Below are 56003 nucleotides of genomic sequence, written 5' to 3'. Positions count from 1 at the left end.
GAAGCCCGCGTGGGCCCACTCCTCCAGCTCCTGCTTGGAGGGCTTCACCACCTCGTCGTAGAAGCCGGGGATCTTCACCTTGCCGGTCTCGCCGTCCATCATGGCGGCGACCACCTTGATGAGCTCGGCCAGGGGGTTGCGGGCCGCGCCGCCCACCACGCCGCTGTGCAGGTCGTGGTCCGCGGTCTCCAGCGTGAGGCGGAAGCCCTTCAGGCCGCGCAGCCCGGCGGGGGTGCTGGGCTTGCCGCGGGTGATCCAGACCGTGTCGCTCACCACGATGGCGTCGGTCTTCAGGCGGTCCCGGTGGCGGTTCAGGCCGCCCTCGAAGCTGGGCGAGCCGATCTCCTCCTCGGTCTCCCACAGGAAGTGGATGTTGAGGGGCACGCCCGCCTTCCGGGCCGCCAGGGCGCCGAAGAAGGCCGTCACGGCCGGGCCCTTGTCGTCCGTGCTGCCGCGGCCCCGGTAGGTGTCCCCGTCCACGACGAAGGTGAAGGGCTCCGCCGTCCACTCGGGCTCGTTGGCGGGCTGCACGTCCATGTGGTTGTAGACCGTGATGGTGGGGCAGTTGGGGTCCTCGCCGAACCAGCCGTGGATGAGCGGGTTGCCGCTGGTCTCCAGGATCTCGGCCTTGCCCCCGTGCCGCTCGAAGAGGGCCCGCGCGGCCTCGGCCACGCGCCGCACGTCACCCTGGCGGGCCGGATCGGCGCTGATGGAGGGGATCTCCACCAGGGTCTTCAGCTCCGCTTCAAAGGCCGCACGGCTCGCGCTGGCGAACTGCCCCAGGGATTCACGGGTGAGAAGGGACGGATTCATAGACGCTCCGGAAAGGGTCAATCATCATCCCACAACCGGAAGTCTTGTCTATTAAGCGATCTAGGCGTCCTCGATCCCTCAGCCCGGATATCCCCCTGCCACCCTCAGCCCCGTCCACTCCGGCAGGCCCAGGGCCAGGTTGAGGTTCTGCACCGCCTGGGCGGCCATGCCCTTGCCCAGGTTGTCCAGGGCCACCATGACGGCGCCGTGGCCGTGGCGGGCGGCCACGCCGAGGTCGGCGAAGGCGCTCCCCGTGGTGGCCGCCACGCGCGGCGATCCCTCCACGACCCGCACGAAGAACCGATCCTTGTAGAAGGCTTCATACCGGGCCCGCAGGGCCCGTTCTTCCATTCCCGCTGGAAGCGGGAATTGCGCCGTGGCGAAGATCCCCCGCACCATGGGCGCGCTCTGGGGCACGAAGCTCAGCGGCACTTCCCAGCCTTCCACCGCCAGGGTGCGCAGCACCTCGGCCTCGTGCTGGTGGGAGAGCATCTTGTAGGCGCGGAAGTCGGTGGCTCGAGTGGGGTGGTGCGTGGTGTCCGAGGGCGCCGCGCCGGATCCGCTGGAGCCAGTGGCCGCCGTGATCGCCACGAAGGGGGGCTTCCATTCGGCGAGGGGCAGCAGGGCCAGCTGCAGGGCCGTGGCGAAGCAGCCGGGGTTGGCGATGCGCCGGGCCCCCTTCATGCGCTCGGGCTTCCAGTCCACCAGGCCGTAGACCCAAGTGGGATCGAGGCGGAAGTCCGTGGAGAGGTCGATGACGATGAGGCGCTCCAGGAGGCCGTGGTCCCGTCCCGCCGCTTCGAGGTCGGGCCACAGCTTGCCCAGCTCGCCGTGGGGCAGGGCCGAGAACACCACGGGATGAGGGCTGGCGGCCAGGGCCGCCCAGTCCGGCGCGGCCTCGAAGGTGCCCTCCACCAGCCCCCGCAGGTTCGGGTGCTGGGCGTGGAAGGGCTTGCCCGCGTGGCTGCGGGCCGTGCCGCGCAGGGACTTCACCGCCGGGTGGACCGAGAGCCACCGCAGCAGCTCGCCCCCGCCGTAGCCGGAGGCGCCGAGGATCAGAACATCAACCGAGGTCATCGACATCACCTGACAAGAAAGTGCCAACGCAAAGGCGCAAAGCCGCAAAGGAGGAACATGGAAGCCAGGACTGCCCTTCGCGCCTTGGCGCCTTTGCGTTGAGCATTTTCACGCCTTCGCCGCGATCTTGGGCCCGACGAGCTCCAGCACGAACTTGCCGAAGGCGTCGGCATCGGCGCGGGCATTCCGGGCGGGGATGCCCAGGGTGGCCACGAAGCGCTCGCCCACGCGGTTGTCCGTGGCGGGGCCGGCCACCAGGTCCGTCTGGATGCCGAAGGCGGACTTGAGGTGGTGGACGCCGCCGGAGGCGCCCACGGGGTCGTTGGCGCAGAGGAGGAAGGCGCCGCCCAGGGCCTTGAGGTCGGGATCGGCGAGGATGGCCTGCACGCCGTACTCGCCCATGATGCCGTCGCCGGTCTCGGCCACGATGACGTCCACGCCGTGGGCCGCCAGCTCCGAGAAGATGATGCGGGACACGCCCGCGGCGCTGCCCGCGTCCGTGCACACGATGCCTGCGTCCGTGAAGTCGAGGGCCACCTCGGCGCCGTAGTCGCGCATGGCCAGCGCGTCGCGCATGAGCGAGACGCCTGTGAGCTTGCAGGCTCCGACCCGATAACCGGCCCGGCTGAGCTGCCGGATGGCGGCGCAGGCCGCGGCGGTCTTGCCGGCGTTCATGCAGGTGCCCGCCACGTAGACCACGGGGCAGTGGGCGGAGAGGCCCGTGCCCTTGAGGGCGCCCATGCGGATGTGGGCGGGCTGGCCGGCCCGGGACTGGAACTCGGGGAAGACGAGCACCTGGCCCAGCACCTCCAGCTCGAAGGGCTTGCCCACGTCGGGGTTGTGGGAGAGGCACTTCCCGAGCACGCCGCCCATGTTGAGGAGGTTCACCGTGTCGCCGGGCTTCAGGGACTCGGGCATGACGCCCTCGTAGCCCTGCAGCGCGTTCCGGTGGCCCAGGGCTCCCACGACGATGTCCCCGTCATGGAGGGTGCTCATGCGCCCGTAGGGATCCTCCAGCTGGTTGTAGGTGCTCTTCTCGCCGCGGATGCGGCCCGCGATGACCGAGCCCTCCTCCAGCAGGATCTCCGGCCCGAGGGTGAGCGTGCGGCCCAGCCGCAGGTTGCGGGTGACCGAGGCGAGCTTGTCGACGTGGATGCGCATCGTGGATTCCCCAAGAAGATTCAACGCAAAGGCGCAAAGGCGCGAAGAAAGATGAAATGCTTTTGTGGTTCTTGGCGTCATTGCGCCTTTGCGTTACTCAGTTGCTTTTTGCCTTGAGCGTCAGCACCTGCTGGACGCCGAAGAGCTTGGCGAAGCCGGCGGCTTCGTCGCCGGTCCACATCTTGTTGGCTTCGCCGTAGGTGGCGATGCGGGGATCCATCAGGGAGTAGGGAGACTGCACGCCCTCCACCTGATAGGTGCGGGGGTGCAGGGTGAGACGCACCTCGCCGGTCACGCGGTCCTGGCTGGACTGGAGGAAGGCCTCCAGGTCCCGGGCCAGGGGGTCGAGGAAGTGGCCCTCGTGGAGGAGGGAGCCGTAGAGGTTGCCCAGGCTCTCCTTCCAGAAGAGCTGCTTGCCGCTGAGCACCAGCTTCTCCAGCTCCCGGTGGGCGCCGATGAGCAGGTGGGCCGCCGGGGCCTCGAAGCCCACGCGGCCCTTGATGCCCAGGATGGTGTCGCCCAGGTGCACGCCGCGGCCGATGCCGTACACCTTGCCGATGGCGTTGAGCTGGGCGATGAGGGTGACGGGGTCCATGCTGTTGCCGTCCAGGGATACGGGTACGCCCGCCTCGAAGCCGATGACGAGGCCCTTGGGCGCCAGATTGCCGACGGCGCCGCCGGGGTAGGCCGCCTCGGGCAGCGAGGTCCAGGGGTCCAGCGTCTCCCGGCCGCCCACGCTGGTGCCCCACATGCCCTCGTTGATGGAGTAGTCCTTCGTCTTCGGCGGGAAGATCACGCCGCGGTCCGCGCAGTAGGCCATCTCCTCGGCCCGGGAGAGGGCCAGGTCGCGGATGGGCGTGAGGATCTGGAGGTCCGGCGCCAGGGCCCGGAAGGCCACGTCGAAGCGCACCTGGTCGTTGCCGGCCCCCGTGGAGCCGTGGGCGATGGCGGCGGCCTTCATCTCCTTGGCCAGCTCCGCCACGGCCTTGGCCTGGCAGACCCGCTCGGCCGATACCGACAGCGGGTACATCTGCCCCCGCAGGACGTTGCCGTAGATCAGGTAGCGCAGGTAGCCGTCGAAGAGGCCGGCCCGGGCATCCACCGTGGTGTGGCTCACGGCGCCCAGTTTGGGCGAGGCGGCCTCGATGCGGGCCAGCTCCTCTGGCGAGAAGCCGCCCGTGTTCACCGTGACCGTGGCCACGTCGTAACCCTGCTCCTTGAGGTAGAGCACGCAGAAGGAGGTGTCGAGACCGCCGGAAAACGCGAGGACCGCCAGTTTGCTCATGGGAGACCTTTCAAGAAAAAGCTGAACCACCAAGGCACCAAGACACCAAGAACTGCAAGAAAATTGCCTTTGTCTTTCTTGGTGCCTTGGTGTCTTGGTGGTGATCAGTTGTCAGTTCGCCCATAGCGAAGCCTCCGCCTGGGCATGGAGGTTCTGCTTGGCTTCGATCCAGCCGCGGGCCGATGCGAGGTCGGCTTCGAGGGCGTCGAGGGCCAGGTTGCCGGCGCCGCCCAGGTGGGTGGCGGTGAGGGCCGTCCGGTCCGGGGCGAAGGTGCCCTCCTGGATCTGCTGGGCCACCTTGCGGTAGGCCTCGCGGAAGGGCAGGCCCTGGCCCACGAGGACGTAGGCCTGGTGGGCGGCGTAGAGCTCGTCGCTGGAGGCCGCGGCGGCGGCCTCCGCCTTCACCTGGAGGGCGGGCAGCAGGGGGCCGAGCACCGTGAAGAGGTCGTCGGCATGCCGCAGGGCGGTGATGAGGGGCTGCTTCAGCAGCTGGAAGTCCCGGTGGTAGCTGGAGGGCAGGCCGGAAGCCAGCTGCTCCACGAGGCCCGCGGCGCCGCGCAGCTCCCGGCAGCGGCCCCGGGCCAGCTCCACCACGTCCGGATTCTTCTTCTGGGGCATGATGCTCGAGCCCGTGGTGAAGGCATCCGGCAGCTTGAGGAAGCCGAACTCCTCGGTGCTGTAGAGCGAGACATCCCACAGGAACTTCTCCAGCACGCCACCCACCGAGGCGGTCCACTGGAGGACAGCGGCCTCGTGGCGGCCCCGGCTGTTCTGCACGTCGATGGGGCTGCGCTGGACCTTGGAGAAGCCCAGCAGCTTGGCCGTGAGCTGGCGGTCGATGGGCAGGGGGACGCCGAAGCCGGCGGCGGAGCCCAGGGGGCAACGGTCCAGGCGGCCGTACACGCCCTGCAGGGCCTCCAGCTCCTCCAGCAGCCCCTCGGCGAAGGCCGTGGCCCAGAGGCCGAAGGTGCTGGGCATGGCGCGGCGCAGGTGGGTGTAGCCCGGCAGGGGCGTGTCCTGGTGGGCCTTGGCGAAGGCCAGGAAGCCCTCGGCCAGATCCGCCACCCGCAGGCCCAGGCGCACGAGCTTGTCCCGCAGGTAGAGGCGCAGGGCCAGGATCACCTGGTCGTTGCGGGAGCGGGCCAGGTGGATGCGCCCGCCCACGGGGCCCAGGTTCCGCGTGAGGTCCGCCTCGATGGCGGTGTGGCCGTCCTCCATGTGGGGCGGGATGGGGAAGGCCCCCTGCTTGGCCAGGTTGGCGATGCGCCGCAGGCCGCGGACCAGCGAGACGGCGTCCGCCTCGGGGATGAGCCCGGTGGCGGCGAGCATCCGGGCGTGGGCGGCGCTGCCCAGGGCGTCCCAGGCCAGCAGGGCCAGGTCCGTCTCGGGATCTTCGCCCACGGTGAAGCGGTGGATGGCCGCGTCCAGCGGCACGTCCTTGGCCCAGAGGGTGGTGGCTTCAGGCCTCATGGGGCACCTGCATCTTGAAGAAGGCCGGGACGAGGGAAGTGTAGAAGGCCGCGCCGGCCTCGAGTTCCTGGATGGTGAGGTACTCGTTGGGCCGGTGGCTGCGGAAGGTGTCGCCGGGACCCACCTTCACGGCCGGGAGGCCGCCCAGGAAGGCCCAGTCCGAGGTGGTGCCCGAGCCCACCGGGCCTGCCTTCTTCGCGGCCTGGAGGGCGGCGCGGACGACGGCATGGTTGGGGTCCGTGCCCTTGGGAAGGTACCGCTTGGAGTGGATGGCGACCTCGCTCTCCAGCTGCCGCTGGAAGTCCAGGGCGAGGGCATCGTGGTCCTGCTCGGGACCCGTGCGCAGGTCGATGAAGAACTCGCAGGCGTCGGGCACCTGGTTGCGCCGCAGGCCGCCGCTGATCTGGGTGACCTGGGCCTTCTGGCTGCCCAGCAGCGGGTGGGCGGGGAAGTCCATGGCCGCCACCTTGGCGATGTCCCGGGCGGCCTTGTGGATGGCGTTCTCGGCGCCCAGCATCTGGGCGTTGGCCACGTGGCCGCTGGTGCCCCGGGCCGTGCACTTCAGGAGGAGCATGCCCCGCTGGGCGGCGCAGACCCGCAGGCCCGTGGGCTCGCCCACCACGGCGGCGTCGAGGGGGCCCAGCTGGTCGAGGATGGTGGCGATGCCCTGGCCGCCGGTCTCCTCCTCGGCGGTGAGGGCCACGACCACCTCGCCGTCGAGGTCCTGCTTCGACAGCCCGAAGGCCGAGAGGAGGAGGGCCGCCACGCAGCCCTTGGCGTCGTTGGCGCCCAGGCCCTGGAGCCGGGGGCCGTGCCAGACGGGCGTGAAGGGGTCCCCCTCCCAGCCGGCGCTGGGCGGCACCGTGTCCAGGTGGGAGTTGAGCAGGAGCCGGGCCCCGCCCTTCCTCCCGAAGGTGAACCAGAGGTTGTGGCCCTGGCGGTGGGCCTCGAAGCCCCGGGCGGCGATGAGGTTCTGCACCAGGTCCGCCAGGGGGCCCTCCTCGCCGGACACGCTGGGCGTGCCCACCAGGAGGGTGAGCAGCTCGGCGGGGCTCATGGCTTGGCTCCGGCGGGGACCGGCTGGGAGGCCACGATCATCGTGCCGCTGCCCTCGTTGGTGAAGACTTCGGCCAGGAGGGCGTCCGGAGCGGTGCCGCTCACCAGGTGGGCGCTGGGCACCCCGCCCTGGAGGGCGGACTTCACCGCCGCCATCTTCGGCCGCATGCCGCCGCTGATGACGCCCTTGGCTTCGTAGGCGGCCACCTGATCCAGGGTGGCGTGGGGGATGAGCGAGGAGACCTTCGCGACGTCCTTGAGCAGGCCTGGGACGGAAAGCAGGAAGAACAGCTTCTCGGCTCCCAGGGCTGTGGCCAGGCTGGCGGCGATGGTGTCGGCGTTGGTGTTGTAGATGGCGCCGTCCTCCCCGCCGGAGAGGGGGGCCACCACGGGCACGAAGCCGCCCTCCAGCAGGTGGCTCAGCACGTGGGGGTCCACGGTGTCGATGTCGCCCACCAGGCCGAAGTCCACCAGCTGGGGTTCCGTGGCGCCATCGGGCACGATGGGCACCGGTGGCCGCTTGGTGGCCTTGAGCAGGCCCGCGTCCAGGCCCGTGAGCCCCACGGCGGGCACGCCCGCAGCCTGGAGCCCGGCCAGCAGGTCCATGTGCACCTGGCCGGCGAAGACCATCTTGGCGGCGTCCAGCACCTCGGGGCTCGTCACGCGCCGCCCCGCCACCTTCTGCACGGGGATGTTCATGGCCTCGCACACGGCGTCCAGCTCCGCGCCGCCGCCGTGCACCACCACCACCCGGATGGAGAAGGACCACAGCAGGGCGATCTGCTCGCAGAGGGCCTTGCGGATCTTGGGCTCGGCGATGACCTCGCCGCCCACCTTCACCACGAAGGTCTTCCCGCGGAACAGGCGGACGTACCGGGAGGCTTCCTTGAGGGCGGCGTAGGGATTCGGGGAGAGCGGCATCACAACCTCGGAATGGGCACTGAAGACTGAAGACTGAGGACTGGAGACTCAGCGCTGCGACAGCAGCGCGTGGATGGTGGCCCGCTGCACGTGGAAGCGGTTCTCGGCTTCGTCCACGACGCGGCTCCAGGGGCCGTCCAGGACGCTGTCGTGGACCTCCAGGTTCCGGCGCACGGGCAGGCAGTGGGTGAAGATGGCTTCCTTGGCGGCCTTCTGCATATGGGTGGCGGTGGGCATCCAGGCGCCCAGGTCGGCCATGGGCGCGGCCTCCAGGCCCGACTGGGTGGAGGGGCCCCAGGCCTTGGCGTAGACGGCGGCGCTGCCCTCCAGGGCGGCGTCCTGGTCATCCGTGTAGATGACCTTGCCGCCGGTGGCGGCGGCGTAGGCTTCGGCCTCGGCACGCACCTCGGCGCTCAGCTCATAGCCCTTGGGGTGGGCCACGCGGACCTCGGCGCCGCAGGCCGCGGCGGTGAGCAGGAAGGAGTTGGGCACGGCCTTGGGCAGGGGCTTCATGTGGGGCGCCCAGGTCAGCGTCACGGGCACCTTGGTGGTACCGTGGGCCTCCTGCACGGTGAGCAGGTCCGCCAGACCCTGGTGGGGGTGCTCCCGGGCGCTCTCCATGCTGAGGACGGGCACGGTGCTGAAGCGCCGGAAGGCGTTGATGACGGGATCCAGCTCGTCCACGTCGTCGCCGTCGCCGTGGCTGAAGGTCCGCACGGCCAGCGCGTCCACGTAGCGGCCCAGCACGGGTACGCCCTCGCGGACGTGCTCGGCCTTGTCGGAATCCATGACCGCGCCGTCCCGGTCCTCCAGCTTCCAGGTGCCCGCGCCCACTTCGAGCACGATGGCGTGGCCGCCGTGGCGCAGCATGGCCGCCTCGAAGCTGGTGCGGGTGCGCAGGCTGGGGTTGAAGAAGACCATGCCCAGGATGCGGTCCGCGAGGATGGCGCCGGGGCGCTCCTTCTTCCAGGCCGCGGCGGTCTTGAGGATCTCCGCCACTCCGGCGGGGCCCAGGTCGGCGATGCGGGTGAAGTGCTTCATGTCGGCTCCCGTAGATCAGGCAATGGAGGGAAAGGATTCACCACGGAGACACGGAGAACACTGAGAAAACACTGAGGGACACCGAGAGGGGAGTGATGCTCCGTGTTCTCTTCTCCGTGCCCTCCGTGTCTCCGTGGTGCTCATGAAATCTCAAAGGCGTGGATGGCGGCGATGAGGGCATCAAGGGCGGCGCCGCTGACGCTGAGGGGCGGCATGAGGCGCAGCACCTGGGGATCGCCCGAGCCGCCCAGGAGGATGTGCTGGGCCATGAGGTGTTTCTTGAGAGCCGCGGCGTGGGGCGTGCGCAGCCCCAGGAGCAGCCCCTCGCCCTGGACGCCCTCGACCACGGATCCTTTCAATTCCTTCCGAAGCCGCGCCGCGGCTTCGGAAGCCCGGCCCATCAGCCCCTCCGACTCGATGACGTCCACGGTGGCCAGCAGGGCCGCACAGGCCAGGGGGCCGCCGCCGAAGGTGCTGCCCAGGTCGCCACCCTTGAGCTTCGAGGCCACGGCGGCGGTCATGAGGAGCGCCCCCATGGGCACGCCGGAGGCCAGGCCCTTGGCGGAAGTCATGAGGTCGGGCCGCACGCCGTAGAACTGCGAGGCGAAGGGGGTTCCCATGCGGCCCATGCCCGTCTGGATCTCGTCGAAGATGAGCAGGGTGCCCGAAGCGTCGCACTTGGCGCGCAGGGCTTCGAACCAGGCCTTCGGGGCGGTCTTGATGCCGGCCATGCTCTGGATGGGCTCGAGGATGACGCCGGCCACGTCCGAGAAGTCCGCCGCCTCCAGGGCCGCGAGGTCGCCGAAGGGCAGCCGCAGGCAGGGGGTGAGGCTGTCGGCGAAGGGCTGGGTGATCTTGGGGTCATCGGTCACGGACAGGGCCAGGGTGGTCCGCCCGTGCCAGCCGCCCTCGAAGGCGCCGAGCTTCTTCCGCCCCGTGAGGAGCAACGCCACCTTCAGCGCGTTCTCGTTGGCCTCGGCGCCGCTGTTGCAGAAGAAGACCGAGTCCATGCCCGAGAAGGCCGTGATCTTCGCGGCGGCCTCGTCCCGCACAGGCAGGGCCGCGGCGGCGGAGTAGAAGAGCAGCGACGCGGCCTGGTCCGCGATGGCCTTCACCACCTGGGGGTGGCTGTGGCCCGTGGCGCACACGCAGTGGCCGCCGTAGAAGTCCCACCAGGCCTGGCCCCGGTCGTCGAAGACCCGGTCGCCCTCGCCCTTCACCAGGGGGAAGGGGTAGGGGGCGTAGGTGGGGAGCAGGGCCGGAACGGTGGAGACGGACATGCGGAGAACCTCGTGCAAATGCGTGCATGGATCTGCATAACCATGCGAACGATTGCATAATATGCACAGCTTCAAAATCGCGATGCAAGTGATATTTCGTTGTTTTTGTTCGATGCGTGCCTCCGAGGCTTGAAATGCTATGCATTTTCATGCAGGCTTCATGCATGGATTTGGATCAGCTCATCCTCCAGCTTCTGGAGGCCCACCCCATCGCGGACCAGACGGATCTGCTGGAGCGCCTGTCCGTCGAGGGCCACGACCTCACCCAGTCCACCCTGTCCCGCCGCCTCAAGCGCCTGGGGGTGCAGAAGGTCCAGGGCCGCTATCGCCGGGTGGAGGCCGCCGCCCAGATCCTGCCGGACATCACCATCACCGAGGCCCCGCCCAACCTGCTGGTGCTGCGCACGGCGCCGGGCTTCGCCCAGGCCCTGGGCCTCAGCCTCGACGCCGATCCCATCCCCGGGCAGGTGGGCACCCTGGCCGGCGACGACACAGTCTTCGTGGCCGTGCTGCCCGAGCGCCTGGCCGACGTGAAGGCCCACCTGGCGCGGATGGTGGCGGCGAGGTAGAGCTTGGCCTCCTTCACGTAGGCCATCTCTGTTTATCTCCGTTCATCTCCGGCTGAAGAAAAAAACCGGCCGGAGATGAACGGAGATCCACGGAGATGAAAGCGGCCGGTCCCTCTGCCCGGCCCGCCGGCCCCGGTATGATCGTTCATCCCGGGAGTTCGCATGGACCGTTTCGGAAGCTCGAAGCTGCGCATCGGCTGGACGCTGGTCTGCCTGTTCTTCGCGGGGCTGGTCCTCATGGGCATCCGGGGGCAGCAGGGGCCGGACGGCTCCCAGATCATCGTGTTCGGCACCCAGGTGCCCCTGGGCGCGGACTCCCTGCGGGCCTACGCCCTGGGCAGCCTCCAGGGGGTGATGTACTGGCTGGTGTCCCTGGTGGTCCTGCTGGGGGCCTTCGGGCCCGTGAGCCAGTGGACGGCGGCGGCGGCCCGGGGCGAGCGGCTCAAGGGCTTCTTCGCGGGCACGGGCCTGGGCTTTGTGCACGGCCTCTTCCTCTCCCAGGTGGCCCTCATCCCCGTGTGGGTGCTGAGCCAGCGGCTCATCGGGGAAGCCTGGCCGCCGGAGCTGCTGCGGGCGGACCTGCACGGCCTGCTGCTGGGCCTCCAGATGCTGCTGTGGGCCGTGCTGCTGTCGCGCCTGCTGAAGTCCAGCGCGGGCCTGGCCCTGCTGCTCACCCTGCTGCTCCGCGAGCTGGGGCCGCGCCTGAGCTTCTTCCTGGATTTTGGCCAGGACCTGGGCTGGAGCGCGGGCCAGGTGAAGGTGCTGGAGGTCTTCGTCCGCCTGCTGCCCATGGCCCAGCTGCCCTCGGACCCCTTCTCGCCGCTGGCGCTGCCCCTCTCCATCGGCGGGCCGCTGGTGCTGGGGGCCCTGGCCATGCTGCTGCCGGCGGGGGGGCGGAAGTAACCGGATGCGTCCCGGCCTCGGACTGCTCCTGCTCCCGGCGATCCTGCTGGCCCAGGGGGCGCAGGATCCCGCGGCGCTGCGCCAGAAGCTGGCGGCCATCCAGGGGCGCCTGGGGCAGGTGGACCAGCAGCTGGCGGCCCTGAAGAAGCGCCGCAAGGGCGTGCTGGTGGAGATCCAGGGTATCTCCCTCCAGCGGGACCGGGCCAGGGCCCAGGTGGACGGGGCCCGGCTGCGGCGGGACCAGGCCCAGAGCGAGGTCCAGATCATCGGCCGGGAGCAGGCCCGCATCCAGGGTGAGGTGCTGAAGCTCCAGGGGGACCTCCGCAAGCAGGTGCGGTGGATGCAGGCCCTGGGGCCCTGGGGGGACTTCGGGCTCTACGCCACCTTCAAGGACCTCGACGCCTGGCTGGTGCGGGGCCGCATGCTGGCCTGGGCCCGCCTCCAGGAGCGCAAGCGCCTGGACCTGATCCACCGGCTCCAGGGCGATCTGGCCGCCAAGGAGAAGGCCCTCAAGGAGGTGCTGGCGCGCCTGGCCAACGAAGAGCGGGAGGCGGCCCAGCTCCAGGCCGCGCTGCGCCTCCAGGAAGAGAAGCTCAACAGCTTCCTCGACGGCCTCCAGAAGGATGAGGCCGCCCAGAAGCAGGTGCAGGCGGAGCTGGCCGAGGAGGCCATCCAGCTCGAGCGCCTGCTGGCGGGCCTGCTCAACAAGCCCAAGGGCGAGGCCTTCGAGGCCGCCGTGGCCTTCACCTCCCTCCAGGGCAGCCTGCCCCGGCCCGTGGAAGGCGCCCTGGCCCTGGGTTTCGGCGAGCACCTGCACCCGCGCTTCCACACCAAGACCGTGCAGAGCGGCCTGCTCATCGCCGCAGACAGCGGCGCGCCCGTGGCCGCCGTGGCCGATGGCAAGGTGGTCTTCGCCGACTACTATCAGAGCTACGGGCCCATGGTGATCCTCGAGCACGGCGGCGGCTGGTTCACCCTCTACACCCACCTGCTGGGCCTGCAGGTGGCCAAGGGCCAGGTGCTCAAGGCCGGCGAAGCCGTGGGCGCCGTGGGCGACACCGCGGACGGCCCGAGGCTCGGCTTCGAGATCCGCCACCAGGCCCAGCCGCAGGATCCGCAGCGGTGGCTGAAGCAGAAGTACCGGTAGCTCCGGCGAAAAGAGCTCCACGAAGAACACGAAGAATCACGAAAGGGCACTAAGTGGGCCCTTTGTGTTCTTTGCTTCCCTTCGTGTCCTTCGTGGAGGTCTTTTGCTTTACCTCACGACGCTGCTGGCGTTGAAGAGGGGCACGTAGATGGCCAGCAGGAGGGCGAGGACGACGACGCCCATGAAGAGGATGAGGACGGGGCCGATGAGGCTGGTGACGGCGGTGGTGGCCTTCTCCACTTCCTGGTCGAAGAAGTCGGCCACGTGGTCCAGCATCTCGGGCAGGGCGCTGCTCTGCTCGCCCACGCGCACCATCTCGACGGCCAGGGGATCGAGGATCTTCGACTGCTCCAGGGCCAGATGCAGGCTGCTGCCGGCCCGCACCTTCTCGGTGACTGTGGCCAGGCCCCCCTTCATGCGCTCGCTGGGGCTGGTGCGCTGCACCACCTCCAGGGCCTGCACCACGGGCAGGCCGCCGGAGAGCAGCACGCCGAGCGTGCGGGAGAACACGCTGGAGTGGTACATGCGGTAGAGGGTGCCGACCTTGGGCAGCATCAGGAGGAGGCGCTCCGCCAGCTTGCGCCCGGCCTCGGAGGCCGCCATCCAGCGCACGAGCACCGCCAGGCCCACGAGGGCGAGGCCCTGGAGCCAGAGGGTGGAGCTGACCACCTTGCCCATGCCCAGCAGGAGCCTGGTGAAGAAGGGCATCTCGATGTCGCCGCCGGCATAGAACTCGGCGAAGCGCGGCAGCACCACGTTGAAGATCACGCCCAGGGCCAGGATCAGCACCAGCACCAGGAAGGTGGGGTAGAAGAGGGCCTCGAGGATGCGGCGGCGGCTGCTCTGGGCGAACTTCTGGAAGGAGAGCCAGCGGGCCAGCACCTCCGGCAGGGTGCCGCTGCGCTCGCCGGCCACCACGTTGCTGCGGTAGACCGCCGGGAAGCTGCCGGCCTGCTCCAGGGCGTCCGAGAAGGACATGCCCTCCCGCACCAGCTCCACCACGTGGGCCAGAGCCCGGCGCAGCTGCGGATCCTTGCCGTGGCCCACCAGCAGCTCCAGCGACTGCAGGAGGGGGATGCCGGCCTTGAGCAGGGCCAGCAGCTCCTGGTTGAAGAGCACCAGGGACTCGGCCTTCAGCTGGTTGCGGCTGCGGAAGGCCGTGTCGGTCCGGGTGATCTCCAGAGGGAAGCCGCCCTCGGCCAGCACCCGGGCGCGCAGGGCCTCGGCACTCTCCGCCTCGAAGTCCCGCACGAGGACGTCGCCGTTGGGATGGGTGAGCCGGACCGTGAATCGCATGGGCACCTGGGAGCTTTGAGGATAGCTGGTAACACGGATTCACTTTCAAGGATGAAGGATCCACCACGGAGGTACGGAGCATGGGCACACGGGAGGCGCCGGGCCCGGATGCCCCAAGAAGGATCCGGATCCGGCGCCTCCCGTGGCTTCCGGCCTTGCCGGAAGCGGCCTTCGGCCTGCCCATGACGGAGCTTCACGGAGGCCTCCGTGCTCTTTCCGTGGCCTCAGTGCCTCCGTGGTGAGTCTATCCATCTGAAAGCCACTTGGTATAAAAGGCCGCGAGTCTGGAGGCGCCCCTCTCGACCGGATAGCCTCAGGGGGTGCCCCGGAGGCCCCGTGCCGCTTCGCCCACTCTTCGCGCTGCCCGTCCTCACCCTCACCCTGGCCGCCCAGATCCCGTCCGCGCCGCTGCGGACCGGCGTGCCGGAGCCGGCGGTCCTGGACCTGCGCGCCGTGGACGGAGCCCTGCTGGTGCCCAAGGACAACCGGGACGCGGGCCAGGTGGAGGCCGCCCGCCAGCGCTGGGCGCCCCTGGTGGCGGGGCTCAGGGACGCGCCCGCCGTGCGGCTGCGGCTGCCCGCCGGCGAGGGCCGGCTGCCCCTCCTGCTGGCGGCGGCCCAGGCCCTGAAGGCCCAGTCGCCGGCCCAGAAACTCTACGTGGCCTTCGATCCCCTGGCCGCGCCTCTCCTGGATGAGACCGCCTGGGGGGCCGTGGACGGCGGGGCCCTGGTGCCCGGGGACCTGAACCTGGATCCGGCACAGTGGCGGACCCAGCTCACCCGGGCCCAGGACAGCTTCCCGGGCCGCCCCTGGACCCTGTGGCTGCCCGCGGACCCCGGGGCGCTGGTGTCGGTCCTGATGGGTGACGGCGGGCGGGTGGTGGTGCCCGCGGGGGGCCCCGGGGCCCGGCTGGCGGAGGCGCTTCCGGCGGGGTTCACGGAGGTGGAGGGCGGCCTGGGGGATCTCACCCTGCGGAACCGGGCCGGGGCCCTGCGCCGCTGGACCTTCGCCGAGGGCGCCTGGTCGCCGGTGCCCCTGCCCAAGGAGCGCACGGAGGTGGCCGTGAGCGCCGCCGAGGCCTACGACGTGGGTGCCCTGCTGGCCAAGGTGCGGGCCGGCCAGCTCCGGGCCCGCGCGGCAGTGCGCACCGTCCAGGCCAAGGCGGAACTGGATCTGCACCTCCAGGGGGCCTCGGGCCGGGGCGGCGACCTGGGCTTCAGCTTCGGCTACTTCGAGCAGGCCGGCGAATGGCCCGAACTGCTCCAGAAGGCCGTCCGCTTCAACGGCGTCACCGCCAAGCTCGATGGCGAGGTGCAGCTGCCCCTCATCGAGAGCCGCCAGTCCATGTCCCTGCCCGTGGCCCTGGGCATGACCGAGCGCTACCGGTACCGGGACGGCGGCCCCGCGGGCCCCGGCCGGCGGCTGCTGCGCTTCGAGCCCGTGGATGCCGATCCCCTGCTCTACTCCGGCGACCTGGAGGTGGACGAGGCCACGGGCCGCATCCTGGTGGAGCGCCGGGAGCGGACAGACCTGCCGGGCACTGTGAAGAGCGAGCGGGAGATCCTCACCTACGGCGAGGCGGCGCCCGGCCTCTGGCGCCCGGTGGCCGTGCAGACCTTTGAGCGCTGGGTGAGCGCCGGCGGCATGGTGCAGGTCCAGCGCCGCTTCACTTATCGCGACTTCCAGGTGAACGCCGAGGGCTTCGAGGCCGCCCGCCAGGCGGCGCGGGCCTCCGCCTCCACCATGCTCAAGGTCACGCCGGAGGGCGCCCGCTACTTCACGAAGCAGGCCGACGGCACGCGGAAGATCGAGGAGAAGCCCAAGAGCAGCGGCCGCGCGCTGGCGGGCGTGGTGCTGGCGGATCCGGGCCTCACGCCGCCCGTGACGCCCCTGGGGGGCCTCCTCTACTTCGACTACAACGCCTTCGGGAAGGGCGTGCAGCTCAACGCCCTCACGGCCATCCTCTTCAACACCGCCAGCCTGGCCATCCCCCGGGGGCTGGGCAGCTTCGATGTGAGTGCCGACGCCACCGCCCTGTTGCTCAAGGGCACGGAGCGCCCGGTGGTGAACGGGCGCCTGTCGGACCAGGACGGCGTGGGCCGCCGCTTCGGGAAGCTGGGCGTGGAGCTGGGCCGCGACCTGGGCCTGGGCTTCCGCCTGGAGGGCCGCGGCGACTTCGAGTACGACGACTTCAGCGAGGGGGACAGCAAGTACCGGACGCCGGGCTACCAGCTGCCGCCCTCGGGCCTGACGCGCCTGGGCACGCTCCAGGGTTCCTGGCTCTTCCGCGGCTTCCAGGTGCGGGCCTACCACGGCTGGGGCAAACGTCCTGATGGCACCTACGGCCTGGCCACCGCCCCGCAGGAGGTGCCCGAGGGCGGCGACTTCCGCCGCTGGGGCGGCAGCCTGGGCCTGGACCGGGAGGTGGTGCCCGGCTTCTGGTTCCACGGCGAGGCCGGCTGGGCCTCGGGACGCGCCTTCGACCGCTTCAAGGCCCTGGACGTGGGCGGCATCACGGGCACGGTGCGCATCGCCGGCATCCGCGCCAATGCCATCACAGCGGACCGGCTCGTGTACGGCAAGACGGCCCTCGCCATCCCCACGGGGCCGAATCTGCGCCTCTCCCTCAGCCTGGAGTACGCCCGGGCCCGGGGCCTGGACGACCAGAAGACCTACGGCATGGGCGGCGTCGGCATCACCGGGGACCTGCCGGGCTTCTGGGTGTTCACGGCCGTGCGCGTGGACCTGGGCGTGGGTGTGCAGAGCGACATCGCCGGCGTGCGGACGGTGAATGGGTACGTGGCCCTGCTCAGGGTGTTCTAGGGAGGGTAGGCCAAAAGATCTATATCTTTATTTGATTAGCCTTAAATTTAAAATTTTGAATTGCGGGAGGAATGCGCCGGGACCATGATGGCTGTCCTGATGTCCTTTATCCCGGGCATGGGATCGGAGGTGAACATGCTGAAGTGGCGCGCAACCTTCCTGACGCTGGCCGGTCTCGGCCTGGCCATCCTGATGGCCTGCAGCGGATCGAGCTCCGGCGGCGGCTCGGGCACGGTCCCGAGCGGAAGCATGAACGTGCACCTGGTGGACGGGCCCATCTCCGACTACCAGGAGATCAACGTCAACATCCAGTCCGTGCAGATCAACAGCAACGGCACCTGGATCACCCTGGGCACGCCCAACAAGACCCTCAACCTGCTGACCCTGGTGGGCGGCGTGAGCGAGACCCTGGCCTCCGGCGCCACCCTGCCCGCGGGCCACTATGACCAGATGCGGCTGGTCCTCGGCTCCGACAATACCGTGAAGCTGGCGGACGGCTCCGTGCAGCCCCTGAAGGTGCCCTCGGGCATGCAGAGCGGCATCAAGCTCATCGTCAACTTCGACGTGGCACCCGGCACCACGAAGGATGTGTGGATCGACTTCGACGCGGCCCACTCGGTCCAGGTCGTGCAGGCCGGCATGTCCGGCCAGTACCTCCTGCGGCCCACCATCTGGGCCTTCGACAAGCTCGCCACGGGCTCCATCCAGGGGACGCTGACGGACTCCGCCACCTCGGCGGGCCTGCCCGGGGCTCTCGTGTACGCCGAGGTCCTGGACGGCTCGGGGAATGCCCGGATCGCCCGCAGCACGGTGACGGACGCCAACGGCGCCTACACCCTGGACCTCCTGCCCACGGGCGCCACCTACTTCGTGGTGAGCCAGCCCCTGACCGGCACGGACACCCCGAAGGCCTATGACGCCAAGGCCAGCGACGGCTTCGCCCTCAGCGAGGCCACGCCGACGTTCACCTACAGCGCGGCCTTCACGGCCAACGCCACCACCGGCGGTGTGTCCGGCGGCCTCACGCCCGTGGCCACCAGCAGCCAGAGCGACCGGGTGAACCTGTTCCAGTCCCTGACGACCTCGTCCGGGAGCCACCTCTTCCTGGTACGCACCACCATGGCCACGGTGGGCACCTCCACGGAAACCTACAGCTTCACCACCGTTCCCGCCGGCTCCTACAGCCTGCAGGCCGTCCGCAGCACCCTGAACGGGGACGGCAGCACCACCACGACCACCTCGACGGTGCAGACCGGCACGGTGGCGGGCGGCGCCACGGCCACGGTGAACCTGACGCTCTGAGGCAAGTCCAGCCCAGGCCCGGATGCCCCGGTTTCCGGGGCCTCCGGGCCTGCCTGCGCCGAGGGCCCCAGATCGGTTTTGAAGCCGGGCCCCGGTTGGGAGTAGCATGGGCCCAACCGACCCCGGCCCATCTGATGACGAGTTCCCCTTTCCGGGGCGCCCCAGCCAAAACCTGAGCCGCCGGGCTCGAGTCCTGAACCCGGAGCGTGCAGATGCTGGATGTGGCCTTGGTCCTCGCGTCCGCCGGGTGCTGGCTCGCGGGGGCCCTGGCGTCGGCCGTGCCGCGCGTCCCGGAGCGCCTGGCCACGGGCCTCGGTCTCCTGGGCAGCCTCCTGGCCCTGGGCGCCGCGCTCCACCTCCTGACCGGGGGGCCCGCCTCGGGCCTCGACTTCCGGGTCTGGGGCTTCCCGGCCCGCCTGGAGCTGGATGCCCTGTCCGCGGCCTTCCTGCTGCCCCTCCACCTGGTGGGCGGACTGGGGCTGATCTACGGGCAGCGCTACTGGCCGGCCCAGCTGGCCTGGGGCTCGGGCCGCTCCCTGCGCTTCTTCTACGGCCTGCTGGTGGCGGCCATGACGCTGCTCTTCCTGGCCCGCCACGGCCTGGTGTTCCTGGTGGCCTGGGAGCTGATGGCCGTCTCCGCCTTCTTCCTGGTGGGCACCGAGCACGAGAAGCCGGAGGTCCGCCGCGCCAGCTGGGTCTACCTGGCCTGCACCCACACGGGCACCCTGCTCCTGACCGCCCTGGTGATCCTGCTGGCCCAGCGGTCCGGCGGGCTCCTGTGGACGGCGCTCCCCGCCTCCACCTCGCCCTGGCTGGAGGGCGGGATCCTCCTGCTGGCGGTGGCGGGGTTCGGCTTCAAGGCCGGCCTGCTGCCCCTGCACTTCTGGCTGCCTTCGGCGCACGCCAGCGCCCCCAGCCATGTCTCGGCCATCCTCTCGGCCGTGATGCTCAAGACGGGCATCTACGGCATCCTCCGCGTGTCCACGCTGTTGCCGGACGTCCCCCGGGGCGTGGGCGGGACGCTCCTGGCCCTGGGCGCCCTCACCGCCCTCTACGGCGTGGGGAACGCGCTGGCCCAGCGGGACTACAAGCGGCTGCTGGCCTACTCCAGCATCGAGAACCTCGGCATCATCGCCATGGGCGTGGGCCTGGGCTGGACGGGCCGGGCCACCCGCGACCCCTGGCTCATGGCCCTGGGCTTCGGCGGGGCCATCTTCCACATCTGGAACCATGCGCTGTTCAAGAGCCTCCTCTTCTACGGAGCCGGGGCCCTGCTGCACGCCACCGGCACCCGGGACATGGAGGCGCTGGGCGGCCTGGCCCGGAAGATGCCCCGCACGGCCCTGGCCGTCTTCCCGGCGGTGCTGGCGGTGGCGGCCCTGCCGCCCTTCAATGCCTTCCTCAGCGAGTGGTTCCTCTACCGGGGCCTTTTCGCCTCGCTGGGCCGGGGCTATCCCTGGTCGGCGGCCCTGGGCCTGGTGGGCCTCGCCCTGGCGGGGGGACTGGCGGCGGTGGCCTTCGCCCGGTTCTTCGGTACGCTGTTCCTGGGATCGCCCCGGAGCGAGCTCGCCCACCACGCCCATGACCCCGTCCCTTCCATGGTCCTGCCCATGGCCGTCCTGGCGGGGCTCTGCCTGGCGGTGGGCCTGGGGGCCTTCCTGCTGCTCCCGCTGCTGGACCGCGTGATCGCCGTGCTGGCGCCGGGGGCGCCGGCCCTGCTGGCCGCGGGCCTCCGCGCGGACTTCCACCGGCTGGCCGCCGTGGAGCTGGGCCTCCTGATCCTGGTGGCCCTCGGCTTCCGCTGGCTCCGCGGGCCCGTGGACGCCATTCCCGCGGCGGCCCAGGCGGACCTGCCCACCTGGGATTGCGGGTACGCCGCCCCCGTGGTCCGGGCCCAGTACACCGGCAGCTCCTTCGCGGATGCCTGGGCTCCCGTCCAGCCGGGCCTGCGGGCGCGGATGCCGCGCCTGCGGGGCCTGTTCCCCGGCGCGGCCTCCTTCCGGCAGGCCTTCCGGGAACCCTTCGGCGAGGTCTTCCTGGAGCCGAGGCTGGCCCGCCTCGTGGAGCGGCTCCTGCGCTTCCGCCGCCTCCAGCCGGGCCACCTGCCGGTCTACCTGCTCTACGTGCTGCTCACCCTCCTGGGCATTCTCGTCTGGATGCTCGTGAGGGGGAGGCTGCTGGGATGAGCCTCTACTTCCTCGCCCTGCTGGCCGCGGCGGTCTCCGGGATTCCGGGGCTCTTCCTGCGGCGGCGGGGCGGGGAGGTGGCGGCGGGGTTGCTGGGCCTGGCCGCGGCGCTGGGCCTCGGGGCCTCGCTGGCGGTGCTGTCCGGGGGGCAGGTGGGCTCCTTCGCTCTCCGCACGGCGGCGCTGGGCGCACCGGGACTCCTGGTGTTCGATCCCCTGGCCGCCTTCTTCGCCATCCCCGTGCTGATCCTGTCCGTCTGCGGAGCGGTCTACGGCCTGGGCTACTGGGAGGGCCGCCGGGGCAACACCCCGCTCCTGCGCCTGGTCTACGGGCTTCTGACGGCCGCGCTGCTGCTGCTGGTGGCCGCCTCTCACGCCCTGACCTTCCTGCTGGCCTGGGAGGGCATGGCCATCGCCGCCTTCGTGCTGGTGATGGCCGAGGACCGCGAGGCCGAAACCCGGCGGGCGGGCTGGATCTACCTGGCCGCCACCCACACGGGCACCCTGCTGCTGTTCGCAGCCTTCGCGCTGCTGGCCAGGGTCCAGGGCCAGGCGGGATTCGGCGCCCTGCCCGCAGGCCTGGCGGCCAGCTGCGTCGGGACGGCCCTCTTCACGCTGTTCCTCCTGGGCTTCGGCTTCAAAGCGGGCCTGTTCCCGTTGCACCTCTGGCTGCCGCCGGCCCATGCCGCCGCTCCCAGCCACGTTTCGGCGCTCATGTCAGGGGTGCTGCTCAAGATGGGCATCCTGGGCATCGCGCGCTTCCTGTCCTGGGTGCCGGACCCGCCGCCCTGGTGGGGGGGGACGCTGGCGGCGGCGGGCGCCCTCTCCGGCATCCTCGGTGTGGCCTTCGCCCTGGGCCAGCACGACCTGAAGCGCCTGCTCGCCTACCACTCCATCGAGAACATCGGGATCATCCTGCTGGGCCTGGGGCTCGGCACCCTCGGCAAGGCCACGGGGCATCCGGCCATGCAGGCCCTGGGCTATGCCGGAGCCCTGCTCCACGTGGTGAACCACAGCCTCTTCAAGGGTCTGCTGTTCCTGTCCGCGGGATCCGTGCTGCACGCCACGGGCACCCGGGACCTGGAACGCCTGGGGGGCCTGGGGCGGACCATGCCCTGGACGTCGGCCGCCTTCCTGGCCGGGGCCTGGGCCATCTGCGGCCTGCCGCCCCTCAACGGATTCGTGAGCGAGTGGCTGATCTACCTGGGGGCCTTCCGGGGCCTGGGCCTCGAGCCCGGGCTGGGATGGCAGGGCTGGCCCCTGGTCATCCTCGTGTCCCTCGCCCTCATCGGGGCCCTGGCCCTGGCCTGCTTCGCCAAGGCCTTCGGCGCGGTCTTCCTGGGCTTGCCGCGGACGGAGACGGCCAACCATGCGCCGGAAGCGCCCCGCACCATGCTCCTGCCCATGGGCCTGCTGGCCCTGGCCTGCCTGGCCATCGGCGTGGCTCCGGCCCTCTTCGCCCCGGCCCTGGGGCGGGCGGCCGGGGTGCTGGGCGGGAGCCCGGTGGGGAGCCCAGTTGGCGGCGAGGCGCTCACCGCGCTGGCCCCCCTCCGCATGCTCACCTGGGCCGCCGCCATCTTGGGGCTCCTGGCCCTCCTGCTCGGGCGCTGGCTCCGTCCCGCCGCGCCCACCCCGCGGGAAGGGGACCTGCCCACCTGGGACTGCGGCTATGCGGCGGCGGATGCTCGGATGCAGTACACCGCCTCCTCCCTGGCGGACGGCCTGGTCCGGGGGCTCCGCTGGGTCCTGCGGCCCGTGGCGCACCTCCCCCGGGTGGCGGGCTGGTTCCCCCGCCCGGCGCGGTACGAAAGCCATGTGCCGGACCCGGCTCTGGACCGGGCGGCCGCCCCCGCCCTCCAGCTCGTCGCGCGCGGCGCCGGTTTCCTGCGCGTGGCCCAGGGAGGGGCGCTGCCCGTCTACCTGCTCTACGTCCTGCTCACCCTGCTTGCGCTCCTGGTCTGGATGGTGGCCTGACATGGTTCGATCCCTGCTTCCGACAATGCTCCAATTCCTGCTGCATGGGCTCACGGCCCTGCTGCTGCCGCCCCTCCTCCCGGGCCTCATCGCCAAGACCAAGGCCCGGATGGCCGGGCGGAAGGGGCCGCCGGTGTTCCAGCTCTACTACGACCTGGCCAAGCTCGCCCGCAAGCGCGCCGTCTTCAGCCGCACCACCACCTGGGTGTTCCTCGCGGGTCCCGTGGGCGGCGTGGCCGCGGGTCTGACAGCCTCCTGCCTGGTGCCCTTCGGCCACACGCCGGCGCCGGTCTCCTTCGAGGGCGATGTCATCCTCTTCGCCTACCTCTTCGGCCTGGCCCGCTTCCTCACCATCCTCTCCGCGCTGGACACGGGCTCCAGCTTCGAGGGCATGGGGGCGGCGCGGGAGGCCACCTTCTCGGCGCTGGCGGAGCCGGCGCTCTTCCTGGGGTTTGCGGCCCTGGCCAAGGCCAACGCCAGCCTCTCGCTGGGCACCATGCTGGCCTTCCCCGGCAGCCTCGCCACGCGGTTCACGGGACCCCTGATCCTCATCCTCGCGGGCTGGGTGATCGTCTACCTGGCGGAGAACTCGCGCATCCCGGTGGACGATCCCAACACGCACCTGGAGCTCACCATGATCCACGAGGTGATGGTGCTGGACCACTCGGGCCGGCCCCTGGCCCTGGTGCTCTACGGTGCCAGCCTCAAGCTCCTGGTGCTCGGCGCGCTGATCCTGACGCCGGCCCTGCCGCGGGCCGCGCACGCCTGGCAGAACTGGCTGGCCTTCTACCTGGCCCTGGGGGGTCTGGCGGTGGGTGTGGGGCTGGTGGAGAGCGCCATGGCGCGGTTCCGCATGACGAAAGTGCCCCAGTTCCTCGTGGCCGGCGTGCTGGCCACCGGGTTCGCCTTCCTGCTGCTGCTGGTGTAGCCATGCTGCCCGACCTGCTCATCGCCCTCACCATGCTGTCCAACTTCAGCCTCGTGGCCACCAGCCGCGTCAGCAAGGCCATCCAGTTCGCCGTGCTCCAGGGCGTGCTGCTGGGCCTGATGCCGCTGGCCATGGGCCTGGGCCGCCACTTCCACATCGTCCTGCTGGCCTTCGCGGCGGTGGCGGTGAAGGGCTGGTTCATCCCCTTCCTGTTCCGCCGCGCCCTGAAGCAGGTCCACATCCAGCGCGAGGTGGACCCCTATATCGGCTACACCGTCTCCCTCATGCTCTGCGCCCTGGGCACGGGCCTCAGCCTGCTGCTGGCCCACAACCTTCCGCTCAAGCCGGGCACGGAGTACGCGCTGATGGTGCCCGCCTCGCTGGCCACGCTGTTCACGGGCTTCCTGTTGCTGGTGTCGCGGCGCAAGGCCCTCACGCAGGTGGTGGGCTACCTGGTACTGGAAAACGGCATCTACCTCTTCGGCCTCCTGCTGGTGGAGGACATGCCTGCCCTGGTGGAGGCCGGCATCCTGCTGGACCTCTTCGTGGGCATCTTCGTGATGGGCATTGTCATCAACCACATCCGCGTGGCCTTCGATTCCACCGACACCCGGCACCTGGCCGAGCTGAAGGACTGACCCATGGCCTGGCTGCTCATCCTCGTCCCCCTCCTGGCCGCGGCTTTGGCCTTCGCGGTCTCCTCGCCCACCCTCCGCGCCTGGATCCTGCCGGCCGTGGGCGTCGTCCACCTGGGCCTGCTGCTCGTGGCGCTGACGGGGTGGCGGACCCTGCCGGCCACCGCCTGGTTCGGCCTCGACGCCCTGGGCGGCTGGGTGCTACTGGTGATCAGCATCCTGTTCTGCATCTGCGCCTTCTACGCCCCGGCCTACCTGGCCCTGCGCCCGGATCGCGACCACCGCGTGCTGTCCACCTGCCTCCTGGGTTTCCTGGGCCTGGCCTCGCTGCTGGCTCAGGCCCGCCACCCGGGCATCGCCTGGGTGGCCATGGAGACCACCACCCTGGTCTCGGCCCCCCTCATCTACTTCAACCGCAACCGCCGCTCCCTGGAGGCCACCTGGAAGTACCTGGTCATCGGCTCCGTGGGCATCGCCCTGGCCCTGCTGGGCACGCTGTTCATCGCCTACGCGGCCCACATGGGCGGCTTAGAGGAGCCGCTGCGCTACACGCGACTCATGGAGAACGCGGGGCTCCTGTCGCGGCCCTGGCTACGGGCGGGCTTCGTGCTCACCCTGGTGGGCTACGGCACCAAGATGGGCCTGGCGCCCCTGCACACCTGGAAGCCGGACGCCTACGGCGAGACGCCGGGCCTCGTGGGCGCCCTCCTGGCCGGCGGCGTCACCAGCTGCGCGTTCCTGGCGCTGCTGCGGATCTACGGCGTGGTGGCGGCGGCGGGCGAAGGCGCCTTCGCGCGGGAGCTGCTCGTGGCCTTCGGCATGCTCTCCATGGCCTGGGCCCTGGTGTTCATGATCCGGCAGACGGACATCAAGCGGCTGCTGGCCTACTCTAGCGTGGAGCACATGGGCATCCTCGTGTTCGGCATCGGCATCGGCGGCCTGGCGGCGAAGTTCGCCCTCTTCCACCTGGCGGCCAATGCTCTGGTGAAGAGCGTGCTGTTCCTGTCCGCGGGCAACATCCACCGGAGCTACGCCAGCAAGCAGCTGCCGCACGTCACCGGGGCCCTGCGCCGCACGCCGGTGTCGGGCTGGCTCTTCCTCCTGGGCTTCCTGGCCATCACGGGCATGCCGCCCTTCGCGCCCTTCCTCAGCGAGTTCAGCATCGCCTCCGGGGCCCTGGGTACGGGCCACATCGCCAGCGGCGCGGTGTTCCTGGTGCTGCTGGGCGGCATCTTCCTGGCCATGAGCGAGACCGTGGTGAAGGTGGTGTTCGGCACTCCCAGCGCCCAGCGGGTGCGCACGCCCTACAAGGATGCCCCGGCCACCACGGCGCCCCTCATCGTGGCCCTCGGCCTGGCGCTGGTCCTGGGGATCTGGCTGCCCCGGCCGCTCCAGTCCATGCTCGACCAGGCCGGGGCCTCGGTGGATGGTGTCCGGTCCGCCCGGATGGAGGCGCGGCCATGAGCGTCGAATTGCCGGTTCTCCGCAACGGACAGCACCTGCCCCTGCGGGAGGTGCCCGACCTGCCGGTCCGAGATTTCCGCGAGGCCATCCTCCGGCGGGTGCAGGAAGGGGACCGCCTCGCCTGCCTCTGCGCGGACTTCGGGCTGCGCCTGTACGCCGTGCTCGCCGATGACGCCGGGAAGGCGCTGCGCGTCCTGCGCACGAAGCTGGACGGACCCCGCTATCCCGCTCTCACGCCCGACTGTCCCCAGGCGCACCTGTTCGAGCGGGAGATCGCCGAGCAGGCCGGCATCCTCCCCGAGGGCCATCCCTGGCTGAAGCCCGTGCGGTTCCACCGGCCCTGGACCGGCGCGCCGGATCCCTGGATGGGGGACGGCACCCCGACTCCCGGCGTCATGGACTTCTACCGCGTGGCGGGCGAGGAGGTTCATGAGGTGGCCGTGGGGCCCGTCCACGCGGGCGTCATCGAGCCGGGCCACTTCCGCTTCCAGTGCCATGGCGAGCGGGTCTTCCACCTGGAGATCGCCCTGGGCTACCAGCACCGGGGCCTGGAGAAGGCCCTGCTCGGCGGGCCGCATCCCCTCAGCCTCAAGCAGGCGGAGACGGCCTGCGGGGACAGCAGCATCGCCCACGCATGGGCCTACTGCCGCCTGCTGGAAGGCCTGGCGGACGTCCAGGTTCCGGAGCGCGTGGACCTCGTGCGGGGCGTGGCCCTGGAGCTGGAGCGCATCGCCAACCATGTGGGCGATCTTGGTGCGCTCTCGGGCGATGTGGGCTTCCTGCCCACGGCCTCCTTCTGCGGCCGCATCCGCGGCGATTGGCTGAACCTGAGCGCCGAGGGCTGCGGCAGCCGCCTGGGCCGGGACTGGCTGCGGCCCGGCGGCCTGCGGCAGGATCTGGAGCCGGCGCGGGCCGCCGCCATGCTGCCGCGCCTGGACCGGGCCTGGGCGGACACCAGGGACGCGGTGGAGCTGCTGTGGGGGGCCGCCTCCGTGATGATCCGCTTCGAGGCGGCGGGGCGCGTGGATCCGGACAAGGCCCGCGAGATCGGGCTGGTGGGCGTGGCGGCGCGGGCCTGCGGCCTGGGCCGGGATGTCCGGCAGGACCATCCCTTCGGGCCCTACGGAACGCGGCCCGTTCCCGTCTCCCAGGCCGAGAGCGGCAACGTGCACTCGCGGGCCTGGGTGCGGTGGCTCGAGCTGGGCGAAAGCTCGCGTTTCCTCTCCTCTGCCCTGGCCGCCCTGGGAGAGGACGACACCGCGGGCAGGACCGCGCCCCTGCCGCCCCTGGCGGCGGATCAGCTGTGCGTGTCGCTCACGGAGGGCTGGCGCGGCGAGGTGCTCCACCTGGCCTGGACCGACGCCCGGGGCCGCTTCGCCCGCTACAAGATCGTGGATCCCTCCTTCCACAACTGGTTCGGGCTGGCCCTGGCGCTGCGGGGGGAGCAGGTCTCCGACTTCCCCCTGTGCAACAAGAGCTTCAACCTCTCCTACTGCGGGCACGACCTATGATGCACATCCTGCTCTCGCGCTGGCGCCAGGGGTACCGGACCTTCCCCTATCCGAAGGAGCTGCCCGCGTTGCCGGAGCGGTTCCGGGGGCGGCCGAAGATCCACCCAGAGCGCTGCCCTGAGGGCTGCCGGGCCTGTGCGGAGGCCTGTCCTACCGAGGCCATCACCTTCGGCGCGACGGGCCCCAGGCTCGACCTCGGCCGCTGCCTCTTCTGCCCCGACTGCGTCGAAGCCTGTCCCGAAGGGGCCATCGAGTACACCCGGGAGCACCGCCTCGCCACCCGGACACGGGAGGACCTGGGCCTGGATCCGGTGGAGGAGTACCGCCTGGCGGCGGCCCTGGATGGTGAGATGAAGCGTCTCTTCGGCCGCTCCCTGAAGCTCCGGGTCGTGAGTGCCGGCGGCTGCAACGGCTGCGAGGTGGACGTGAACGTGCTGGGCACCCTGGCCTGGGACCTGGGCCGCTTCGGCATCCAGTACGTGGCCTCGCCGCGCCACGCCGACGGCCTGCTGCTCTGCGGACCCGTCACGAAGAACATGGAGCTGGCCGTCCGCAAGACCTACGACGCCATCCCGGGGCCCAAGCTCGTCATCGCCGTGGGCGCTTGCGCCATCGCCGGCGGGCCCTACTACCGCCAGGATGAGCAGCTCGGCGGCGCCGCGTCCGTGCTGCCCGTGGACCTCTTCATCCCCGGCTGCCCGCCGCATCCGCTGACCATCCTGGATGGCTTGTTGCGGCTGCTGGGGCGCATCAGGTCGGAGAGCCGAAACGCGGCTACGCCTTTGGATGGGGGCGAAACGTCTCAAAAATAGCCATTCACCCGCCGGCAGTCCTGGACCGACGTTCACACACACGGCCAAACATTCCCATTTCTGCCACTTGCACTCGGTGATGCCCTTCGGACCTTCAGCCAAAGAATGGTTCGGGAATCCATCTCCCCAAGGAGGCAACCGTGAGTCGTTGGCGTGACCTATCCGTCGTTGTTCTGGCAACCCTGGGACTGGCCTTCCTGATGGCCTGCGGAGGCTCGTCGGGTTCAAGCACTGGCGCCATGAGCGTCCACCTGGTGGACGGCCCCATCAGCGGCTACCAGGAGGTGAACGTCCACATCCAGTCCGTGGAGATCAGCGGCAACGGGGGCTGGATCAGCCTTGGCACTCCGGACAAGACCTACAACCTGCTCAGCCTCACCGGTGGCGTGAGCGAGACGCTGGCCGCCGGGGCCACGCTGCCGGCGGGCCGCTACCAGCAGATGCGGCTGATCCTCGGGTCGGGCAACACCGTGAAGCTGGCGGACGGCAGCATCCAGCCCCTCACCGTTCCCTCGGGCCTCCAGTCGGGCGTCAAGCTCATCGTGAGCTTCGACGTGATGGCCGGCACCACGAAGGACGTGTGGATCGACTTCGACGCGGCCCACTCCATCCAGGTGGTGCAGGCCGGGGCCTCGAACCAGTACATCCTGCGGCCCACGATCTGGGCCTTCGACAAGGTGGCCACGGGCTCCATCTCCGGCAAGCTGACGGATGCCGCCACCTCCGCCGGTCTCGCCGGGGCGGTGGTCTACGCCGAGACCCTGGATGCCTCGGGCAATGCGCGGATCGCCCGCAGCGCCGTCACGGATGCCACCGGCGCCTACACCCTGGACCTGCTGCCCGTGGGCGCCACCTACTACGTGGTGAGCCAGCCCGTGCTGGGAACCACCACGCCCAAGGCCTATGACGCCAAGGCCAGCGGCGCCTTCGCCCTCAGCGGCGCCTCCCCGGTCTTCACCTACAACGCGGCCTTCACCGCGGATGCGGCCACCGGCGGCGTGTCCGGCGGCCTGACGCCCGTGGCCGCCAGCCACCAGAGCGACGTCGTGAACCTGCTCCAGACGCTGGCCACGGGGTCGGGCAGCTTCGCCTTCATCGTGGACAGCACCATGGCGACGGTGGGCACCTCCACGGAGACCTACGGCTTCGCCACGGTGCCGGCCGGGGCCTACAGCGTGCAGGCCGTGCGGACCACCCTCAACTCCGATGGCAGCACCACCACGACCACGTCCACGGTCCAGCCGGCCACGGTGACCGCGGGGGTGACGTTGACGGTGAACCTGGGACTGTGATTCCTGTCCGCATTCCAGGGCAGAGTATCCACCAGGGAAACGGCGGCCCGGCTCCGGGCCGCCGTTTCCGTCCGGGCCTGAGGTAGCCTGGAAGGTCCATGCGTCGTGTCATCCCATTCAAGGACCACACCTCCGAGACCCTGAAGATCAGCGGCAGGCGCATCCTCGGGTGGCGGACCCTGCTCTGGACCGCCTTCGCGGCCCTGATGCTCTACGGCCTGGGCCTCGGCAACCACGAGCTCTGGGACTACTTCGAGCCCTACGTGGGCGGCATCGTGCGGGAGATGGCCACCGGCCGGGACTGGATCGTGCCCACGCTCAACGGCCATCCCTACCTGGAGAAGCCGCCCCTCTTCTATGCGCTGGGCGCCCTGGTCTGCCGGGCCACGGGCAGCTTCGAGCCCTGGGCCCTGCGCCTGCCCTCGGCCCTGCTGGCCCTGGCCACGGTGGTCTGGACCAGCTTCCTGGGCTGGCGTCTCAGCTCCGCCCGGGCCGGCGGCTGGGCGGGCTTCATGGTGGGCACCAGCGTGCTCTTCTTCCAGGTCGGCCACATGGCCGTGGTGGACATGACCCTCACCGCGGCCGTGAGCTTCAGCCTGGGCCTGGCCTTCTTGGCCCTGGTGGAGCCCTACTACCGCCAGCGCTGGATTCCCTGGTTCTGGACCAGCCTGGGGCTGGCCTTCCTCGCCAAGGGCCTGGTGGGCCCCGTGCTGATCCTGCTGCCCCTGGGGATCACCCTCCTCCTCCAGCAGGACCAGGAGTTGCTGCGGGCCTTCCTGCGACCCAACTGGGGCATGGCGGGGGCGGTGGTCCTGGCCCTGGGCTGGGTGGTTCCCCTGGCGGTGCGTGGCGGGAAGGAGTTCCTGATCGAGGTCTTCCTGCGGAACACACTGGGGCGCTTCCTGGCGGATCCGAGCCTGGTGCCCCGCACGGGCCGGCTGGGCGAGCACGTGGAGCCCTTCACCTTCTACCTCCAGCGCAGCCCCGGGAATCTGCTGCCCTGGCTGGCCATATGGGCCGCGGCCATGGTATCGGCCTTCCCCCGGCGGCGGCGCCACCACCTGTCCCCCCGGAGCTACTTCCTGCCCCTGGCCTTCGCCCTAAACCTACTGCTGCTCTCCCTGTCGGCGGAGAAGCGCATGGAGTACATCCTCCCGGTCTTCCCCATCACCTTCCTCCATGCGGCCCTCTGGCTGGACACGCGGGTGCCCAGGGCCCGGCGCCGCATCGACCGGACCCTGATGGCGGTGCTGGGGCTCACCTTCTTCTTCATCGGGCTGCTGGGGGTGGGCTTCCCCTGGGTCGCCATGGCCCGGGCGCATGTGCCCTGGCACCTGGCCCTGCTGCTTTCCGCCGGGTCCGCGGTCCTCAGCGGCGTGTCGCTGCGCCGGCTGTGGCGGCGGGACTTCCCGGGAGCGCTGGACTGGGGCATGTCCCAGTGGGCCCTCTTCCTGGCTCTCTTCCTGGTCATCGCCGTGCCCCAGTGGGACCGGGAGCTCTGGCGGCCCCTGGCCGCGCCCTACGCCGTGGCCCTGCGCGGCGAGCGGGCCGGGGCCAGGCTGGTGGGGAGCCACCTGTCGGAAACCCAGCTCGGCTTTGCCAGCCTGCGTCTGCGCCACGACCTGCCGGATCTGGACTCCGCCCCGGAGCTGCAGGCGGCCCTGGCGGGGCCCGCGCCCGTGCTGGCGCTCGTGGAGCCGGCCTGGTGGAGCGCGGCGGCGGCCCAGGTGCCGGCGGGCCACGTGCTACCCACAGAGGCTTCGCGCCTGGGGCCCTCGTCCCGGAGCCGCGCGCCCCTGGTGGTGGTCAACGCGGCGGTCCGGCTTCCGGCGGATCACTGAGCGCGGCCGAGCCCATCAGCAGGTTCACCACCTCGCCGTCCTCCGGCCGCTGGTCCGGCTCCTTGTCCATGAGGCGGGCCACCAGGCGGGCCAGGGCCGCGGGCACCTCGGGGCGCAGGGCCCGGAGGTCCGGCGGAGGCGAGGCGCGGTGGCGGTCCAGGATCTCGAAGGGCGTCTCTCCCTGGAAGGGCGGGACGCCCGCCAGCATGTGGAAGAGGATCACGCCCAGGCTGTAGCGGTCTGCGGCGGGCCCCACGTGCGTCTTGAGCTGGGCCTCCGGAGCCGCGTAGAGCGGCGTGCCCAGGAAGGCGTACGTGGTGGTGACCGTGGCGGCGTCCATGACTCGGGCGATGCCCAGGTCCATGACCCGGGCCCCGAAGGGCGTGAGCACGATATTGCCCGGCTTGAGGTCGCGGTGGACCACCCCCAGCCCGTGGGCGTAGGCCATGGCCTGGGCCACCTGCAGGGCGATGGTGCGGGCCTCCTCCACCGGCAGGGCGCCCTCCTCCTTCAGCCGCTGGTCGAGGGTGCGGCCTGGCAGGTATTCCATGGCCAGGTAGGGGGCGCCCTCCGCCGGCCCCGGATCGAGGATCCGCACGAGGTTCGGGTGTTCCAGGCGGGCCCCGATCTGGGCCTCCTGCCTGAAGCGCCGGCGGAACTCGAGATCATCCAGCCGGTGCGGATGGGGCAACTTGAGGGCCACGTCCCGGCCGGTTTCCACGTGCCAGGCGAGGTAGGTGCTGGAGAAACCGCCCCGCCCCAGCAGGGGGCCCACGCGGTAGGGGCCCACCTCATGGGGAGGTTCCAGAGGGCCGGCCGGGGGGCGGCTGGAGAAGCCATGGCTCCGCCCGAAGAGGGCCCGTCTCCGGCGCCACCGGACCCAGGCCGAGAGGCCCGCAGCGGCCAAGCCGAGGCCCACCGCCCAGGGAATCCACCGGGGCAGGGGCGGGGGCCCGGGGGGTTCCACCGGGGGGGCTGTCCGCGGCGTGGGTTCCGAGGGGATCTCGGAGGGCCGTGGCTGTGCCGCCGCGGGCTGGCCGGGCTCCGTCCGCGACGCGGGAAGGGCCACGGGCTCCTCAGGAACCGGGGGGGACGGGACGAGGGGCGAGGGGGCGGGAACCGCGGGAGGAGACACCGGATCCGAGGCGGGTCCGGGTGTAGGCGCCGCCACCGTTCGGGCGGCATCCGCCGGGGCTGGCCGCGCGGGTCGCAGTGCGTGGATTCGCGCCACCAGGGCGTTCCGCGGGCCCTCGGGCTCGCCCTGGGCCTCGGCGAGGGCGGCCTCGGCGCCATCCAGGTCGCCCAGCTCCATCAGGCAGCGGGCCAGGCGGGTGTGGGGGTAGTAATCCTGGAGCAGGTTGTTGCCGTAGGTGAAGATCCGGGCCGAGGGCGCCGGGCGCAGGACCAGGGCTCGCCGGTAGGCGGCGGCGGCCTCCTGCCACCGGCCGGCATGCTCGGCGTCCAGCCCGTCCTGCCAGGCGGCGTAGAAGGTGGGCTGCTCCTGGGCCAGGAGGGCGATGGCGGCCGGGAGGAGCCATCCGGCCCGGGCCCTCACCTCAGTCGCCCACGAAGAGGTAGTGCAGGACGCGTTCCATGGGCCTGCGGTCGAACTTATAGATGAAGGAGAGGTCCAGCCGGTGCTCCCGGATACGCTCCGTGCCGACGGAGGCCGGCGGGGTGCGGCTGAGGATCTGGTCGATGGCGAGGAACTGGGAGGCCTGGCGGCGAGACCAGCCGTAGCGGTAGGCCAGGTCCAGGCCCGTGTTGCCGCGCTTGAAGCCACTCCCGAGGGAGGCGCGGTAGAGCACCCGCTGCTCGCCGGTCTGGGCGTCCACCACGGGTTGGGGCTCCCGGCTCAGGCCTGCCCGGAGGGGGATGACGGCATCCCCTTCCGTGAGCCAGAGGTACTCCACGCCCAGATGGGCCGTGGTGGCGTTGGGGGTGCGATCCCCCTTGTCGAAGTCGAAGAAGCTCTGGCCATTGAGGGAGGCCCGCGAGGACATGTAGCGCATGGAGGACCAGAGGGTGTGGGTGACGTCCGAGGTGACCAGCCAGTGGTTGCCGGGCCGGTACGCGAAGCCCACCCCTGTGCTGGCGGGCCAGTGGAGGCCGGTGGCGAACGGGCCGAAGGGGCGGACCCCCGGGGCCAGGCTGGTGGCGAGGTAGGTGCTGAAGGTGTAGTCGGCGTGGAACCCCGTGCGCCGGACGATTCCCAGGCTCCAGGTGGGCCAGCGCCAGATGAGGCCCAGGTTGAAGTTGTCCCCGTCGAGGGCGTTGAACTGCCGGTAGGCCACCTGGGTGGTGGCGGTGGGAGAGGTCCAGGTGCTCGTGGAATCCAGGTCCCAGCGGCCCCGCCAGCGGTTGTAGGCCACGCCCAGCAGGATGCGCTGGGAGACCTCGTAGGCCACCGCCGCGGAGTACAGGTCGATCTGGCCGGACTGATTGATGTTCTGGACCAGGTGCCCCTCCTCCGCGAGGGTTCCGCTCACCGGGGTCTCGGCCATGGCGCGGTCGCTGTCCTCGTTCTGGGCGAAGGCCCGCTGGATGGAGAGCTGGAGCACGAGGTTCCGCCCGCCCAGGCGGAGGGGGGCGGTCGCTGAGACGAAGAGGGGATCCCAGCGGGTGTTCGTGGTGACCGCGTCGCTCACGGCCAGCACCCGTCCCTGCCGCGTGGTCTCGAAGTCCTGGTAGTTCACGTGGTGCTGCACGCCCCGGGCCACGAAACTGACCTCTGGCTGGAGGAGCTGGGCCAGGCCGGCGGGGTTGAAGGAGACCGCCGTGGCATCGTCGGCCACGGCGATGAAGGCGCCGCCGAGACCCATGGCCCGGGCCCCCGCTCCCTGGACCGCGAAGTTCGTGCGGGACTGCTCGGAGATCAGGGTGCCGATGGGCGACTGGGCCTGGAGCATCCCGGCCAGGGCCAGGAAGACGAGGGGCCTGGGAAGGAGGGTGGGCATGGTACGGGCGGGCTTCCGCGGAAGGGGACCCCCATCCTATCGTGCGGCCCGCCTCCAGGGCTGAATCTGGGTTCCTGGGGTCTAGGCGTAGAAGCCGCGGTACTTCATGGCCTGGGCCACGCGGTCCAGGGCCAGGATGTAGGCGCCGATGCGGGGGTTGGTCTTGTACTTGTCCGTGGTGGCGAAGGTGGCCTGGAAGGCGTGGGTCATGTAGTCCACCAGCCGCTCGTTGATCTCGCGCTCCCGCCAGTAGAAGCCCTGGCGGTTCTGCACCCACTCGAAGTAGCTGACGGTGACCCCGCCCACGTTGGCCAGGATGTCCGGCACCACGAGGACGCCGTGCTCCAGCAGGATGGGGTCCGCCTCGGGGGTGGTGGGGCCGTTGGCGCCCTCCACGATGACCTTGGCCCGGACCTGGGCGGCATTGGCCTCGGTGATCTGGTTCTCCGAGGCGGCGGGCACGAGGATGTCCACGGGGTGGGTCAGCAGGGCCGTGGGGTCCATGGGCTCGGCGCCCCGGAACCCGACGACGGTGCGGGTCTCGGCCACGTGCTTGAGGAGGGCGTGGATGTCCAGGCCCCGGTCGTTCTTGATGGCACCCTGGATGTCGCCGATGGCCACGATGCGGGCCCCGGCCTCGTGCAGGAGGCGCGCGGCCTGGCTGCCCACGTTGCCGAAGCCCTGCACGGCCACCGTGGCGCCCGCCAGGGGCTTGCCCAGGCGCTGCATGGCCTCCCGGGCGGTGATGAGGATGCCGCGGCCCGTGGCCTCGGTGCGCCCCAGGCTGCCGCCCAGGCCCAGTGGCTTGCCGGTCACGACCGCGTTCTCCGTCTGCCGGACGTGCATGGAGTAGGTGTCCAGCACCCAGGCCATGGTCTGGGCGTCCGTGCCCATGTCGGGGGCGGGCACGTCGCGGTCGGGGCCGATGATGTCCATGATCTCGGCGATGTAGCGCCGGGTGAGGCGCTCCTTTTCGCCCAGGCTCAGCTTGGAGGGGTCGCACACGATGCCGCCCTTGCCGCCGCCGAAGGGCACGTCCACCACGGCGCACTTCCAGGTCATCCACGCGGCCAGGGCCTTGACCTCGTCCAGGGTGACGTTCATGTCGTAGCGGATGCCACCCTTGGCGGGGCCGCGGGCGATGTTGTGCTGCACGCGGTAGCCGGTGAAGATCTCCCAGTGGCCGCTGTCCATGAGCACGGGCAGGCTCACGATCATGGAGCGGCTGGGGGCCATGAACACCTTGAAGAGCGCGTCATCCAGCCCGTAGAGCTGCGAGGCGACCCGCAGCCGGGCCTGCATGGCTTCGAACGCGTTGGTCTGGTCGGTCGGCATGGAGGATCTCTCCTAGGGACGGGCGTCGGATGCGGGGTGGGTCTCGGCGGGCAGCTCCAGCTCGCGGCCGGCGCTCCAGAGTCCCTCGAGGTTGTAGTGGCGGCGGGTCTCCTCGTCCATGACGTGGACCACGAGGTTCCCGTAGTCGAGCAGCACCCAGTTCCCGTTGGCCTCGCCTTCGCGGGAGATGGGGCGTTCGCCGGCCAGCTTGAGGGCGTCCTCGATGGCCTCGGCGATGGCGCGGTTCTGGCGGTCGCTGCCCCCGCTCATGAAGGCGAAGGTGTCGGTGAAGCTGGCGATGTCCTTCACGTCCACGAGCCGGATGCGGAAGGCTTTCTTGGACCGGGCGGCGTCGACGACGGTCGCGAGCCGGGAATCAAGGGTCATGCGGGCTCCAGAGCAGGCTAACGATACAGGTTTTCGGCGCGGATGGCAGCCAGAACTTGGGATGGGATGCCGGCGGGATCGTGGGCGGGATCCGCCGCCAGACGGCGGCGCAGCTCGGTCGAGGCGAGGTCCGTCTCCGTGGAGGGGAGCCAGACCAGCTCGCCGGGCCCCCCGGACCAGGCGGCGGCGGGCCGCAGCCCGGAGACCTCCGGCAGGCTGGCCGCCGCGCCGGGGCGCAGGCCCACGGCCAGGGAGGCCAGCTGGAGGATCCGTTCGGGCCGGCGCCAGGCGGCGAAACCCGCCAGCTGGTCGCTGCCCATGACGAGGATCCAGCCCGTGCCGGGCTCAAGGGAGGCCAGCGTCTCAAGGGTGTCCACGGTGTAGCTGGTGCCGCCGCGCGCCAGCTCCGCCCGCTCCACGCGGCAGCGGGGATCGAAGGCGCGCAGGGCCTCGGCCAGCAGGTGCAGCCGGGCCTCTACGCCCGGGCCCCCGGGGTCGGGCTTGTGGGGGCTGATGGCGGTGGGCACGAAGCGCAGCTCGTCGAGGTCCAGGTGATCCAGGGCCAGCCGGGCCAGCCTCAGGTGCCCTTCGTGGGGGGGATTGAACGCCCCGCCGAGCAGGCCCACCCGTTTCATGGGGCCGCGTCCTTGCCCTTGAGCATGGCGTCCACGGCGAAGGCCAGGTCGCGCAGCCCCTCGCCGGTGACGCCGGAGATGAAGACGGGCTTCTGCCCGCGCTGGGCGCAGAGGGCCTCGAAGGCCTCCCGGCGGGCGTCGTCCTGGAGGGCGTCCAGCTTGGTGCCCACCAGCCAGCGGGGCTTGGCGGCCAGCACGGGGCTGAAGGCCTCCACCTCGCCTTCGATGACGCGGATGGCCTCGGCGGGCTCCGTGACGGGATCGGAGAGATCCACCAGGTGCAGGAGCATCCGGGTGCGCTCCACGTGGCGGAGGAACTGGATGCCCAGGCCCGCGCCGCTGGCGGCGCCCTCGATGAGGCCGGGGATGTCGGCGATGACCCAGCTGTCGAGGAGGTCGCCGCCGAAGCGGTCCAGGCTCACCACGCCGAGCTGGGGCTCCAGGGTGGTGAAGGGGTAGTCGGCGATCTTGGGCCGGGCCGCGCTGAGGCGGCTCACCAGGGTGCTCTTGCCGGCGTTGGGGAACCCCACCAGGCCCACGTCGGCGATGAGCTTCAGCTCCAGGTCGAGGGTGCGCTCCTCGCCCTCCTCGCCGGGCTGGTGGTGGCGGGGCGTGCGGTTGGTGGCGCTCTTGAAGTTCGTGTTGCCCAGGCCGCCGCGGCCGCCGCGGGCCACGCAGACCTCCTGGCCATGGGCCAGCAGCTCCGCCAGGACCTCGCCGGTGTCGCCGTCCTTCACCAGGGTGCCCAGGGGCACCTCCAGGGTGACGTCCAGGCCGTCCTTGCCATGACGCAGGGAGCCCTCGCCCTGGCGGCCCCGCTCGGCCGCGAACTCGCGCTTGTGGCGGTAGGGGTTCAGGGTGTTCAGGGCGCGGTTGGCGCGAAGGAGGATGGAGCCGCCCTTGCCGCCGTCACCGCCGTCAGGCCCGCCCTCCGGGGCGAACTTCTCCCGGCGGAAGCTCATGGCCCCGGACCCGCCGTGGCCGGCAGCGACGCGGAGCTGGACGTGGTCAAGAAACATGGATCGAAGGCCTCAACAGATCACCACGAAGGACACGAAGGGAAAACAAAAGAGCACGAAGCAGTCCATTCGTGCTCTTTGCAGTTTCTTCGTGTCCTTCGTGGAGGCTTTTCACGCCGGAGCGGCCTACCCTTCGATGGGATCGATGTGGATGAAGCGGCCGGACTGGCCCTTGTCCTGGAAGCGCACCTTGCCGTCGATCTTGGCGAAGAGCGTGTGGTCCTTGCCCATGCCGACGTTGATGCCGGCCTTGAACTTGGTGCCGCGCTGGCGGACCAGGATGGAGCCGCCGGTGACGACCTCGCCACCGAACTCCTTCACGCCGAGACGCTGGGAATGGGAATCACGACCGTTGCGGCTGGAGCCGACGCCTTTTTTGTGAGCCATGGAAGTACCTCTTCAGAATCGGGAACTCGTTATCTGGGGAAGGATGCGAGTGCAGGTCCCACCTGCGCGAGCATCGGGGGTCCCGGGGGTGTGCGCGTAGCGCGGAACCCCCGGACAGCATCACCCCTTGATGGACTTGATCCGAACCTCGGTGTAGCCCTGGCGATGGCCCTGGGTGCGCTGGTAGGTGGTGGTGCGCTTCTTCTTGAAGATGATCACCTTCTTGGCGCGGTCGTGGGTGATGACCTCGGCCTCGACCTTGGCGCCCTTCACGGTGGGCTGGCCCACCTTCAGGTCCCCGTCGGTGTCGATGAGGAGCACGTCCTCGAAGGTCACGGCCTGCTTGGGGTCCTTCTCGAGCAGCTCCACGCGGAGGATGTCGCCCTCGGCGACGCGGTACTGCTTCCCGCCGGTCTTGATGATTGCGAACATGGAAACCTCATTCGGTTGGGGCGCGGGGGCGGCGGTCCATCGGACGCACTTGGGAGCCCACGGCCAGGGCAAGGCCCATCAGTATGGGGGAAAATCCCTGCCCCCTCAAGGGAAATTCCTGAATGACAGGGGATAGGGTTCCGGCCGCCGGGCCCGGATGGGATGATCGGGGTCCGGAGATTCCCATGGGCCGTGATTTCCAGACCTTCCTCAAGCAGCTCGAGACGGCGGGCGAGCTGGCTCACGTCGCCGCCGAAGTCGATCCCTTCCTGGAGATGGGCGCCATCGCCGACCGGGTCTCCAAGCAGTCCGGGGGCGGCAGGGCCCTGGTCTTCGACCGGCCCAAGGGCAAGACGATGCCCGTGGCCATGAACGCCTTCGGCAGCCTGAGGCGCATGGAGCTGGCCCTGGGCGTGGACCAGGAGCCCCGGGGCCTGGACGCCATCGCGGACCGCATCGAGAAGCTGGTGCAGGAGGCCATGCCCAAGCCCGGCACCGGTTTCTTCGAGAAGCTGGCCAAGCTGCCGGTGCTGGCGGAGGTCTCCAACTGGATGCCCAGGACCGTGCGCAAGGGGATCTGCCAGGAGGTGGTGCTCAAGGGCGACCAGGTGAGGCTCTCGGACCTGCCCGTACTCACCACCTGGCCCGAGGACGGCGGCCCCTTCATCACGCTCGGCATGAGCCACACCCGCAACAAGCAGACGGGCCACCGCAACACGGGCCTCTACCGCCTGCAGGTCTACGACGACCGGACGCTCGGCTTCCACACCCAGCTCCACCACGACGGCGCTCGGAACCGCCACGGCTACGGCCGGGACGAGCGCATGCCCGTGGCTGTGAGCTTCGGCGGCGATCCGGCGCTGACCTATGCCGCCACCGCGCCCCTGCCGCCCTTCCTCAGCGAGATCATGTTCGCGGGCTTCCTGCGAGGCGAGGGCATCGAGATGGTGTCCTGCGTGACCAACGACCTGGAGGTCCCGGCGGATTCCGAACTCGTCATCGAGGGCTACGTGAACCCCGGCGAGTTGCGCCGCGAGGGCCCCTTCGGCGACCACACGGGCTACTACTCCCTGGCCGACGACTACCCGGTGCTGCACGTGGAAGCCGTCACCATGCGGAAGAACCCGGTGTTCCCCGCCACCATCGTGGGCCGCCCGCCCCAGGAGGACGCCTACCTGGGCCTGGCCACGGAGCGGATCTTCCTGCCCCTGCTGAGAATGGTCCTGCCGGAGATCCGCGACATGCACCTGCCCGCCGCGGGAGCCTTCCACAACCTGGTGATCCTCTCCATGAAGAAGGAGTACCCCGGCCACGCGCAGAAGGTCATGAACGCCATCTGGGGCACGGGCCAGATCATGTTCACCAAGGGCATCGTGGTGGTGGATGAGGACATCGACCCCCACGACCTGACCGAGGTGCTCTTCCGCCTCACCAGCAACGTGGATCCCAAGCGCGACATGCTCTTCACCGAGGGCCCGCTGGATGTGCTGGACCACAGTGCCGACCGCTTCGCCTTCGGCTCCAAGGTGGGCATCGACGCCACCCGCAAGAACCGCCCCTGGGACGGCTTCCCCCGCGAGTGGCCCCGCGACCTGGTGTTCCCCGACGACATCCTGGCGCGGCTGGAGCGGCGCTGGGAGGAATACGGGCTCTAAAACTTGCTCGGGCCCCGTTTCGGGGCCCGAGCACCGGAGCGGCACCGATCAAAACCGGATGGTGACTCCGGCTTGGAGGGCGTCCGCCTGGAAGCCTGAGGCGATGCGGGAGTGCACGAAGCGGGCCTCGGTGCCCACGGTGGCGTTCCACTGGTAGCCCGCACCGGCGGCCAGGCCCAATTTGGTGGTATCGGCGGTCACCTTGGAGAAGGCGTCCTTGGTCTCGAAGGACCACCGGACGACGGCGATGCCGGCGGTGAAGTAGAAGCCCTCGGGCTTGCCTGCCAGGAAGTAGAGGTAGTCGCCGCCCAGGCTGAGGGCGGTGGCGGACTGCTTCACGGTGGCGAAGCTCGCCTCGGGATAGATCGTGTAGTCGAGGCGGGGGCGCAGCATGTGGCCGTCGCCCAGGTCGAAGGTGCCGTGGACGCCGATGCCGGGGCCCGGCTTGCTGTCCACGAAGTCCTTCAGGTCGCCCAGGGGGATGTTCACGAGGCCCTGCACGCCGTAGCGGGGGGCTTCGGCCCTGAGGGACAGGGAAGTGGCCAGGACGGCCAGGGTCAGCGAGGAGAGGCGCTTCATGGTTCCTCCAGGGCGCTGACCCAGGATGGGTCGATCCGGCGCCGGGGCCATGGTCCCACAGGTAGGCCATTTCGGCCCATTCGGATTCCACTAAAAGGAGAACTAGAAATAAAGATCTATATGGAGTTGGTGCGGCCTTATCTTTGATTTTATCCTGCAAAAAGGCGCCCTTCCGGGCGCCTTTTTGCAGGGAGAGGACAAGCCTATTCGGCGTTCTCCGTCCGGCGCTCCTTGAGGCGGCCGGCCTTGCCGAGCTTCTCGCGCAGGAAGTAGAGCTTGGCACGGCGGACCTGGCCGTGGCGCACCACCTCCAGCTTGTCGATGGTGGGGCTGTTCAGGGGGAAGATGCGCTCCACGCCCACGCCGCTCGCGACCTTGCGGACGGTGAAGGAGGTGCGCATGCCGCCGCCCTTGATGCCGATGACGATGCCCTGGAAGAGCTGGATGCGCTCCTTCTCGCCTTCCTTCACCTTCACGTGCACCTTGACGGTGTCGCCGGGCTGGATGCGGGGAATGTCGGATCGAAGCAGGCTGGCTTCGAGCTTGTCGATGATGTGGCTCATGTGGGCTCCTGGGCCAGCGGTCCCGGGCCGGAATCGGCGGACATGGCTCGATGTCCCCGGAGTCGGGGAGTCCATCAGTGTATCGGAAAAGGCTGAAAAGGAAAGGGGCCATTCAGGATGGCCCCTTTCCGGTGCGCAGGCTGGCTAGAAGCGGAAGGTCGCGCCCACCTGGATCATGTCCAGGTCGCTTTCCCAGGCCTTGCTCTTGAGGTAGCGGACCTCGGCGCCGACGGTCCGGTTGAACTGGTAGCCCACGCCCGCGGCCACGCCCAGCTTGGTAGTCTCCTCGCTGGTGGAGTACCCGTAGCCCAGGACATTGGCGTCCAGCTCAGCCTTCCAGCGCATGGCCGACAGGCCGCCGGTGAGGTAGAAGCCCTGGGGCTTGCCCTCCACGAAGTAGAGGTAGTCGGCGCCGAGGGAGATGTTGGAGAACTTGGCGCTGGCCGAGGCTCCGCCGCCGCTCACGCTGTACTCGGGGAACCAGGTGTAGTCCAGGCGGGGACGGAGCATGTGGCCGCCACGGAAGTCGAAGGTGCCGTGGGCGCCGATGGTGAAGCCCGGCTTGCTGTCCACGGCGTCCTTGAGGTCGCTCTGGGGGATGTTGACACCGGCCTGGAGGCCGAAGCGGGGGCCTTCCTGGGCGCTGAGGGCGGTGCCCGCCAGGGTGGCGGCGATCAAGGTGAGGGCGCGAAGCGTCATGAAATCTCCTAAGGGCCCAAGCGGGGCCGAGGTCCATCGGGCGGCTTCCGGACCGGACCGGGCCGGGGCCGCACGATGGCACTATGAACAGTACCTACGCATCTCGTTCCCGGAGGTCTAGTCCGCAATCGGAAATCCGGTCTGTGGTTGTTTCCAGCCCTTCCATCCCCGGGGTTTGGCCCGATCCCAGTCCGCTGGATGTTCCACCTGCCAGGCGCACCACTGGGCCGGGCGGTCCAGGGCGGGCAGGCGCTCCTGCAGGTAGGCGGCCCAGAGGTCCGGCCGCAGCCGCTTCGTCCGGGCCATGGCCTCGCGGAGGCGCCAGAGGCGGATGGCGCCATGGTCGCCGCCCTGGAGGACGGCGGGCACCTCCAGCCCCTCGAAGGTGGCGGGCCGGGTGTAGTGGGGGTGGTCCAGCAGGCCCGTGGCGAAGCTGTCCTCCTCGGCGCTGGCCTCGTTGCCCAGCACACCGGGCAGCCAGCGGCAGACGGCGTCGATGAGGACCAGGGCCGGCAGCTCGCCGCCGCTCAGCACCGCCTCGCCCACGCTCAGCTCCTCGTCCACGAAGCGCTCCACGGCCCGCTGGTCCAGGCCCTCGTAGCGGGTGCAGACGAGGACCAGCTGATCCAGGCGAGCCAGCTCCCGCACCTTGGCGTGGGTGAGGGGCGGGGCCGCGGGGCTGAAGTGGATGACCCGCCCCGAGCCCGCCCGGGGCACGGAGGCCAGGGTGTCTCGCAGCACCTCGGGGCGCAGCACCATGCCCGGCCCCCCGCCGAAGGGGGCGTCGTCCACGTGGCCGAAGGGGTTGCCCGCGAAGGGCCGGAAGCTGTGGGTGTGGAGCCCGTGCCCCAGTTCGCGGAAGGCCCGGCCCGTGACGCCGAGGCGGGCGGCCTCGAAGAACTCCGGGAAGAGGGTGAGGGCATCGATGCGCATCAGGAAACCCAGGCGTGGAAGGCTTTCCGGAAGGCCCGGACGATGAGGTCGAAGCTGAAGGCGAAGTAGAGCGTGTTGCCGAGGGAGGCGGCGGCGCCGATCCAGGCCCAGGTGGGCCGCTCCTCCAGCAGGGCGGCCCCCAGGAGGCAGAGGATGGCGGCGGGCAGTTGGTTGCCGAAAGGCAGGGGCACGGGAACCGCCAGGAGGAAACCCGTCCAGGCCACGCAGGCCCCCACCCAACGGCGGTGGAGGGGGCGCCGCTCCGCGCCGCGCCAGCGGAGGCGGTTGAGCTGGACTTCGAGCCTGGCCAGGGCGTCCTTGATGCGGCCCTTGTGGATGGGCTGCGCCTGGATCCGGGCCGGCACCCAGGGATGGGGCGTGCCCCAGGCCAGCTGGGCGCCCAGGGCCATGAGGCCGATGCCGCCCACGGGCGCCAGGCCCACGTTCAGGCCCGGGATGAGGCTCGGCAGGGACAGCAGCAGCGTCAGCAGGCCGTAGGTCTGCTCGCCGGCGGCGTCCAGTAGCTCGCCCAGGGTGATCTCCCCCTCGGCGTCCAGAAGCGCGTGGAGGGTGAAGAAGAAGGGGCGGGGCGTGGGCTGCACCCCTCCAGGATGACGGAAATCAGTCCTCGGTCCTCAGTCTTCAGTCCTCAGACTTCGGTCCGGGCGGGTGGCGGGACTGTCCCTGGCGCACCAGCTGGCCGCAGGCGCCGGCCACATCCTGGCCCCGGCTGCGGCGGACACTCACGGGCAGACCCGCGTCCGAGAGCAGGCGGCAGAGGGCCCCCACGCGGGACTCGTCCGGCGGCTCGAAGCCGCTGCCTTCGTGGGGATTGAAGGGGATGAGGTTCACCTTGGCGGGGAAGCGCCGGGCGAAGGCCGCGAGGCGGCGGCCGTCCTCCAGGCTGTCGGTGACGCCCTTGAGCAGCACGTACTCCAGGGTGATGCGCTCGCCGGACTGGAGCGGGAAGGCGGCCAGGGCCGCAGCCAGGGCCTCCAGGTTCCACACCCGGTTCACGGGCATGATGCTGGACCGGTGGGCGTCCGTGGTGCCATTGAGGCTGAGGGCCAGGCGCGGCCGCTTCGGGAAGGCGCCCAGGCGCTCGATGCCGCTCACCAGGCCCGAGGTGGACACGGTGATGCGGCGGGGCGGGATGGCCAGGCCCTTGGGATCCGTGAGGATGCCGACGGCGGCCATGACGTGGTCGAGGTTGTGGAGCGGCTCGCCCATGCCCATGAAGACCAGGTTCACGGGCCGGTCCCCGGGGCGGCCATGATGGTTCAGCATGGCCACCACCTGGCCCACGATCTCGGCGGCCGTGAGGTTGCGGATGATGCCCATCTGGCCCGTGGCGCAGAAGGTGCAGCCCATGGCGCAGCCCACCTGGCTGGAGAGGCAGAGGGTCACCCGATCGAGCGGCTCGTGGGAACCCGGGAAGCCAGGGTCAGGCTCCGCCTGTCCCTGGCGCTGGGGCTCCGGGGGCGTAGGTCGCAGACCGGGCCCCCGGACAACATAGGGCATGAACACACCCTCGACCTGCTTGCCGTCAGCCAGTTCGAAGGCGTGCTTGGTGGACCCGTCCTCGGAGGCCAGGTTCTGGACGAGGACCGGCCAGGCCAGGTCCACCTCGGCCTCCAGGCGGGAGCGGAGGGCCTTGGGCAGGCTGGTGAACTGCTCCCAGCGGGTCCAGCGCTGCCGGTAGAGCCCCTCGAAGAGCTGGCCGCCGCGCCAGGCGGGTTCGCCCAGGGAGGCCGCCAGGGCCCTCAGGCCCGCCGCGTCCAGGCCCGCGGCATTGGGACGCGCCGTGGTGCCGGCTTCCGGAGCCGGCAGGTCCCAGGGCTGGGCCATCTCAGTCCATCCGGATCTTGAAGGACTTCATCAGGCGCTTGTCATCCTCGGAGAAGGGCGGCTCCGGCCCTTCCAAGGGCAGACCCTCGCCCGCCTCCCCGCCCCTCAGGCGGATGGGCGCCGCCTCGAGGATGAGCATGAGCCCGTAGCCCTGGGCCTGGATCTGGTAGGTGAGATCGCGGCAGTGGTCGTCCTCGGCCAGGGCCTTCACCAGCGAATCTCCCAGTTCGCTCACCAGGCGATGCAGGTTCTCAGGCAGATCCATGGGCCCTCCGTCCCCCAGGATACCAGCGCCGTCATCCGGCCACAGAGGCCCGGAAGGCCGCCACGGCGCGCCGGGGATCGCCTTCCCAGAAGGGCCGGATGGCCGCCAGGCCGTCCAGGCGCGCGTGGCGGAGCTGGGTTGCGTTCGACGGATCCACACCGCCCAGGGCCAGGAGGCGGGGCCCTTCCAGAGGCAGGCTGTCCAGGAAGCGGCGCAGCCGCTCGTTCCCCCAGGGCGCGCCCTTGCCGGGGCTGGGGAAGATCGGGGAGACCAGCAGCTGGTCCACGTCCCGCCGGGCGGTCCACTGACCCTCCTCGTGCAGGGGCCGGGAGAGGGGCACCAGGTCCGGGTCCACGTCGGGGTGGGCCTCCGGCGCATGGAGGCCGCAGCCGGCGGCGAAGGCCACGTCCAGGCGGCCGGCCACCCAGAGGGCCACGTGCGGGGCCGTGTCCTGGCACCAGGCGGCGGCGTCCAGCAGGGCGCGGGCCTCCATCTGCTTCTCGCGGATGAGGAAGCCGTCCACGCCGGCGCGCAGCACCTCCGCCCAGCGGCCGCGGTCGAAGCCGAGGCCCGGCGTGATGGCCAGGAGGATCATCCGAAGAGACCCTCCAGCACCGCGGTGTCCACTTTCGGGAGGGCCAGGACGGCGGCGTTCTCCTGGGCATGCTCCGGCCGGCCCATGCCGCAGAGGGCCACGGTGACGCCAGGGCAGGAGCGGGTGAACTGGAGGGCGGCCTGGGCGGGTGTGGATCCCCCGAGGGCCTCCACCAGGTCTTCGGGAAGCTGCATGAGGATGCGGGCCTGCATGATGGAGGCGGATGTCTGCACGGAGAGCCCTGCGGCCCCGGCGGCCCGGAGGGGCGTCATGCGCTCGCCGAGAAAGGTCTGGGTGGGCGCCAGGAAGGCCTCGGTCAGGGCCAGGTTCAGGGGGAGCTGGATCCAGCGGAAGTGGTGGCCCCGGCCACCGATGTCCGTGGCAGCGGCCAGCAGGCGCTCCAGGCTGAGGTGGTCGGGCCTCCCCGGCGGCACGCGGAAGCCGTTCCAGGTGGCCACGCCGTAGGCGCGGATCTTCCCGGCCTGCACGAAGCCCTCGCACGCCTCGAAGGCCCGGGTCACCGCGGCGTAGAAGGCGTCCGGGCCCAGGTGGGGCAGCTGCTGCTCGGGGTTGTGGAGGTGGAAGAGGTCCACCGCCTCCAGGCCCAGGGCGGCCCGGCTCACCTCCAGCTGGTGGGCCAGGTAGCGGGGGGTCAGAGCGTGGCAGCCGTCCACCACCTCGCTGGCGGACAGGATGCCGGGTCCCTCCAGCACCCGCTGGAACCACTGGCGGGGGCCCTCATCGGTGCCGTCTCCCATGGGCAGGTAGCCGGCCTTGGTGGAGACGAAGAACCCGTCCCGGGGCAGGCCGGCGAAGGCCATGCCCAGGGCCCGCTCCGAGCGGCCGCCCCGGTAGTTGGCGGCGGTGTCGAACACGGTCCCCCCGGCCCCGAAGAAGGCCCGGGCCGCGGCGGCGTAGCCTTCATCGGCCTCCGCCGTGGGCTCTCCGAGGTAGGTGCCGAGGCCGAGGCTGCTCAGTTCCATGGAACCTCCCGGTGGGAGCCCCCTAACTATCCAGTTCTTCCTTCACGCCGCCGGAGCCCATGGTCACCAGGCGATCCGCGGCGCGGCGCGCCCACTCGGAGCCCGGGTAGCTCTCCACCAGCTTCTGGTAGTAGCTCCGGGCCTCGTCCCGGAAGCCCTTGATGGTCCCCGTGGTGTAGGCGTTGAAGTCCTTCGCGAACTGCTCGCCCTCCGCCGGGGTGAGGCTGTTCAGGTCCGCTTTCTGGAGCTTGGCGGCGTAGTCCTTCTGGTACTGGGCCACCTCTTCGGGGGTGAGCAGCCGCTGGCGCAGGGCCTCGCCGAGGTAGAAGTAGGCCCGCTCGCGGTCCACATAGTCCGGGTAGGTCTCCAGCAGGGCCTTCAGGCGGTGCTCGGCGCCGGGGTAGTAGTAGACGTTCACGTAGAAGACGCCGACGATCAGCTCATGCTCGGCGATGCGGCGCCAGCACTGGAGGATCTTGGCCTTGGCCTCCCCTGCGTAGGGGCTGCCGGGCGATTCCGCCAGCAGCTGCTGGAAGCCGTCGAGGGCCTTGCGGGTCTCGGTCTGGTCGCGCTCGGCGCTCTCGATGGACGAGAAGTGGCAGAGGGCCCGGTGGTAGAGGGCGTAGTCGCGCAGCTCGTGGCGGGGGAAGTAGTTCAGGAAGCTGCTGTATTCGACTTCCGCCTCGGGGAAGCTGGGGTTCGACTGGAAGAAGAAGCTGTCCCCCAGCATGAGCTTGGCCTTGGGGAACTCGGGCGAGCCGGGGAGGTACTGCTCCAGCTGGCGGAGGGTCACCCGGGCCTCGTTGAACTTGCCCTGCTTCATCTGCTTGTCCGCCAGGGCCATCAGCTCGGGGGAGTGGATGGTCTGGTCGACCGCCTTCGGTTTGCGGCAGCCCAGGCCCAGCCCCGCGATCAGCAGGCTCAGGGACAGGGCGGTGAGGATGCGCTTCATGCGGACTCCGGAGACAGCATTTCAGACGTGGCGGGACGGAGCGAAGGGTTCCATGGGCGCAGGCAGGGATCCCAGCCCTGGCGCAGGTGCTCCAGCCAGGGCTCCACGAGGGCCTGGGCCTGGGCCCGGCGCCGGTCATGGAAGACCTCGTGGTAGAACCCGGGCAGGCGGTGGCGTTCCAGCAGGCCGGGCTTCACGGCGGACCAGAGGGCCTCGGAGGCGTCCGGGTCCACCACCGTGTCCTCGCCGGACTCCAGGAGGAGGATGGGGCGGTCCAGCTCCTGGCCCAGGGGCAGGAGCTCCGCGCGGCCCTCCTCCAGGGCGGCGCCGAAGGCGGCGGTGGCCCAGCGGTGGCAGAGGGGGTCCGCCTGGTAGCGCTGGACGAGGACCGGATCCGAGCAGACCCGGCTCTTGTCGCCGTGGAGCTGGATGGGCCGGTGGGGCAGGATCCAGCGCATCACCCGCGACAGCACCAGCAGGGCCCTGGAGTTGGAGCGCACGGCCACGCTGGGGCTGGACAGGATCAGGCCGTCCAGGGTGTCTGCGTGCCAGAGCAGGGTCAGGAGGGCCACCAGCCCGCCGAAGCTGTGGCCCAGCACCACCTGGGGGCAGACGGGCAGGGGCGGCATGGGCACGCCGTCCACCACCCGGGCCGTGGCGCCGGTGCGCTCGGCGTCGTGGCGGCGCTCCTGGCGCAGGAAGAGGGCGAAGTCGTCCGCGAAGGCGCGGATGCCGTGGGCGTCGCCCCGGATGCCGCCGGAGCGGCCGAAGCCGCTGTGGTCCATGCTGGAGACGGACCAGCCCAGGTCGTACAGCCAGCGGGCCGTGTGCCGGTAGCGCTCGCCGTGCTCGCCGTAGCCGTGGGAGAGGACCACCCGGCCCCTGGGCTCGGGGTGCTCCCAGCGGGCCCAGGCCAGGCTCACGCCCCCATGGCCCGAGAGGACCCCACGGGCGGTGGGCTCCAGATCGGCGGGCAGCACGGGGGTGGGATCCTGCATCCGATCAGAATACCGTGGGGACGGCCCATCCCCGATTGGCATAAACTTGAAGGTTCCCCGGAAGATCGGGCAGGAGATGCGGACGATGGATTTCGAGACCCTGGTGCGGGCCAAGAACGAACTGGAGCCCCGGGTCCGGCAGCTGGTCGCCCACCTGGACCCCGAACGCAAAGCCCTGGAACTGGAACAGATCGAGGAACGCACCACGGCCCCGGGCTTCTGGGACGACCCCGAGGCCGCGAAGCCCCTGCTCCAGAAGCGGGGCTCCCTCAGCGACGACATCGCCCTGGCCAAGCGCCTCTCCGGCGGCCTGGAGGACCTGGAGACCGGGCTGGAGCTGGCCCGGGAGGACGTGGACATGCTGGCCGAGGCCGAGGCCGTGGAGGTCGGCCTCCGCAAGGTCATCGAGGACGCCGAGCTGCGCATGATGCTCAGCGGCGACCTGGACAGCACCCACGCCATCGTGGCCATCGCCCCTGGCGCCGGCGGCACCGAGAGCCAGGACTGGGCGGCCATGCTGCTGCGGATGTACCTCCGCTTCTGCGAGTCCAAGGGCTGGGCCACGGAGATGATCGACTACCAGGACGGGGAGGAGGCGGGCATCAAGGGCGCCACCTTCATCGTCGACGCCCCCTTCTCCTACGGCTACCTGCGGGCCGAGGCTGGCGTCCACCGCCTGGTGCGCATCAGCCCCTTCGACGCCGCCAAGCGGCGCCACACCAGTTTTGCCGCCGTCTACGTGAGCCCCGAGCTGGACGACACCATCGACGTGGACATCCCCGAGAAGGACCTGAAGATCGACGTGTTCCGCGCCAGCGGCGCCGGCGGCCAGCACGTGAACCGCACGGAGTCCGCTGTGCGCTTCACCCACCTGCCCACGGGGATCGTGGTGAGCTGCCAGAACGAGCGCAGCCAGATCAAGAACCGCGCCACGGCCATGAAGGTGCTGAAGGCCCGCCTGTACGAGCTGGAGCAGCGCAAGTTCCAGGAGAAGGTGGCCGCCGCCAGCGGCGAGAAGGCCGACGTGGCCTGGGGCAGCCAGATCCGCAGCTACGTCCTGCAGCCCTACCAGATGGTGAAGGACCACCGCACCGGCGAGGAGACCAGCCAGACCCAGAAGGTCCTCGACGGCGACATCGACGCCTTCATCCGCGCCCAGCTCCTGGCGAAGTCGCTCAAATCCGAAGGGTGAGGTTCCATCCCGAGCGAAATGCGCTGACAGGATTAACAGAATGAAAAGATTGGATTAACAGGATTTAAAAGCGATTTTCCTTGCTTTAATCCTGTTACCTGATTATCGGCGAGCCTCAGCCAGAAAAGCGGAACGCAGAGGGCGCAGAGACCGCCCTTCGGGCGCGCGGAGAGCGCGGAGGGGACTCGACCCACCATGCGTGGGCCCGCCGAAGGCGGCCCCCGTGGAGCCCACGCTTGCGAAGCTGCACCCCCAAATCAGCCGCAGCCCCGTTTTCAATCTGTGTAAATCTGTGGATCCGAGGCCGTTTCTCCGTCATCTCCGGCTCCAGCCTTTCATCTTGCGAACATGGGGCTGAGCTTGGCCGATAAGCAGGTCCTGTTAATCCTGCTTTCAATCCTGTCCTCGCTCTTCTGGGCCAGGAATGAATGTCACTCGCCCTTGGCGAGCTTTTCCTGCTCGTCCTTGGGGAGGCGGAAGATCCAGCGGCCGGTGATGCGGTCCCAGAGGTCGAAGCAGCAGAGCCAGTTGAGGAGGCCAGCGACCATCACGTAGGTGGCGCCGTACTCCTGGGTGAGGGTGCGCACGGGCTCCGTGCCGGCCCCGCCGAAGGCCCAGGCGAAGATCCCGTACAGGGGGCCGATGCCGGCGGTGGCGAAGGCGCCCAGGGTGGGCAGCCAGGCCCCGGCCTGGGGCACGAAGACGCCGCCCTTCACGCCTGCCACGGCCCCGAGCTGCAGCTGGAAGGCGCCCAGCACGCAGAAGGCCACCCAGACCCCGAAGAAGGCCTTGGCCCGGCCCTTCTCCCCGATCATCCAGTAGCCGGCCCCGGGCACCAGCCACTGGAACAGCAGGGGCCTCCAGGCGGCCTGGATGGCCTTCCGGTGGCGGAGGGGCATGGGGAGCCGTGGAACGGGCTTCTCGTCGCTCATGGGTCCAGATTACCCCAGAACCGGCGGCGGCCCGCGACCCCGGCTTTCCTCTAGGATGGTCCTTACCATGACCCGGAACCGCCCCGTTCTCCAGCTCAGGACCCGGATCACCATCCTGGTCTCGCTGATCCTGGCCCTGTCCCTGGCGGTCACGGGGATCATGGTGGACTGGCGGATGGCCCGCCAGACCCGCGAGGCGCTGGGCGAGCGGGTCATGCTGCTGGCCCGGATCACGGCCGCGGAGCTGGTGGTGCGTGAGGGCCTGGCGGGGGGGCGCTCCCGGGAGGAGGTCCAGGCCTATGCCGAGCGGGTCCGGGTGGAGTCCGGCGTGGACTACGTGGTCGTCATCGACATGGACGGCCTGCGGCTCTCGCACCCGAACCTGTCCATGCTCGGCGCCCACTTCGCCGGGGGCGACGATGCCGAGGTGTACCACGGGAAGTCCTACCTCTCCGTGGCCAAGGGCACGCTGGGGGTGTCCCTGCGGGCCTTCACGCCGGTCTGGAAGGACGGCCGGCAGGTGGGCGCCGTGGCCGTGGGCATCCTCCAGTCGGGGGTCGACCGCACGGTGGTGAGCGTGCGGAAGCGCATCGCCCTGGGCGGTTTCATCGGCTTCGCGGCCGGGATCCTCGGGGCCATGTACCTGGGCGGGCGGATCAAGAAGATCCTGCTGGGCATGGAGCCCCAGGAGATCTCGACCGTGCTCCAGCAGCGCAACGCCATGCTGCACTCGGTGCGCGAGGGGGTCATCGCGGTGAACCGGGACCTGGTGCTCACCCTCGTCAACGAGGAGGCCATGCGGCTGTTCGCGCGGGCCGGCAGCCGGGGCGAGCTGGTGGGCCGGGACGTGGAGGAGGCGCTGCCCAGCTCGCGGCTGCGCAACATCGTGGAAACCGGCCAGGCGGAGTACGACCAGGAGGGCGACATCCTGGGCCTGCCGATCCTGACGAACCGCGTCCCCGTGCTGGTGGACGGCCGCATCGTCGGCGCCATGGCCACCTTCCGGGACAAGACGGAGATGAACCGCCTGGCGGAGCAGCTGACGGGGGTCCGCTTCTACGCCGACGCCCTCCGGGCCCAGACCCACGAGTTCATGAACAAGCTCCACGTGATCCTCGGCCTGGTGAAGCTGGGGGAGTACGAGCGCCTCCAGTCCTACATCGCCGGGGGGGTGGGCCGGCTGGACGACGAGGTGGGCTTTGTGGTCCAGCGCATCAAGGATCCCGTCGTCGCCGGCTTCCTGCTCGCCCGGTTCGCCTCGGCGCGGGAGCAGGACATCCGCATGGAGCTGGACCAGGACGCCTCGCTGCCGCCCTGCCCCGATGACGCGGCCTCCCACGACCTCGTCACGGTGCTCGGCAACCTGCTGGAGAATGCCGTCGAGGCCATCGGCGACGGCGCCCGCCGCGAGATCCAGGTCTCCCTCCGGCCCGAGGGCGCCCTGCTGCACCTGTCCGTGGCCGACAGCGGCCCGGGCCTGCCCGAGGCCATCCTCGCCCAGGCCTTCACGCTGGGCTTCTCCACCAAGGGCGAGAACCGCGGGTTCGGCCTCTGGCAGGCCGCCCAGGCTGTCGAGGCCCGCGGGGGGCGCCTGGCCGTCGCCAACCGGGAGGGGGGCGGTGCCCTCTTCACGGCCACGTTCACCCTGTTTCCTGGGGAGGAGCCATGATCCGGGTCCTGCTGGTCGAGGACGATCCCATGGTGGCCGAGCTCAACCGCATGTACCTGAGCCGCGTGCCGGGCTTCGAGACCGTGGCCTCCGCCCGCAGCGCGACCGAGGCCCTGGAACTGCTCCGCAGCCACACCGTGGACCTGCTGCTGCTGGACATCTTCATGCCCGGAGCGAACGGCATCGAGCTCATGGGAACCATCCGGCGCCTGGCCGTGGACGTGGACGTGATCTTCGTGACCGCGGCGAGGGATGCGGCCACCATCGACCGGGCCCTGAAGCTGGGAGCCGTCGACTACCTCATCAAGCCCTTCGAGTTCGAGCGGCTCAAGCAGGCCCTGGAGAACTACCGGGAGACCCGCCACATGATCCGGCGCGGGGAGGCCCTCGATCAGGCCGAGCTGGACCGGCGCCTGGCCCGCCGGTCGCCGGAGGGCCGGAAGGCGGAGAGCCTGCCCAAGGGGCTCGACCGCAACACCCTGGACAAGGTGCTGCAGGCCATCGCCGCCTGGCGCGGGGAGTCCCCCTGGTTCACCAGCGAGGAGATCGGCCAGCAGGTGGGCATCTCGCGGGTTTCCGTGCGGAAGTACTTCGAGTTCCTCTGCGCGATCAAGACGCTCCGCATGGAGCCCGGCTACGGCACCGGCGGGCGGCCGGTCCACCGCTTCCAGCTCCAGAAGGCCTACCTGCGGGAAGCGCAGAAGTATCTCTGACCTGATGATCGGTGAGCCTCAACCTAATCCAGGACTTCAAAAGCCTCCACGAAGGACACCAAGAAGCAGGCCAAGGCCACGAAGGCAGGTTCGGCATCCAGCCCAGGACATCCGGGCCTTCGGCCCCCGGGCGCGCCGCGCGACCGGCTTTGCGGGCGGCGGTCCCGGGCGGCTTCCAGAGGCCGCCATGGCCGCCGCCCGCAATGGGATGTCCGCCGGTGGGTCGAGACCCATTCGCGCCCTTTTTCGTGCCCGGAAGGGCGCCTTCGTGTCCTTCGTGGTGATCTTTCCAGGGTGAGACCCCCGATCGTCGGGGTTTGTGATTCTCCGGGGGTGCCGCGTTCGGTCCCGGTCTGGCTGGACCTCGCTTTGACCGGCCACCCCACTGGGAATGCGGACTCGTCGCTTACAAAAGTTCCAAATCCTGGAATCAACTTCCAGAACGGCCGGGGGCGGGAGGCCCTGACGCAGAATCGGGAGATCTACCCGCAGGTCACATGGGCGGCTCGTCCGCTCGGCAACCGGGGGCATCCCCGATCGTGCCTCGACCTTGGCATCTTTCCCACCGCAGTTCCATCCGGCCCCCACGGGGCCGCCTGTTTCCCATGTCCGGATCTTCTGAAAGGACCTTCCGCATGCTCAAGCGAGCCGCATCAAAACTGTACAACTGGGTCGCGGTCATGATCGTCCTCGGCGCGCTGCTGGGGCACTTCTACCCCGCCGTCGCCGTGAAGATGCAGCCCATGGCCGACGGCTTCATCAACCTCATCAAGATGCTCATCCCGCCGGTGATCATGTGCAGCGTGGTGCTGGGCATCGCGGGCTCCGGCAGCATCAAGAAGGCCGGCCGCGTGGGCGGCAAGGCCATCCTGTACTTCGAGATCGTCAGCACCGTCGCGCTGGTGATCGGCCTCGTCATGGCCAACATCTTCGGGCCCGGCCGCGGCTTCCACGCCGACCCCTCCAAGCTCGATCCCAAGCTCGTGGCCAACTACGTCACCCAGGCCCAGCACCTGACCATCTCGGATCACCTGCTCAAGATGATTCCCAAGACCCTGTTCAGCGCCTTCACGGATGGCGACATCCTCCAGGTGCTGCTGATCTCCGTGCTGATGGGCTTCTCCCTCGCGGCCCTGCCCGACAAGGTCAAGGACCCCGTCATCGCCATGCTGGACAACCTCAGCAAGATGTTCTTCGGCGTCATGAAGCAGATCCTCTACCTCGCCCCCCTGGGCGCCGGCGCCGCCATCGCCTACACCATCGGGAAGTTCGGCCTCAAGTCGCTGATCCCCATGGCCCAGCTCATCTTCCTCTTCTACGCCACCTGCGCCGTCTTCATCTTCGTGGTGCTGGGCATCATCGCCCGGCTGGCGGGCTTCAACATCTTCAAGGTGGTGGGCTACATCAAGAGCGAGCTGCTGCTCGTGATGGCCACCAGCTCCTCCGAGTCCGCCCTCATCCCCCTCATGGACAAGATGGAGAAGCTGGGCCTCTCCAAGTCCATCGTGGGCCTGGTGATCCCCACCGGCTATTCCTTCAACCTGGACGGCACGAACATCTACATGACCCTGGCCTCGCTGTTCATCGCGCAGGCCCTGGGCATCGAGCTGACCCTGGGCCAGCAGCTGGGCATCCTGGTGGTGGCCATGATCACCAGCAAGGGCGCCGCCGGCGTCACGGGCTCGGGCTTCATCACCCTCGCGGCCACCCTGGCCGTGGTGCCCAGCATCCCCGTGGCGGGCATGGCCCTGATCCTCGGCATCGACAAGTTCATGTCCGAGGCCCGCGCCATCACCAACCACATCGGCAACTGCATCGCCGCCGTCGTGATGGCCAGCTGGGAGAAGGAGCTGGACTGGGACAAGTTCCACGCCACCCTGGGCAGGCCCGCGGAGGCCAACGACCCCGTGGCCGAGGTGCCCGCCCTGGCCAACGAGATGGAGTAGGCCTTCGGTCCTTGATGAGAAGCGGGGGCTCCGGCCCCCGCTTTTTTTGGCCTCCGCCGCAGAAATCTTCGGGATCAGGTCCCCGGTGGACCGGGCCTAGGGTGAAGACAGCACGGTCCTTAAGCTGGGCGCACCTCCGGAGTGACTGCCCTGCGATAGAACAAATGGTGTATCTACATTGACTTGCATGATTTGAGAGGCGACATCACCCTTCAGGTCCAGCGTTCTCCGCGCTTCTTGAGGAGGTGTGCATGACATTCCTGAAACCCCTTACCCTCGGTCTCGCCCTCGCGGCCCTGCCGCTCGCCGTCACGACCGGGTGCGACAAGAAGGCGCAGTCCGAATCCAGCGAGTCCAAGGATTTCGCGAGCAAGGTCGCAGAGGCCCAGCAGGCTGAAGGCCAGGCCCAGGGCGCGACCAAGGCCCAGGCCGAGGCCATGGCCAAGGCGGGGCTGCAGCCCAACGCGGCGAACATCCAGCTGACGGAGGACCAGCGCGCCCTCCTGGAGGCGCGCGTCAAGGCCGAGAAGAACAACAGCACCGCGGCCCTCCTCCAGGAGATCCTCGACCGCGACAAGCAGATCAGCGAGCTCAACACGAAGGTGGCCAAGCTCCAGTCGCAGCTGCCCCGGCCCCAGATCGCCACCGAGAAGGACAACCACTTCGCCATGGCCGTGCGCTATCTGAGGGGCCGTGGCCTCTCGGAGGAGAAGGCCAAGACCCTTGCCGCCCGGGCGAACATCCTCGAAGACCTCCAGCCCGGCTGGCAGGTCTACCACCAGTACGCCGGGGGCGCGTACATGACGGCCGTCACCCAGGGCAAGGCCGACATCGGGCCCACCGAGTACCTGCACAACCAGCGGGCGGCCCTGCAGAAGGATCGCGATGACCTCTCCACCCAGGTGCAGGACCTGGTGGCCGAGCGGGCGAAGGTGCAGGAGGAGGTGGATGCCCTCCACACAGAGAAGACGACCCTGACGGCCCAGGTGAGCGAGCTCACCACCCTGAGCCAGGCCCAGAAGGTCAAGCTCAACTCGCTGCACTACCTGGTCGGCCAGCGCAAGCAGCTGGTCAACGAAGGCGTCATCGTGGTGCCGGTCTTCGCCAAGGACCGCATGGGCCCCAAGGCCGTGGCCTCCCGCTTCGTCAAGGACCTGCCCCTGGACGATCCGAATCCCCAGGTCCAGATCCAGGCCTCAGATGTGGGCCTCACGAAGATCAGCAAGGTGAACGTGGTGCCCGGCTCCCTGCAGAAGGACAAGGACTACACCGTGATCCTGGCCGACGACCGGAAGAACGCCACCATCCGCATCCTGGACCCCGAGCGGGTGCGGAACGACCGTGTGGTGTTCGCGGTGACGGATTGAGGGGAGGTTCCTCCCTACGAAAAAGCGGGGGCGAAGGCCCCCGCTTTTTCGCATCGCGAAACGGAATCTAGCCGTGGCGAACGGCAGCAGCGCGATATTGCGGGCGCGCTTGATGGCTTCCACGAGGGCGCGCTGGTGGACGGCAGAAGCCGACCGGCCCCGAAGGGGCGGCAGGG

Annotated in this window: 50 protein-coding genes and 1 pseudogene (1 of these 51 running past the window's edge); 20 read left to right on the top strand and 31 right to left on the bottom strand. The window is 70.1% G+C overall.

The features are described 5' to 3' along the window. The 9 genes from G398_RS0104515 to G398_RS0104475 form a co-directional block, all read right to left on the bottom strand. Positions 1-813 carry the 5' portion of a M20/M25/M40 family metallo-hydrolase gene (locus tag G398_RS0104515; protein WP_026852709.1) on the bottom strand. Its footprint begins 564 nt before the window's first position, so 813 of the gene's 1377 nt are visible here — the first part of the coding sequence; the start codon lies at positions 811-813; its stop codon lies beyond the left edge, outside the window. A 78-nt stretch (positions 814-891) separates the two neighbouring features. Then, positions 892-1890, bottom strand: coding sequence for an N-acetyl-gamma-glutamyl-phosphate reductase (gene argC / locus G398_RS0104510; RefSeq protein ID WP_026852708.1), 999 nt, complete (start codon positions 1888-1890; stop codon positions 892-894). 108 nt (positions 1891-1998) lie between these two features. Next, a complete protein-coding gene (locus G398_RS0104505; protein WP_026852707.1) occupies positions 1999-3051 on the bottom strand; it encodes a hypothetical protein in 1053 nt (350 codons plus the stop codon). Between the two features lie 97 nt (positions 3052-3148). Further along, on the bottom strand, positions 3149-4336 hold the full coding sequence (gene argG, locus G398_RS0104500) for an argininosuccinate synthase (RefSeq protein ID WP_026852706.1): 1188 nt from the start codon (positions 4334-4336) through the stop codon (positions 3149-3151). Positions 4337-4447: 111 nt separating this feature from the next. Then, complete coding sequence (gene argH / locus G398_RS16235; protein WP_043483630.1) at positions 4448-5806, bottom strand: argininosuccinate lyase; 1359 nt, start codon at positions 5804-5806, stop codon at positions 4448-4450. Continuing rightward, positions 5796-6863, bottom strand: a complete 1068-nt coding sequence (locus G398_RS0104490; RefSeq protein ID WP_026852705.1) for a M20/M25/M40 family metallo-hydrolase — start codon at positions 6861-6863, stop codon at positions 5796-5798. The genes argH and G398_RS0104490 overlap by 11 nt, the downstream gene beginning before the upstream one ends. Next, entirely contained in the window at positions 6860-7783 is a 924-nt protein-coding gene (gene argB / locus G398_RS0104485; RefSeq protein ID WP_026852704.1) for an acetylglutamate kinase, read from the bottom strand. Before argB ends, G398_RS0104490 begins: the two co-directional genes overlap by 4 nt. A gap of 48 nt (positions 7784-7831) precedes the next feature. Next, a complete protein-coding gene (locus tag G398_RS0104480; RefSeq protein ID WP_026852703.1) occupies positions 7832-8824 on the bottom strand; it encodes an N-acetylornithine carbamoyltransferase in 993 nt (330 codons plus the stop codon). Between the two features lie 140 nt (positions 8825-8964). Beyond that, complete coding sequence (locus tag G398_RS0104475; RefSeq protein WP_026852702.1) at positions 8965-10104, bottom strand: aspartate aminotransferase family protein; 1140 nt, start codon at positions 10102-10104, stop codon at positions 8965-8967. Between the two features lie 164 nt (positions 10105-10268). On the opposite strand from G398_RS0104475, the gene G398_RS0104470 reads away from it, so the two are divergent. The 3 genes from G398_RS0104470 (at position 10269) to G398_RS19300 (ending at position 12723) form a co-directional block, all read left to right on the top strand. Continuing rightward, entirely contained in the window at positions 10269-10673 is a 405-nt protein-coding gene (locus tag G398_RS0104470) for an arginine repressor (protein ID WP_026852701.1), read from the top strand. A gap of 162 nt (positions 10674-10835) precedes the next feature. Then, positions 10836-11576, top strand: a complete 741-nt coding sequence (locus G398_RS0104465; protein ID WP_026852700.1) for a hypothetical protein — start codon at positions 10836-10838, stop codon at positions 11574-11576. 4 nt (positions 11577-11580) lie between these two features. Beyond that, the gene (locus G398_RS19300) at positions 11581-12723 is read left to right on the top strand and encodes a murein hydrolase activator EnvC family protein (protein ID WP_026852699.1); all 1143 of its coding nucleotides are present in this window, start codon (positions 11581-11583) and stop codon (positions 12721-12723) included. A 108-nt stretch (positions 12724-12831) separates the two neighbouring features. Here the strand turns inward: G398_RS19300 and G398_RS0104455 are convergent, their stop codons facing one another. Next, positions 12832-14019, bottom strand: coding sequence for a type II secretion system F family protein (locus G398_RS0104455; RefSeq protein ID WP_026852698.1), 1188 nt, complete (start codon positions 14017-14019; stop codon positions 12832-12834). Between the two features lie 336 nt (positions 14020-14355). On the opposite strand from G398_RS0104455, the gene G398_RS0104450 reads away from it, so the two are divergent. The 11 genes from G398_RS0104450 to G398_RS0104400 all read left to right on the top strand — a co-directional run bounded on the left by G398_RS0104450 (position 14356) and on the right by G398_RS0104400 (position 30786). Then, positions 14356-16842 (top strand): hypothetical protein, encoded by a 2487-nt coding sequence (locus G398_RS0104450; protein WP_026852697.1) that lies wholly within the window; start codon positions 14356-14358, stop codon positions 16840-16842. A 135-nt stretch (positions 16843-16977) separates the two neighbouring features. Beyond that, entirely contained in the window at positions 16978-18144 is a 1167-nt protein-coding gene (locus tag G398_RS0104445) for a DUF4382 domain-containing protein (protein WP_169720613.1), read from the top strand. Positions 18145-18356: 212 nt separating this feature from the next. Further along, positions 18357-20330 carry a proton-conducting transporter transmembrane domain-containing protein gene (locus tag G398_RS0104440; RefSeq protein ID WP_043483625.1) on the top strand — a complete coding sequence of 658 codons (1974 nt, stop codon included), beginning with the start codon at positions 18357-18359 and terminating at the stop codon, positions 20328-20330. Further along, complete coding sequence (locus G398_RS0104435) at positions 20327-22303, top strand: proton-conducting transporter transmembrane domain-containing protein (RefSeq protein WP_026852694.1); 1977 nt, start codon at positions 20327-20329, stop codon at positions 22301-22303. Before G398_RS0104440 ends, G398_RS0104435 begins: the two co-directional genes overlap by 4 nt. A gap of 25 nt (positions 22304-22328) precedes the next feature. Beyond that, positions 22329-23231 (top strand): NADH-quinone oxidoreductase subunit H, encoded by a 903-nt coding sequence (locus G398_RS0104430; protein WP_026852693.1) that lies wholly within the window; start codon positions 22329-22331, stop codon positions 23229-23231. 2 nt (positions 23232-23233) lie between these two features. Further along, entirely contained in the window at positions 23234-23869 is a 636-nt protein-coding gene (locus G398_RS0104425) for a hydrogenase (protein ID WP_026852692.1), read from the top strand. A 3-nt stretch (positions 23870-23872) separates the two neighbouring features. After that, positions 23873-25330, top strand: coding sequence for a proton-conducting transporter transmembrane domain-containing protein (locus G398_RS0104420; RefSeq protein WP_026852691.1), 1458 nt, complete (start codon positions 23873-23875; stop codon positions 25328-25330). After that, on the top strand, positions 25327-26841 hold the full coding sequence (locus tag G398_RS0104415; RefSeq protein ID WP_026852690.1) for a hydrogenase large subunit: 1515 nt from the start codon (positions 25327-25329) through the stop codon (positions 26839-26841). The genes G398_RS0104420 and G398_RS0104415 overlap by 4 nt, the downstream gene beginning before the upstream one ends. After that, positions 26838-27653, top strand: coding sequence for an NADH-quinone oxidoreductase subunit B family protein (locus tag G398_RS16225; protein ID WP_052571428.1), 816 nt, complete (start codon positions 26838-26840; stop codon positions 27651-27653). The genes G398_RS0104415 and G398_RS16225 overlap by 4 nt, the downstream gene beginning before the upstream one ends. 239 nt (positions 27654-27892) lie before the next feature. Then, the gene (locus G398_RS0104405) at positions 27893-28945 is read left to right on the top strand and encodes a DUF4382 domain-containing protein (RefSeq protein WP_052571426.1); all 1053 of its coding nucleotides are present in this window, start codon (positions 27893-27895) and stop codon (positions 28943-28945) included. A 98-nt stretch (positions 28946-29043) separates the two neighbouring features. After that, the gene (locus tag G398_RS0104400) at positions 29044-30786 is read left to right on the top strand and encodes an ArnT family glycosyltransferase (protein WP_026852688.1); all 1743 of its coding nucleotides are present in this window, start codon (positions 29044-29046) and stop codon (positions 30784-30786) included. On the opposite strand, the gene G398_RS21885 is transcribed toward G398_RS0104400, so the two are convergent. The 8 genes from G398_RS21885 to rplU form a co-directional block, all read right to left on the bottom strand. Next, positions 30752-32341, bottom strand: a complete 1590-nt coding sequence (locus G398_RS21885; RefSeq protein ID WP_052571424.1) for a serine/threonine-protein kinase — start codon at positions 32339-32341, stop codon at positions 30752-30754. The genes G398_RS0104400 and G398_RS21885 overlap by 35 nt on opposite strands. Before the next feature lies 1 nt (position 32342). Further along, on the bottom strand, positions 32343-33743 hold the full coding sequence (locus G398_RS0104390) for an OmpP1/FadL family transporter (protein ID WP_026852687.1): 1401 nt from the start codon (positions 33741-33743) through the stop codon (positions 32343-32345). 81 nt (positions 33744-33824) lie between these two features. Beyond that, positions 33825-35078, bottom strand: a complete 1254-nt coding sequence (locus tag G398_RS0104385) for a Glu/Leu/Phe/Val family dehydrogenase (RefSeq protein WP_026852686.1) — start codon at positions 35076-35078, stop codon at positions 33825-33827. A gap of 12 nt (positions 35079-35090) precedes the next feature. Next, positions 35091-35465 (bottom strand): ribosome silencing factor, encoded by a 375-nt coding sequence (rsfS, locus tag G398_RS0104380; RefSeq protein WP_026852685.1) that lies wholly within the window; start codon positions 35463-35465, stop codon positions 35091-35093. A 17-nt stretch (positions 35466-35482) separates the two neighbouring features. Continuing rightward, positions 35483-36100 carry a nicotinate (nicotinamide) nucleotide adenylyltransferase gene (nadD, locus tag G398_RS16215; protein WP_052571423.1) on the bottom strand — a complete coding sequence of 206 codons (618 nt, stop codon included), beginning with the start codon at positions 36098-36100 and terminating at the stop codon, positions 35483-35485. Beyond that, positions 36097-37119: a GTPase ObgE gene (gene obgE / locus G398_RS0104370; RefSeq protein ID WP_026852684.1), complete on the bottom strand. Its 1023-nt coding sequence runs from the start codon at positions 37117-37119 to the stop codon at positions 36097-36099. Before obgE ends, nadD begins: the two co-directional genes overlap by 4 nt. Positions 37120-37245: 126 nt before the next feature. Continuing rightward, positions 37246-37506, bottom strand: a complete 261-nt coding sequence (gene rpmA, locus G398_RS0104365; RefSeq protein ID WP_026852683.1) for a 50S ribosomal protein L27 — start codon at positions 37504-37506, stop codon at positions 37246-37248. Positions 37507-37626: 120 nt separating this feature from the next. Continuing rightward, the gene (rplU, locus tag G398_RS0104360) at positions 37627-37938 is read right to left on the bottom strand and encodes a 50S ribosomal protein L21 (RefSeq protein WP_026852682.1); all 312 of its coding nucleotides are present in this window, start codon (positions 37936-37938) and stop codon (positions 37627-37629) included. A gap of 185 nt (positions 37939-38123) precedes the next feature. Between rplU and G398_RS0104355 the strand changes: the two genes are divergently transcribed. Beyond that, complete coding sequence (locus G398_RS0104355; protein WP_026852681.1) at positions 38124-39593, top strand: menaquinone biosynthesis decarboxylase; 1470 nt, start codon at positions 38124-38126, stop codon at positions 39591-39593. Between the two features lie 48 nt (positions 39594-39641). Here the strand turns inward: G398_RS0104355 and G398_RS0104350 are convergent, their stop codons facing one another. From G398_RS0104350 to G398_RS0104300, 11 genes are all read right to left on the bottom strand, one after another. Further along, positions 39642-40172: an outer membrane beta-barrel protein gene (locus G398_RS0104350; RefSeq protein WP_026852680.1), complete on the bottom strand. Its 531-nt coding sequence runs from the start codon at positions 40170-40172 to the stop codon at positions 39642-39644. Positions 40173-40375: 203 nt separating this feature from the next. Beyond that, the gene (gene rplS, locus G398_RS0104345) at positions 40376-40735 is read right to left on the bottom strand and encodes a 50S ribosomal protein L19 (protein ID WP_026852679.1); all 360 of its coding nucleotides are present in this window, start codon (positions 40733-40735) and stop codon (positions 40376-40378) included. A gap of 144 nt (positions 40736-40879) precedes the next feature. Further along, on the bottom strand, positions 40880-41434 hold the full coding sequence (locus G398_RS0104340; protein WP_026852678.1) for an outer membrane beta-barrel protein: 555 nt from the start codon (positions 41432-41434) through the stop codon (positions 40880-40882). A gap of 117 nt (positions 41435-41551) precedes the next feature. After that, the gene (gene trmD, locus G398_RS16210) at positions 41552-42367 is read right to left on the bottom strand and encodes a tRNA (guanosine(37)-N1)-methyltransferase TrmD (RefSeq protein WP_052571421.1); all 816 of its coding nucleotides are present in this window, start codon (positions 42365-42367) and stop codon (positions 41552-41554) included. Further along, the gene (locus G398_RS0104330; protein ID WP_026852677.1) at positions 42367-42969 is read right to left on the bottom strand and encodes an exopolysaccharide biosynthesis protein; all 603 of its coding nucleotides are present in this window, start codon (positions 42967-42969) and stop codon (positions 42367-42369) included. The genes trmD and G398_RS0104330 overlap by 1 nt, the downstream gene beginning before the upstream one ends. 40 nt (positions 42970-43009) lie before the next feature. After that, the gene (gene rlmN / locus G398_RS16205; RefSeq protein WP_052571419.1) at positions 43010-44215 is read right to left on the bottom strand and encodes a dual-specificity RNA methyltransferase RlmN; all 1206 of its coding nucleotides are present in this window, start codon (positions 44213-44215) and stop codon (positions 43010-43012) included. Between the two features lies 1 nt (position 44216). After that, positions 44217-44480, bottom strand: coding sequence for a hypothetical protein (locus G398_RS0104320; protein WP_026852676.1), 264 nt, complete (start codon positions 44478-44480; stop codon positions 44217-44219). Positions 44481-44511: 31 nt separating this feature from the next. Further along, entirely contained in the window at positions 44512-45075 is a 564-nt protein-coding gene (locus G398_RS0104315) for a thiamine phosphate synthase (protein ID WP_026852675.1), read from the bottom strand. Then, positions 45072-46058 carry an aldo/keto reductase gene (locus tag G398_RS16200; protein ID WP_052571417.1) on the bottom strand — a complete coding sequence of 329 codons (987 nt, stop codon included), beginning with the start codon at positions 46056-46058 and terminating at the stop codon, positions 45072-45074. The genes G398_RS0104315 and G398_RS16200 overlap by 4 nt, the downstream gene beginning before the upstream one ends. A gap of 22 nt (positions 46059-46080) precedes the next feature. Next, complete coding sequence (locus G398_RS0104305; protein ID WP_026852674.1) at positions 46081-47010, bottom strand: outer membrane protein assembly factor BamD; 930 nt, start codon at positions 47008-47010, stop codon at positions 46081-46083. After that, positions 47007-48008, bottom strand: a complete 1002-nt coding sequence (locus G398_RS0104300; RefSeq protein WP_026852673.1) for an alpha/beta hydrolase — start codon at positions 48006-48008, stop codon at positions 47007-47009. The genes G398_RS0104305 and G398_RS0104300 overlap by 4 nt, the downstream gene beginning before the upstream one ends. Positions 48009-48093: 85 nt before the next feature. On the opposite strand from G398_RS0104300, the gene prfB reads away from it, so the two are divergent. Next, complete coding sequence (gene prfB, locus G398_RS0104295; RefSeq protein WP_026852672.1) at positions 48094-49200, top strand: peptide chain release factor 2; 1107 nt, start codon at positions 48094-48096, stop codon at positions 49198-49200. A gap of 431 nt (positions 49201-49631) precedes the next feature. On the opposite strand, the gene G398_RS0104290 is transcribed toward prfB, so the two are convergent. Continuing rightward, positions 49632-50132, bottom strand: coding sequence for a DUF6677 family protein (locus G398_RS0104290; RefSeq protein ID WP_169720612.1), 501 nt, complete (start codon positions 50130-50132; stop codon positions 49632-49634). Between the two features lie 67 nt (positions 50133-50199). Here G398_RS0104290 and dcuS point away from each other — a divergent pair, with 67 nt between their 5' ends. The 4 genes from dcuS (at position 50200) to G398_RS20625 (ending at position 55827) form a co-directional block, all read left to right on the top strand. Next, positions 50200-51801, top strand: coding sequence for a DcuS/MalK family sensor histidine kinase (gene dcuS / locus G398_RS16195; protein WP_052571415.1), 1602 nt, complete (start codon positions 50200-50202; stop codon positions 51799-51801). Beyond that, on the top strand, positions 51798-52514 hold the full coding sequence (locus G398_RS0104280; protein ID WP_026852670.1) for a response regulator: 717 nt from the start codon (positions 51798-51800) through the stop codon (positions 52512-52514). The genes dcuS and G398_RS0104280 overlap by 4 nt, the downstream gene beginning before the upstream one ends. Before the next feature lie 635 nt (positions 52515-53149). Beyond that, complete coding sequence (dctA, locus tag G398_RS0104275) at positions 53150-54460, top strand: C4-dicarboxylate transporter DctA (protein ID WP_026852669.1); 1311 nt, start codon at positions 53150-53152, stop codon at positions 54458-54460. Between the two features lie 251 nt (positions 54461-54711). After that, positions 54712-55827, top strand: coding sequence for a hypothetical protein (locus G398_RS20625; protein ID WP_026852668.1), 1116 nt, complete (start codon positions 54712-54714; stop codon positions 55825-55827). 90 nt (positions 55828-55917) lie between these two features. Here G398_RS20625 and G398_RS21880 read toward each other — a convergent pair. Next, positions 55918-56001, bottom strand: a pseudogene (locus G398_RS21880) (30S ribosomal protein S18); the annotation flags it as partial. Positions 56002-56003: the final 2 nt, after the last annotated feature.

Origin of the sequence: Geothrix fermentans DSM 14018, assembly GCF_000428885.1 — a bacterium.
Taxonomy (GTDB): Bacteria; Acidobacteriota; Holophagae; order Holophagales; family Holophagaceae; genus Geothrix; species Geothrix fermentans.
The sequence above is the reverse complement of the archived record's forward strand: the minus strand, read 5'-3'. Positions and strand labels throughout refer to the sequence as shown.

Excerpts from the sequence above, each read along its gene's own strand:
- rplU (WP_026852682.1), bottom strand. The coding sequence starts at position 37,938 with ATGTTCGCAATCATCAAGACCGGCGGGAAGCAGTACCGCGTCGCCGAG.
- G398_RS0104355 (WP_026852681.1), top strand. The coding sequence starts at position 38,124 with ATGGGCCGTGATTTCCAGACCTTCCTCAAGCAGCTCGAGACGGCGGGC.
- G398_RS0104390 (WP_026852687.1), bottom strand. The coding sequence starts at position 33,743 with ATGCCCACCCTCCTTCCCAGGCCCCTCGTCTTCCTGGCCCTGGCCGGG.
- G398_RS16200 (WP_052571417.1), bottom strand. The coding sequence starts at position 46,058 with ATGGAACTGAGCAGCCTCGGCCTCGGCACCTACCTCGGAGAGCCCACG.
- dctA (WP_026852669.1), top strand. The coding sequence starts at position 53,150 with ATGCTCAAGCGAGCCGCATCAAAACTGTACAACTGGGTCGCGGTCATG.
- argC (WP_026852708.1), bottom strand. The coding sequence starts at position 1,890 with ATGACCTCGGTTGATGTTCTGATCCTCGGCGCCTCCGGCTACGGCGGG.
- G398_RS0104350 (WP_026852680.1), bottom strand. The coding sequence starts at position 40,172 with ATGAAGCGCCTCTCCTCGCTGACCCTGGCCGTCCTGGCCACTTCCCTG.
- G398_RS0104445 (WP_169720613.1), top strand. The coding sequence starts at position 16,978 with ATGCTGAAGTGGCGCGCAACCTTCCTGACGCTGGCCGGTCTCGGCCTG.
- G398_RS0104305 (WP_026852674.1), bottom strand. The coding sequence starts at position 47,010 with ATGAAGCGCATCCTCACCGCCCTGTCCCTGAGCCTGCTGATCGCGGGG.
- G398_RS0104315 (WP_026852675.1), bottom strand. The coding sequence starts at position 45,075 with ATGATCCTCCTGGCCATCACGCCGGGCCTCGGCTTCGACCGCGGCCGC.
- G398_RS0104425 (WP_026852692.1), top strand. The coding sequence starts at position 23,234 with ATGCTGCCCGACCTGCTCATCGCCCTCACCATGCTGTCCAACTTCAGC.
- G398_RS0104280 (WP_026852670.1), top strand. The coding sequence starts at position 51,798 with ATGATCCGGGTCCTGCTGGTCGAGGACGATCCCATGGTGGCCGAGCTC.
- G398_RS0104470 (WP_026852701.1), top strand. The coding sequence starts at position 10,269 with ATGGATTTGGATCAGCTCATCCTCCAGCTTCTGGAGGCCCACCCCATC.
- trmD (WP_052571421.1), bottom strand. The coding sequence starts at position 42,367 with ATGCGCATCGATGCCCTCACCCTCTTCCCGGAGTTCTTCGAGGCCGCC.
- G398_RS19300 (WP_026852699.1), top strand. The coding sequence starts at position 11,581 with ATGCGTCCCGGCCTCGGACTGCTCCTGCTCCCGGCGATCCTGCTGGCC.
- argH (WP_043483630.1), bottom strand. The coding sequence starts at position 5,806 with ATGAGGCCTGAAGCCACCACCCTCTGGGCCAAGGACGTGCCGCTGGAC.
- G398_RS0104340 (WP_026852678.1), bottom strand. The coding sequence starts at position 41,434 with ATGACGCTTCGCGCCCTCACCTTGATCGCCGCCACCCTGGCGGGCACC.
- G398_RS0104290 (WP_169720612.1), bottom strand. The coding sequence starts at position 50,132 with ATGAGCGACGAGAAGCCCGTTCCACGGCTCCCCATGCCCCTCCGCCAC.
- G398_RS0104475 (WP_026852702.1), bottom strand. The coding sequence starts at position 10,104 with ATGTCCGTCTCCACCGTTCCGGCCCTGCTCCCCACCTACGCCCCCTAC.
- G398_RS0104320 (WP_026852676.1), bottom strand. The coding sequence starts at position 44,480 with ATGGATCTGCCTGAGAACCTGCATCGCCTGGTGAGCGAACTGGGAGAT.
- rplS (WP_026852679.1), bottom strand. The coding sequence starts at position 40,735 with ATGAGCCACATCATCGACAAGCTCGAAGCCAGCCTGCTTCGATCCGAC.
- G398_RS0104385 (WP_026852686.1), bottom strand. The coding sequence starts at position 35,078 with ATGCCGACCGACCAGACCAACGCGTTCGAAGCCATGCAGGCCCGGCTG.
- rlmN (WP_052571419.1), bottom strand. The coding sequence starts at position 44,215 with ATGGCCCAGCCCTGGGACCTGCCGGCTCCGGAAGCCGGCACCACGGCG.
- G398_RS0104400 (WP_026852688.1), top strand. The coding sequence starts at position 29,044 with ATGCGTCGTGTCATCCCATTCAAGGACCACACCTCCGAGACCCTGAAG.
- G398_RS0104480 (WP_026852703.1), bottom strand. The coding sequence starts at position 8,824 with ATGAAGCACTTCACCCGCATCGCCGACCTGGGCCCCGCCGGAGTGGCG.
- G398_RS0104420 (WP_026852691.1), top strand. The coding sequence starts at position 23,873 with ATGGCCTGGCTGCTCATCCTCGTCCCCCTCCTGGCCGCGGCTTTGGCC.
- G398_RS0104455 (WP_026852698.1), bottom strand. The coding sequence starts at position 14,019 with ATGCGATTCACGGTCCGGCTCACCCATCCCAACGGCGACGTCCTCGTG.
- obgE (WP_026852684.1), bottom strand. The coding sequence starts at position 37,119 with ATGTTTCTTGACCACGTCCAGCTCCGCGTCGCTGCCGGCCACGGCGGG.
- rsfS (WP_026852685.1), bottom strand. The coding sequence starts at position 35,465 with ATGACCCTTGATTCCCGGCTCGCGACCGTCGTCGACGCCGCCCGGTCC.
- prfB (WP_026852672.1), top strand. The coding sequence starts at position 48,094 with ATGGATTTCGAGACCCTGGTGCGGGCCAAGAACGAACTGGAGCCCCGG.
- G398_RS0104465 (WP_026852700.1), top strand. The coding sequence starts at position 10,836 with ATGGACCGTTTCGGAAGCTCGAAGCTGCGCATCGGCTGGACGCTGGTC.
- G398_RS0104440 (WP_043483625.1), top strand. The coding sequence starts at position 18,357 with ATGCTGGATGTGGCCTTGGTCCTCGCGTCCGCCGGGTGCTGGCTCGCG.
- G398_RS0104505 (WP_026852707.1), bottom strand. The coding sequence starts at position 3,051 with ATGCGCATCCACGTCGACAAGCTCGCCTCGGTCACCCGCAACCTGCGG.
- nadD (WP_052571423.1), bottom strand. The coding sequence starts at position 36,100 with ATGAAACGGGTGGGCCTGCTCGGCGGGGCGTTCAATCCCCCCCACGAA.
- G398_RS0104300 (WP_026852673.1), bottom strand. The coding sequence starts at position 48,008 with ATGCAGGATCCCACCCCCGTGCTGCCCGCCGATCTGGAGCCCACCGCC.
- rpmA (WP_026852683.1), bottom strand. The coding sequence starts at position 37,506 with ATGGCTCACAAAAAAGGCGTCGGCTCCAGCCGCAACGGTCGTGATTCC.
- G398_RS0104490 (WP_026852705.1), bottom strand. The coding sequence starts at position 6,863 with ATGAGCCCCGCCGAGCTGCTCACCCTCCTGGTGGGCACGCCCAGCGTG.
- G398_RS0104435 (WP_026852694.1), top strand. The coding sequence starts at position 20,327 with ATGAGCCTCTACTTCCTCGCCCTGCTGGCCGCGGCGGTCTCCGGGATT.
- dcuS (WP_052571415.1), top strand. The coding sequence starts at position 50,200 with ATGACCCGGAACCGCCCCGTTCTCCAGCTCAGGACCCGGATCACCATC.
- argG (WP_026852706.1), bottom strand. The coding sequence starts at position 4,336 with ATGAGCAAACTGGCGGTCCTCGCGTTTTCCGGCGGTCTCGACACCTCC.
- G398_RS20625 (WP_026852668.1), top strand. The coding sequence starts at position 54,712 with ATGACATTCCTGAAACCCCTTACCCTCGGTCTCGCCCTCGCGGCCCTG.
- G398_RS16225 (WP_052571428.1), top strand. The coding sequence starts at position 26,838 with ATGATGCACATCCTGCTCTCGCGCTGGCGCCAGGGGTACCGGACCTTC.
- G398_RS0104430 (WP_026852693.1), top strand. The coding sequence starts at position 22,329 with ATGCTCCAATTCCTGCTGCATGGGCTCACGGCCCTGCTGCTGCCGCCC.
- argB (WP_026852704.1), bottom strand. The coding sequence starts at position 7,783 with ATGCCGCTCTCCCCGAATCCCTACGCCGCCCTCAAGGAAGCCTCCCGG.
- G398_RS0104415 (WP_026852690.1), top strand. The coding sequence starts at position 25,327 with ATGAGCGTCGAATTGCCGGTTCTCCGCAACGGACAGCACCTGCCCCTG.
- G398_RS0104405 (WP_052571426.1), top strand. The coding sequence starts at position 27,893 with ATGAGCGTCCACCTGGTGGACGGCCCCATCAGCGGCTACCAGGAGGTG.